Here is a 49,818-nt window from a genome sequence, read left to right on the forward strand (position 1 = left end):
GCATGATAGTCTGATCTCCATACACCGCTCAAGCTAGTTTTATCTTTATCTTTGCTGTTTGAGACTCTATGCGCTTCAATTTCTTGTCTCGTCCAATAGACTGTTTTCTTGAATCCGTTTAGGAGTTCAAAATAACCAACATACCCAATAACGTCATCAGATTTTTTTCCATTAGGATCAAATTCAAATTCTTCTGTCAGTCTATTCCAACTAATTAACTCCCCTTCATAAATTTCAATCACATTGAGTGCTCTATATTGACCACTTCGTTGTGCTAATTGAATGTAGCCTTTGTATCCTAGAATAAACTGAGCTTTCTTTTCCCATTTTTTTGTTACTTTATTTTTTTGATTAAAAGGCACCAAATACGCATATCCGAGATTTTTATCTAATCCAAGGTTTAGTGTGGCAGCAGTCAATGCTCCACTCATAATCGACATAGGTTCACTGTCAGCAAGATAACTGTCGTTAGATACCAATGTCATTACGTTAGCCATAAACCCGTTTGTGTTGTCATGAAGAACTTCTTCAAACTTCTTTCGCATCGTTGGCGTATTCATCAATGCTTTTAATCCTAATTTACTAGGATCAACTTGCTTTTGATTTTTCTCAGCAAGTTGATTCTTTAGAGAATCATTTGTTGCCATATTATCCAATCTCCTTCTCAACTAATTTTTTAAAACTTGTTTCTTTGTAAATATCCGGATCATTTGCTACCTCAGGATACTTTTCTTTGATTGCATCCTTGTCTAAGCCAGTTCTTGATTGTTCTTTCCAAGAGATGACATATTTAGGAGTAATACCAATTACCGCATTCTTTTTACCTAATTCACTTTTTATTTCGTTTTCGACTTTAGCAATTTGAGTCTTTATCGTTTTTTCAGTTTCTTTTAACTGTCTTCGGCTCTCGACAAGTTCATCAAATTTTGAAGGGAGAGTAATTTCATTTGCACCCTCTTCAGCATATCTGTTCTTGATAAACTCAGATGTAGCTTCACTACCATCGATTGGTGGTTCAATTCCTTTGACGACGTTGGTTTCCCAAAATTCAATAAGTCGCTCAGTGATGGTATCGATCAGCTCCTGATCCCGATCAACTTTCTTCCAAATAAACTTCTGACCACCAATTAGAACAGCAATATAGCAACTATCACGGTTTAATACATTCATGTAATGCTGTACCTGGCAAAGATAACTCAGTGGAACTTCTTCCCCGTCCCATTCTTTACCTAGAAAAACATTTGCTGTTTTACACTCCAAAATGGCATTCTCACCAACAACATCTCGATCGATATTTGCTCTTAAAAATGGATGGAGTGGATGCTCAAATACTCGATTTCGTCTTCGAACCTTTTTCTCCGTCCGCTCCTGAAACTCTTTAGCTACAACTTCTTCCAAGACGTTTCCCCAGTATGCTGGTTCGCTATCAGTTTCTTTAATTTCAACTTGTCCGGTCTTTTCCAACCATAATTGATAAGCTGATTTCCATTTATTTAATCCAAGGATGGTTGCAACATCTGAACCGCCTATCCCCTTTTGCCGATCCATCAACCACTCCTGATGCGTCATTGTTAAGGTAGAATTACTCATCTCCATCCCAACCTTCCATACTAATATCAAATTCATCATTATCTTGGTAAGTCACATTCGTAAAAACAGGACAATCTATATCCGCAATTGCAGTATCATAATCAAACATGTTATAATCTCCTTAGTTAATAATTATCTATAGCGTCTGAACTAAGCTTGTCGGCGGTTCAGGCGTTTCTTTTTTTCTTCTTCGTATTCCTTATCAATAGAAATCATCTGAGTTGGTACTAAAATCACAGCAGCAATGCTGCACACGATCGCTAAAGCAACGTTTGTGGGAACGGTAGTAATGATTTTGCTAGTCAGAACTGATCCAACCAAGAAAGCCATCCCAAAGCCTCGAATTATTTTTAGGTTTCTCATGCTAGGCCTCCTTAGCTTCCACAATCTTTTTCTCGGTAACTAAATCAAGAAAATCAATCCCTAAGGCTAAAGACAGTTTTGTCAAAGTTGTTAAATCGGGTCTTTGCTTTCCTTCAATATCATTTTTTAACTGGCTAATCGTTGACTCTGAGACTCCACTTTTCTTAGCAAGCTCTTTATTGCTAACTCGTACCGTGATATTCATATACCAAGATAAGTTGTCTGAAATCGTTCTTGCCAACCGTTGAGTTTTCTTTTCAGCAAATGTTGACATATTCATTAGTCATCACCTCCAAAATATCCGGCATTTTGCCAATCGTTCATAAACATCGAGAACAAATCCATGATTGATATGTTTTCAACCTCGCATAAAGCATTTAAAAATTGAGTTCCTGCAAAAATTACCTCGGCTTGTTCTTTTGCTAACTTGATTAATAGGTTGTGGTCTTTGGAAGTCAAGCAACGCACTTCCTTGCAAAGAACTCTTCTAGCTAGCTTCTTAGCTTCGTCTCTTTCTTCTTCTTCAAGTTCTTGCAAATCATCGCTTGCTGCAAGGTCACGTTTGTATACATCGCCATCCATCGGCCTAAAAATTCCAAAGAACTTATATACAATATTCATAGTTAAATCTGTATCGTTCGCATACTCAGCAATTCTTACTGCATTTTCAGGCGTTACATTGGTTGGGTCTTCTTTAGTCCAATCTGTCGGTGATTGTCTGGACACTCCTAAAGCATTAGCTAAATCTCGCTTTGATACTTCGCTCTTAAGTAGCCATACGATTATCGGCTTCCTTAACTTTCTTGAAACTGTTGATATCACGATTTCCCTCCTTCGTTCTGATTTGACCATCTTTTATTCAGATGGTTCAAAGCCTTAAAATGGTTAATAGGTAATAGATTTAAACAAATGCAGCTTCATCAAGTTCACGTTGAAGTTCTTTTTGAACCTCTTCAACTAATCGTTCCAGCTGTTCGTCTGTAGCAAACTTGATGATGTGTTTTAAGTTGGGCCTAGCGTCTAAGATTGCTTTGATCTTTTCTTCATTGGTCATTTTGCCACCTCCTGTTCTCTTTATGTTCGCTGTTACTGTTTGATATCATTAATTAGGTTGCTCGCGTGAAAGCGAGGTGATAATTTGCATAATGAATATGAAGTACCTTTCGAATTAACATTTAATGCAGAATCAGAAATAATGAATAATCTAATCATTCACGATTTGACCGTCCAAGATGAACTCGTGATTTCTGACAGCAAAGTAAAATATCTTTTTGAAAATGATGTCTATATCATATTGTCTTTCAGCAAAGTCATTGAGTCTGTTTCTGACGAATACAAAAATGAAATACTCTTAGAAAATCCAGAGGCGATTTTTTTAGATGAAGAGTATGTTTCTACTACAATCTCAGCAATAAGCCTTTCAGAGCTGTAGAGAAAATTGACCAAAAGATAAACGAAAAAAGTATTATAGAAACTTCTATGGTCTATCTGACCTTTGAACAATAATTGTTTTTAGTCTAATTTGTTTAGTAAAAACTGGTTTTCCATCTTCACCGATATATTTAAATATGGTTTCTTTGGTTCTAGGTCTCAAAATTGCTGGACTTTCTGAAACGACTTCAATCACTTCAGATTTGTTTCCTTGTTTCAGAATCAAAGGTGTGTAATTGCGAGCAATCTTTTCTCTTTTCATTCGAACTAAATACTGACTGAACTTCATCAGACTGCCTCCTTATTTTTATGTTCTCTTTTTGTTCGGTCATATGTTTTGTTACCCTGTAGTTGGTTACCCACTTGTTTTAAAGTGAGGTGAATATATGACTGAAAAAGAATATCCTTACTCTTACGAAGTCTTTGAAGACTTACATCTAAATAACGAAGAAAAGAATTTCAATAACCTTTCTGTTAAAGATTTATCCGTCCAAGAAGAAATCAAGCTTTCAGAAAGTGAAACTCAATACAACTTCAATAATGATTGTTCAATCATTTTAGAAAAAGAACCTGTTAAACTAGATGGCGATCACATCGTTGGGCAAAAAACTACCCTATATTGCAATAAGCCATTTGATTTACTTGTTGAAGTAAGAGAATTTGACGAACCCACTGATGTTGCTTTTTTGTATTCATCAACGTTCATCCTTAATATCATCGTCTGATATAGGCGGTACTCTACCTTTTTCCTTTTCATATTCTTCAACATTTGGGTAACCGTTGTCTTTAGGAATTACTTTCAAACCTGCCGGCGTTTTATCCTTTCCGTAAGGAAAAGCCCCGATCTCAAGTAAAAGCAACAATTGTTTGTACTCTTGGAGGCTATTCGCCTCGAACGATACGCTGATTTTCATCAGACCACCTCCTTATCTATAAGTTTCTCATTTGTAAACTCGTGGTCAAAAAAAATTTCGTCTGGTTTTTTCCCAAACACATCCGCAATCTTAACAGCTATCGGGTAACTTAAACCACGCTTACCATTTTCAATCATAGAGTAATAGCCTTTTGTTATGCCAACCTTTTCAGCAACTTCCGAAGCAGTCAAGTTATTTTGTTCGCGAATATTTTTTAACTTTTCAATCATTGTTATCACTCCTTTCTGTCAACTAACTGTAAACTTAGTATAGTACACATTTAGTAAACTGTCAATACAAAAATCAACATTTTGTAAACTTAGTTGTTTTTCTCTTGAGTTTACAAATTGTAAACGATAAACTTATTAAGGAAACGAGGTGTAAACATGACTTTTGGTGCTAGACTAAGGAAACTTCGAAATAACATGGACTGGACACAATCACAATTAGGCGAAAAAATAAATGTGACCAAGGCATCTGTATCTGGATATGAAAATGATACAAGAAGTCCTGATAAAGTGACGCTTGTTAAATTGGCTAATCTTTTTAACGTTTCAACTGATTTTTTATTGGGGAATGAAAAGCTTAACAATGAAGTATCAATATCTGGCGAAATTCCAAAGGAATATACAATTCCAATTTTGGGACGTATTGCTGCATCATCTCCAGCTGGATTGGTTAGCGACTACGAAGGCTCTATTGCTATTCAGCCTTCAGTAATAAAAAGATATGGTAGGGAAGATATCTTTGCTTTACGCGTTTTGGGAGATTCAATGAATAGAATTATTCCTGAAGGGTCCATTGCTATAATACACAAGTGTCTTGATTGGGAAGATGGGGATATCTGCGCAGTTACTATTAACGGGGATGATGCTACTCTTAAACAAGTAGCTCATACAGAAAACGGAATCAAGTTCACTCCCCTTTCTTATTCAAAGTTTCATGCTCCTTGGGAGTATGTAAAGGATGAGGATGAGGTAGATGTAATTATTCATGGTGTTTTCCTGTACGGTATTATACCTACGGATAAAATGTAAATTCAAAAAAATGGAGGAGTTTGTATGAAGAAAATTGTTATTGGATTTTATGTTGGATTAAGTAGTCTATTTTTACTATCTGGGTGTAGTTCCCCCAATAATCAGAAAGAAGCGAGCACCGATGATAAGACAGAAACAAGTACATTTGAATCAGATAAAAGCAGTAAAAGTTTAACAAAAGAAAAAACAAATGATAATGCTGTATCCACTGATATTTTAGCTGGGGGAGACTATATTGTAGGAACTGACATCGAACCTGGTGCGTATTATGCTGTTCTTACTGATATGCAGTATGGTTCTGATGATGAAAACCAAAACGGTTATGTTTCAATTGATGTAATTAGTGAAGAACAGACTACTGACAGTTCTGATGGTGAAGATGTAGATTATTCTTTCGAGATGTTAGAAGAAATCGGTGAAAAAAGACGTTTTGTTTTGAAAGATGGAGATACCGTTACTTTTTCTGATAATTGGGATCCAATATCATGGGAAGTAAAGCTATTAAATGAAAAGGATTTTAGAGCCTACATGAAGGACAACAAATAAAAACAGGAATATTAATTCGTACAAAAACTGCGATTATCTAACAATTTTAGACTTCGATTTTTTCTTTTACTCGGTATACCCTTTTCAAAGACACAGAAAAAAAGATTTGATCCTGTGGGGTATTTCTCTATACGGTATTATACCTACGGATAAAATGTAAATTCAAAAAAATTGGAGGAGTTTTTATGAAAAAGATTTTGGGATTGTTTACTTTGTTAAGTTGTACATTGATACTTGGTGCCTGTTCAGATTCCGAAGATTCGGATACATCTGTGTCAACATCATCAACTTTAAAAACCGAAGAATCTAGTAGTATGATTGAAGTTCCAACTACACAATCATCCGAAGAAAGTACAGCAAGTAAAATAGACAAGTTGAACGAAAATTGGTACGCATCTGATTCAAAATATGCAACAATGGAGCCTGTAAAGAAAACAGTTCAGATGCAGATGGACGAACTTAATACTGATGACGCTGTTAGAGCAATCGTTGTAAACAATATTCAGAATTACTTATATGATTCAGGAACTGTGGCTCCTGAAACAGAAATAACTCCAAATGAAATAAATCAAAAGCTTGATTATTCTAGAAGTGGTCTTTTTATTGATATCAGATACGATGGCACTGAACCTAATCAAGATATGATTCAAATGATTACGGATGATTTACTTAACATCTCAGGCCACAAATATACTATTGAATAATTTTTATTCATTGATAGTCAATTAGGATGGTTTTTAATTTGTATGACTAATTGGAGGAAGAAATGGTTAAAGTTGGTATAAGAAAGCCTAGTTTAAAAAAATCTGTTAAGGCACGTACAACTGGTAAAGTTAAGCGTAAATTGAAAAGTTCAGTAAATCCAATGTATGGTAAAAAAGGTGCTGGTTGGGTAAATAATCCGAAGAAAGCAGCTTACAACAAAACTTATAACAAAACTACTAAATCAGTCACAAAACTTGGTTCTTCTAGCAAGCGAAAAATTGGTTTATCACCAAACTATACAAATGGAAAACAATATTATGATGAACAAAAGTCAGGGTGTGGTTGTTGGACATTGCTAATTGCCGCATTGGTATTACCCATACTTGCTCCCTTTTTCCCGGCAACTGCAGGAATCGCTCTTTCGATAATTGTTATTGTCAGCTTAATCAGATTAGGTATGAAACGTAATTCCGAAACCGACATTGATCAACAAGAAAATGACTTGAGTGACATTGAATCTGAAGATGACAACTGGGATGATTTTTAAGAAATATGCCTTCGGGCTTTTCTTTCACCTCAAAAAAAGAACGTATGTTTGATTCTGCAAAACAGAATCAGATTTATCAGCAGAAAATGTGGAGAACTGGCAACAATTCATATGTATTTATTGATTTACTTTACAAAAATCAGAAAGGATAACCTATCATGGCTGAACCTATAAAACTAGGTAATGGAAAGTGGAGAATTCGTTTTAAGTACAAAGATCCACTAACAAATGAATGGAAAGACAAAATGATAACTAAATCAACTAAAAAGGAGTTGAACGAAGCATATATAGATTTTCAGTCTAAGATTATGAAAGGAGAAATTCTGCATGATATCAAATTATTAGACTTTTACGACACTTGGGTCGATACCTTTAAGAAAGGTAAAGTTTCCGCTGGTAGAATGCAGAAGATCAACATAACAAAGAAAAACTTAGAATCTTTTTTTGGGGAAAATCAAACATTACGTGGAGTAACCAAGTTGAATTATCAAAAGTGGATCAATTGGTTGGCAGAACCTGGGAACGTAAATGAAAGAGGGTTAGCAGTAGAAACTGTGGAGAATAGGCATGCTATCGCCAAATCTATGTTTATTGAAGCCTTGGATATGCAATACATCCATTCCAACCCTACAAGAAATATTAAGATAGTTGGTCAAAAAGCTGTTCATCTATCTGAAAAAACTATTTCTTTTGATGATATGAAAAAATTCAAAGAGGCTTTACTAAGTCGAGAAGATTCAGCGAGTAAATATTTTATTTTAACTCAAATGTATACTGGTTGTCGTTATCAAGAAATCGCTGCATTAGCTTGGGAACATTTAAACGAAGATGATGAAACAATTTCTATTGTAAGGGCGTATAAAACCGATGGCGGCCTCAAACGCTTTGGCCCACCAAAAAGTGATGCAGGCATTAGAGATTTAGACGTTCCAAAAATTCTTTTCTCATATCTGAAAGGTTATCATATCAAACAAAGGGAAGCTGTATTAGCAAGAAAGCTAAGGAACCCGCAAGACCTTCTGTTCGTAAATAATAAGAATACCTGGCCCATTTCAGTATCCGCAGTTGACAAGTATATAAAAGAAACATGTGAACTAGCAGGAGTAAAAAGAATATCCAGTCACTCATTCAGACACGCAAAATCAGACTTTTTAATTATGGCCGAAGCAGATCCTATCTACATCAAATCACAACTTGGACACAAAGAGATTACACAATCTTATGAGTATGCCTCTTCTACTAAAGAAAACCGAAATAAAAACAAGCGGAAATCTGAACAATTTTTGAGAGATCTAATATAAGTCATCCCCCAAAAATTACACAAGATACTTATTTTTACTGGTAAAATATCGGTTAACACAAACTACGTAAATGCAGTAGATTAAATGATCATTTATCAGTAAAAAGCACCTGAAAGCCGACAGGTGGCTTACGTAATATCCTCTAAATGCTATTATACCAGCATTTAGAGGTTTTTTTATACTCAAGCTACCCAAAAATTACACATTTTGCCTTCGTTTTCATTGGTAGGCTATTTTTTTCTTTACAAAACCGAACATATGTTTGTATAATGATTACGAGGTGATTGAATGAAAACAATTGAAGAAATTAAAAATTCAATAAGAGTGTATGACGTCAATGAAGGAATAGATGGATTAACTTTCAGATGGGTCTGCGGCAAATGGACTTATTTAGTTATTGCCACTTTCGGAGAAGAGTGGGACCATGTGTCTATCTCTTGCAAAAACAAAAGAGTCATTCCTGACTGGGAAACTATGTGCAGACTAAAAGATTTATGCTTTTACGAAAATGAAGTTGTTATGCAGTTACATCCGAAAAAAGAAAACTATGTCAATGTACGCGTAAACTGTCTTCATTTGTGGGCACCACAACAAACTGCTATACCAACGCCACCGTTACTGTTGGTCTAATAATTATATGAGGGAGTGATTTCATGGAATCAAAAATTGGAATAGTCAGCAGCATTAAAATTCTTAATATGTCGGAGCGTCCATTAGTTTACTTCAAGTTAGACGGAGTAAGTTGCTTAATCGCGGGTCACTCTCTTAATTTTCTTGCTGACGTTGATGATGGAATGAAAGTATCAGTATTTGGTGAATATAATAGAAGAAAACAGTTCGTGATTAAGAAGTATTCGGTTATTGGTAAGACAAAACTCATGATGGAATTTGAATACAGCTCAATGCCTGCGAAGAAAGCATTTGCTTAATATCAAGGTGATCCAATGCTAGAAGTACACCGAAAAGATTTCGCATTCAAGGACGACAAGTTTATCGCCATGTTCCACAAATACGTCAACGCTGATATACCGTTGTTCGCTCTGCAAAAAGAGCTACTCTATATAATGGAGACACAAAAGATAAATCACTTTCGTGTGCCAGCATCGCTAACCAAAAACAATAAGGAAGCCGTCTTTTATTTTGATATCACTACGCTTAAGCAAAATATAACGTTTGATGTCTATAGATTGCGAGAAGTAAAGTTCTTTGACGAAGAAGGAAACGAACTTTTCAGCAAATAAAAATCCACCTCGTTGTCATTTTACAACTTTTATACAAAATATGCACTTTCCCCACAACTTATCGCTAGAATAATTTCGATATGGACACAACCATTATGTACATCCCCACCCGAATACGGATGGGGACTTTTTGTTTCATTTAAATATCTAAATACCAACGAGTTTCAGTAAGGTCATTAAATCCACCTTTGACATCACCTTCAGGATCGTTGGTGCTCCGAATCATTACAATAATTGAATGACCTTCAACGTCATTTTGATTGAATTCAATGCTAAATCCAGCAACATCATTTCTATTGTATACTTTTGCTGCATCGGCTCTTGGCAAATCTTTTAATTTGATTCGCTTCAATTCTTTACCAGTCGTTCGATCTAGAATGAATGCATACTGATATTTCTTCGTACGTGTGCTCCATCCTTCTGCTTTGATCTTCCCATTCACCGCACCAAATCCATCTACGTGACCCTTATCGTTACCAACTTCCATCACTGAATAGTTCTGACCGGCTCGATAAACATCTGTCACTTCAGAAGGATTCGGATCAGGTAGCGTGGTATAACCATTATCAGTAACTCCTGTCAGATCGATATTTCCATCTAAACCGCCACCAACATAAGTCGAAGTGAATTGATAGATTGCTACACCATCCATACTTGGAAATACCGACCATACAGGGCTTGTAGTAACATTGTAGTTTGGATATGCTGCCATCCATAATGAATCAGGAAACTCAGCTAGAATTTGCTGATAATATACATTGGCTAAGGTAAATGGTTTGTAACTGTAATACATGGGGGTATAACCAGCATCTCGAATTCGCCGCATTCCGTAAATGATTGTGTCTGTATTCGCTTGCTTGTTCGAACTAGCTCCATGTTCAAAGTCTAAAGCAACAATAGACCCGCGAGGTGTCTTTACTTTAGGTAAAAAGTAATCCATCGTTGTTTTAGCAATGGCCATGCTTCCGTAAGTGTCATACCAAATGTAAGTATGAGCACGTTTTCCTTGAGCTAGTGCGGAATTAACTTGACTCTCATAAGTCCATTGATTATATAATCCTCCTGAGTTATAACCGCCAATTTGAGCGATAGCAAATTTATCATGTGCATAGCCAAACTGGCCATTTGCTCCCTGATAAATAGCCCAGTCAACTCCTTGATCGCCTTTAGCAGCATTTACTTGAACTTGAAAAATCGGCAACAAAAAAAGAGCCGCTAACAGGCTCACTGCAATACTTTTCTTTTTCATTCGTTTCCTCCTATTATTCACCCTGATCTGAATTGTTATACTTGGCAGCTGACACGCCTAAGATTGTTCCTAGCAAGGTTGCAAACGCCGTAATGACAACTACTGCAAGGTCTGTATAATCCCAGTAGAAGGCTTTTCCTACTACACCCACGAAAGTAGCTGTCGCTGGCAGTACAATCATTGCGACCCATTTCAAAATATCATATGTCTTGTTACTCATTTCCTCCACCCCCTTTCATATCTCGAAGATCATGCTCAGCTTCTGTCATACGACCTTCCAATTTATATGTTCGTTCGATAACATTATTGTGTTTTTCAACTTTCTTCTCTAACTGTTCAATTCTGTATATCGTCAATTTATTGGAAATCACTATTCCAGAAAAAGTACCTATTAATGTGCCACCAATACTTAAAAACGAAAGTAATAACTCAAAATTCATACTTCACCTACTCTCTCAAAATAAATAGCACACCCGAAAGTGTGCCAAGCTTCTTTATTTAAAACACGATCCTGTCTCGCCAGAAACAATTCCTTCAATCATCAGTATCTGATGAGACTTGTCGCCTGTAACATCTTGCGAATCATTATATGCCTTTGTTTTCGCGGTATTAGAAAAAGCACAAAAGACGCCCGGATTAACAGAATCCAAACTCATTGTGTTGCTACCTGTTATCGACCAAATGAAGTGATCAATCTTCACAGTTTTCTGATTCGGGAAGCTTAACCCGATTTCTTTTCCGACAAGTGCACCCGGAGCAATAGAATAACTCGTATTGCCTGAAACCTTATCCATAATGACTGTAGTCGGTACTCCTCCTAATCCTCCTTCTAACGATACCCGGCCTACTACGTGCTCCGTACCAAATAGAAGATGCAAATCTAAATAATCAAACAAGTCTAAATTTTCGCTGATCGAGATAGAAGGTAAATCAAATGCATTCTCTTTCCCACTCCATAATTTAACTGTTCGAACCGATTGTTGCGTTTTTTCATCCAAGCAGCGAACGATCTTCCATAAGCCACAAATAGCGCAGATAATTGCTTTATCAACATTCCACTGCCAATCGAGCAAACTATCTAGCCAGCACTTATACGCATCAACATCGCAGATATCGAGAGTCATTAATGCATTGTGAAGCGAACCTGTTGCCAAATCATTCAGTGATTTCAAATCATCACAATCCGAATTAGAATGTGAGGCAGAAGGATGAATGCCCTCGTCGTTCATAAGATTCTCGCAAATTTTATCAGTTATAGTGGTAAAACAATAATTTGTATCGCCGTTTCTGATATCATTCAACGGTGTTACAACATCCATCGCTCGCATGTTACAGCAACTTGAACCACCGCCACTTTGTTTACAGCTAACACATGCCATCTAAAAACCTCCTATCCTACGTATAATCAATTTTTCTTACTCCTTCAATTCTACTAATCGTACATTCTCCAACCTGTCCATTGCATGCTGTTCCTTGGACAAACTTGTCGATAACATTAGTGGTAAGATTTGTCCAAACAAGGTTCGATTTATCAGGGACTACGTTCAAAACGTTCATACTTGCATTTGTAGCCTTCAAACCAGCACTACCTTCTAATTTGTTGGTACCACTGAAATCCATGCCTGAGTAAGTTGCCACATTAGCGGCATCATGCTGCAGGTATCCCGGCTGAATATCTACAGAATATTGGGTACCGCCGACATTAAAACTCACTCGAATAGCATCGAAGTTTAAAGCTGATTCAGACAAAGTTAAATTATTCCCAGCGTGACCTATGCCTCTCCAAATTTCTTTCGTCACTAAAGTCGAAAAACCACTAGGCAGCTTATTTTTTATTGCGTTAATTTGATCCTGTAAGCTTTTATCGGTATCTTTCAGCTGATTAGTCACAGTGATAATGTCACCAATATTATTCCAGATTGATGTGCTATCGTTCCATAGTTTATTGATTTCACCTTCAATGTTTACAATTTTTTTCTTGATATCCTTAATGTCATTTTCAATGATGTTAATTCGAGAGATGATGGCATTGATTGCTGCCCAAACCAAAGTAAATTCTTTCCAGATTTTATCAATTTCATTCCACAAATCATGGATGTTTTTCCAAAGGCCGCAGATAGCACAGATGGTTGCCTTGTCGACGTTCCATTGCCAGCTTACTAAACTATCTAGCCAACATTTATATTCATCAACATCACAGATATTTAGAACCATCAGCGCGTTATGAAGCCTTGCTGTCGCTAGGTCGTTTAAAGCCGATAAGTCTTCACAATCCGTGTTAGAGTGAGTTGCTGATGGGTGTATACCCTCATCATTTTGCAGGCTATCGCAAATTGCATTAGTAATTTCAATAAAACAGAATTCTTCATCACCATTTTTTATTTTTTCTAATGGTGTCTCTTCATCCATAGCATTTAATTTGCAGCAACCCGATCCGTTACCGCTATAAGTAGTTTTTTTTCCGCAAGATGTGCATGCCATTTAGATTCCTCCTAACAACTTGCCCAAAGCGTCTCCAGTTAACCCGATAACAATTGATACGTGATTCAAATATTTCTCCAATTTGTGTACCTCCATTTTTCCCAAAATAAATAGCACACTCGAAAGTGTGCTAAATCAATTCGAATTTTAGTCCTTTGAAATTTATTGTTCCTGCTTGAGCCTTCACAACAATATGGTAAAGGCCCGCTTTCGTTGCTGCTAAGACTGACTGCTTACCAGTCCCGGAGATAGTGTAATCAGTACCATTCACAACAACCTTAGCGGCGCCTGCATCTAATGAAGCAAACATGTTCCATTGTGCTGACTGCTCTGGCTCTAAATAAACCCAAACATCCATCAAAATATCATTTTCTGTTGCAGTGTAATTCCACTGACTTTTAAAGCCATCAGCATCACGCGTAATATCCTCCACATATCTCAATGAACGACTCGCAAAAGATTTCTGATCGTAGATACTTACAATTCCGCTTTCTGACAGGCTTTTTACAGTAGGTACTAATTCTTTAAAGGTCCAATCCGTCTGATAAGCATGCATAATAGCTGAACCGTGAAGGCCATCTTCGACTAGTTCGCTGATTTTTTCTGGTGCGTTATCCAACAATCGTTGAGTGAATTCGGTATAGTCAATAACTTCAAGATTGTATTTCTTCGAAATGCCTAAGCGTAGTGGCAGATCAAACTTGGTTGTATAGAACTGGCTTCTGCCGCCCCAGTCGTCGCCGCTCTCAGTGTTAGGCACTTGATTGGCCTGAGCTGTCGCAATAATGGGCATCATCCCTTTTTCAATACATGAAGCTACAATTGTATCGAATGCTGTTCTTCTTGTTTCAGTAGAAGAGCCATTGATTCCATTTAGACCACAGCCAATCATAACCAAATCAGCATCAGAGTGTTTTGTAAGCAAGTTTTCGATCTGTCCTGCAAAGTAAGTAATTGTTTGTCCACCAATACTCTCGTTCGCAGAAACTACCTTACCAGAACCGAAATATTCATTTAGCTTTGATTGTATGAGTTGCGGAAATGGTGTAGTACTTCCGTGGATTGGACCAGTATAACCAGCCCAAGTTGAATCTCCCAACCAAAGTATCTTAGATGTCGCACCAGCTGCTACAGCTGAAAACCATTCTTCGATTGATTTAAATTTCGATTCAGTATCTGGCGTAGGCTGCGGCACCCCATTTCCCCAGCCTCCATTTTCCACTCCATTTACTCGAATAATCCGACGTGAAATATCATCAATTCCATAAACCTTTTTGCCATAATATGAAAATACTTTTATATCATCGATACTTCGAGGTGCGTAATCCACATAGTAACTTTGCGCTGTATAGCCACCAGCTGCAGTCTTGGTTTTTGATGGAACCAGAAATAATGTCATTACTGCATTTGCCGGGCTTATGTTGTAAGTGGAGAAGTCAATTTTAATCTCAGATCCATTGCGATAATACAGCCCGCTTCTTGAATCAATTGGTGTTTGTCCTGCTGAGATAGTAATTGTTTTCTCGCTAGACGTTTCAACTATGTCGATGCGGCTAGACGCCCAATTAATGAAAGATAGTGCTCCCGCATCTTGCACGTCATCCAATGGAAAAACTGTTATACGGCTTTTAGGACTCGATTTGTAAAAGCGGCCATTGAAAATTGTTCCAAGAATGATTTGGCTCTCTGGAAAGATACTCGTTAATACCCTAAATTTTTTTGTTCGTTTATCAGCTACCAGATATAACGTCACACCGTCGCTAGAATAAGTTAGCTCGATATCGGCATCTTCAGCGAACCTGAAGTTACCTCGGTTGGAAGCAATCACGGTTCCCTTGCTGATAAGAATACGTTTTTCAAGGATATAAACCGAAATATCACCGTATAAGATAGTTCCCTCAGAATTGTCTCGGTTATCGAGAGGAATTCCATTTAAGGAAATATTCCTATAATCATGCGCGTAGACTATCCCACCATAATATATACAAAGCAGCGTAGCCTTTTCACTTTCGAGTATAGAAGTATTATTTCCCATTTGAACAGTTAGAATGCCATTAATGAATCCTATATATGTTGGGGTGCCGCCTACTTCCATGGGTACTTCTTGTGCTTTACCAGGCATGTCAAACCCACTGCCAAAGGCTACTGCTGTATTGCTGGTACACGTCACTTTGAAATTTACAGTATCAATATTAACCGTTCCTAAAATTGTTTGAGTGGCAATTTTTGTTGGAAAAGCGGTCTTTTGTCTTGTAACAACTCCATCAACAATAGATTCTGTGAGTACTGATTTTGGCCCTACAACAGCAGTTTTACCACCTGAAATGTTTTCTCTCGCTTCTTGATCGAGCATTCCCCATCCAACTTGTCCAACGCCGTTTTTATCGACCTTTTCTGATTCAAGCGAATACGTCTTTTCACTAACAATATTTATCGCTTGACCAGTATCCTGTTCGAATTGTCGAAACTCCGATTTGTCAGCAAATAAATCGTCAGCATCTATTTTCGTATATACGCTCAAATCTTCCGCCGTAATACTTACGCTGAGTTCTCCATTTTCTGATACTGTCAATCCATTTCCTAAAGTAATGAACGGTTTGTTATCGATGTATCCTTGCTGATTTTCTTTTGCGTTCCAGTCAGGTGCAGTATATCCAGAAAAATCCAAGAACACCCATTTATCGCAATCCCATACATATGCTCCTGTTCCATTTTTAAGATAGAACATTGTATCACAGGTTTTGGCATGCTTTTCCGGCTTCCATTCGTCTATTATCTCGAAAGTACAAGCGTTGTATAGTTTTGGTGACACTTCTACTTCCGAGGGATCACAACTCTTAACTCTCATTTCCTAAACACCACTACTCTCAATTTTATTTTTTTCAAACAAGCAGGCCATACAGTTCTCGACTTCCAAACCTAAAAATTTGGCAATCGCTGCTGAAGCGCTGTTTGCTGTTTTCTCATACGTTTTTTCAGCAAATACTTTTAGTTCAGTATCCTGAATAGCCGCAGTTGCATCTCTCATTTCGGCCATGCTCAGTAATTGATGCTTAAACATGCATGAATATTTATCCTGTTGTTCATTTTTAGCTATTTTAGCGGCAAGTGCTAAAGATAGATTCGTCTTCGCATACCGAGCTTCACGAATTTGGTCTCTCAACTGATCAAGGTCCCTAATTTCATCTAGGATGATATCTTTTGCTTGATCATCCGGCTCACTTTCCATATCACGGTTGAACGCACTTTTTAAACGATCAGCGTGGGCTTCGGTTTCAGCATCGTTCATTATTGACCAAATAAGGTCTTCCAAGGCTCCTGTTTGTGCTAAGTAGTTAATTGCTGCCATCTTTTATATCCCCCATTCTTTTTCGTGCTATGCCTTTCGCTTTTTCCCGTTTCCGTTTTTGATCTAACAGAAAATCATACTCAAAATTTGCGCTTTTGGCTTTTAATAGAGAGATCACACCTGCGGCATCAGTCGGATGCCTTTCTAAGTGTGACTCAAGTTTCGAAGTGTTCTTTTTCATCTAATCAAGCCCTCCTCGGTCGACGTGATTGTATTTGATGTAATAGCTGATCTCACACTCGCAAAGCATGTTGCTATTCTGAGTTATTTGAATTTCTTTCAATCCAGGAGACAAAACAACTGACTGCTGCCAAGGGTGTAAGTAATCTAGCAACCTCAAAACATCGAACGTATCATTTTGGCTTGGGTAGTATCCATATCCATTGACAAAAGAGCCATACTCCGCAATGATCGCATCTGTTAAATCAATACCTTGGATTGATATCCTTACCTTCGTTAAATCATAAGTGTGTTCTTTAATTAGCACGCCAAGGTTAAGCGCGTGATGGTGCGGATTCGGCGTAATGTTACTCCCTGATAAAGCCAGTGAAGTATCAGAAGTAGTGACATTTTGTGCTATATTGGTAACAAATGGTCGGATATGCAAGTTAAACGAATATTTCATAATATATTGCATATCGTTAGATATACGAAACGCGGTATAGATTCGATCTACACCGCGTAGCATTGTTTGAAAGTCCGCTTTAGCATCTGTTACAGTGTTTCTTCGTTGCAGCTGCCGCTGTTTTTCAACTAAACTTTGTCCTTCTTGCCTCTTGGCTAGAAAATTCAATACATCATCAATAGTTGCTGTCATCTCTGTACAACTCCTTACTCAAGGTGAGAACATTTGTCTCGACCAAATTATTGTCAAAGCTGGTTTCAATTTGAGTGATGTAGAAATCGTCTGAAGCCTCATAAATCTTCTTACAATACCTACTGCAATGATCGAAAAGTTCGATGCTATTATGGTAATCAAAATAGACGCGATCCAGTACGTTCAAATCGCAAGGTAATTCCCCGATTCGAACTCTGATCACGTCTCTACGTCTTGCGCTTTTTAATTGTCCAACAGCTGCTTTATAGGCGATCATTGATTGTTTAGACCGCTCTTCATCACTAATTGTATCCCCATTTTCTTCGAAGGGAGCAACATCGTTCATGCTTACAGTCTTTTCAATCAATTTTCCCTGCTCTAGGTTAATGCTAAACTCATCAAGTATAGCGAACTCTAAAGAATTACTCGAAGCAATCTTAGTAATGTTCGTATAATAATTCTTTTGCTCCTTATTCGCGGTTGAATTAAGAATGACGATTGGAAATCCTTTAACTATATCGTGCCCTTGTTGTTGCTGATCTAAGTAAGCTTCGCGCAACGTCAAACTTGCTTGAGAACTATCGGATTTTTCACCATAAACTGTAACCACGTTAAATACTTGGTCAAACTCTTTTGAGACAGTTACTTGATCGATGATCTTTAGATGACGTTCTGTCTGCCCATATTTAGAAATGATGTAATTTTTCTTTTCCCCGAAAGCACCGATTTCTAAATAACGATCATGCTTGGTTCCAACACGCCACCACAAATTATCGGTTAACTCTACAGCCTTATTTAACGCCTCTAAGTGGCTTTGTCGGCTAAATGCATAGTTTATCTTTTCTTTGTGAGCTGCTGAATCAGCATCCACAAACCACTCTGTCGAATGGAGGAACGGACTTTGACAAAACACATCGGGAAATGTTCGGTTTTTTACAGTATAGTTATTGGGGATTTGACGATACTCCCATTCAGCTATTTTATGATCGAGTTCAACGTTTGCAGTTTCTGCATCCTTATCCAAGGTTATAGATTTTACAATTCCATCAAACATCTTTTTAAATATGATTACCCTACAATCCATATGACCGTCAAATTTTTCGGCATCATTAATCGGTACAGTAAAGGAGCATGCCGGAACACCATTAGGTTCGATCGTCCAACTGATTCCCCCTATGATATCTCTGACATACTCACTTTTTCCTTTTTTATCTGTACATACAATTATGAAATCATCATCATTGCAGTAATTGTGTCCGATATCCGACCTGGATGAACTATGAGGGAAAAAGATAACTTGAACATGCAGGACCTTTTTCTCTCCATCAGCTCTAACTCTGATTAGTTGGATATAAAAAGGGTTCTTGGACTCAAAATCGATACAAAAATCGAATCCTGACCATTCTACACCTTCGACATTAGGATTTTGAGAAGCGATATCTTTACGACTCTTTAACTCGATTTCAACAGTTTTCAATAGTTTATCGTCTGTTGCATCAAATATTTCTAGCATTTCCTTTGCATTCCCATCGAAATGCGTAGCAGCTCGTTGGGTTGTTTCTGCCTCTAATACTCTTGATTCAGCATTTCGGTTGCTGCTAGTACCAAAATCTAGGGCATTAACATCAATTGTTTGAGTGAAAGGTGTCCACCGATCAATTGGCCTTGCAGGTCGTTCCCAACTCATCAACCAAGCTGTCGTTAAGTCACTAGGACTTGCAGCACCGGACCAGAACTGATCCCACGATCCATAGCCTACACTAATCCATTGCGCTGTATTGCTTTTCGCATACTCTATTTGGAATTTAGCATCTTCATAGCTTCTAGTCATGTGATTAGGAACATCGCCCCAGTTGTAAGAATACGACCATTGGAAGTAACCTTTGCCCATTCCATTGCCTTCAGCGGCAGATGGATCAAGAGCACTTTCTGCTAATGCATTTGCAGCGAGAGCTAGTGTTGTGTTCTTAGGAATGCCAAGTTGCGTACAAATAGATACGAAAAATTGTGCTCGTGATTGCATGCTATTCCAGTCAACGCTGCCAATCGCCCCTGCATTGCCGCCTGAACTTCCGTCACCTGATCCACCAGTAGCAGCTGCGGTAGGATCACTCGCAAAATGCCACCCTTTGAGACAAAGCTTGTTACCAATATAGCTATATTCTTCTAGCTCACCAGAGTTATCCATATTTTCTTTTGTATTTTCCTCAGTTGCTGCATCTTCTGTTGGCGTTGGTTGCGCAGCTCCGGCCAAACGGAAAACAGTTTGTGGAGGATTTGAATAAGAATGAATAGCCGCATAGTTATCAATGGATACGCCGTTGGCTGAAAAATTACAATGAATGACATTGTCTTGGTCTATGAATATTCCAGTATGGCCCGCATTTCCTCCTGATTGTCCTTCTATTCCCCAAACAAAAATATCTCCGTAAGCATACGGAGGATTGACTTTGGAAAAACCAATACTAGGTAAATCCCTGAACATGCTATCTGTGTTTCCGAGTGGCAGGTTTGCTCCACCAGCGTTCAAAGACGCATAGACAGCTCCTGAACAATCTGCCGTACCATCAGCCCCTGAACGGCTTCCTCCTTGCGAATAAGTGACGCCTTTACCCATTAAAGCCCTCATGTTTGAAATTGCAGTCTGCATATTAACCGTCATAGCGCAATCCCCCCAACAAAGACTTTGATTGTTTGTATCTCTTTCGTATCTAAGCCTGAAAGAATAACGTTATTTGTACCTTTTTTTACGCTCCAGGACACAATTCCGTTACTCGATCCAGTTACACCTATTTTTGGATCATTTGAACTACAATCGGGAGGTGTACATTCAGCATTACTAACACAATCTCCATGAAACTTTGAGATATCTAAATAGTCACAGTTGTTCTTCACAAGTCCTGCATTGATAATCGTCTCGCCTATATAAGCTCCTTCGATAATCGACTGCTGGCCATTCCAATTTATTCCTAAATCAGTGAATTTACCGCATATTTCAAGAACAACATCTTCAGTTTCGTAGAGTGTTTTTCCATTGAATTGAAGAAAAGCGGTGTTTGAACCATGTTCAGATTTTGTTTCAGCTGTCGCCGTTTGATCACAGCAAGAATAGCTGATCTTTTTGTTGTTACCACAGTTGCCTATAACTTCGCTCAGTTCTCCTTTTGGAATATCGCATAGCCTATCGCCATGACAAGGTGGGCACCGCTTAACCGGAGCTAATTTGATATTGCATAGGCAGCAATCACACAGCTCACGTTCTAGAGCTGCATAGCAGTCCGTCACATCGCATTGGTAATAATCATCAAAGTATGTTGCTGTATCATCTGCTATATGCCAAATACCTTCAGGTAAATAGAAAGTTACTGTGAAACTTAAATAGCCACGTTTCTCATCGAATCCTTCGGAAATTGACAATACTTTAGCTAAAGACCATAGAAGAAAATCTCCTTGTACTGCCCACAATCTTCCAACAGAAAAAAAGTTATCAAGCACAAATTGCTCAATAACTTCTCTGTCTTCACAAGGGAATTTATTTTTGTCTACCATCACAGTAACATCGAATTGCTTTGAGTTAACTTTTCTTGGACCGCAACGTTCGGGACTGTAATCCCCGTGAGAGTTTGCAAAGGCATTCTTCGAATTTTTAAATTCTGTCACGTTATCCGGCTGTTGATCAATGTAAGCCGTATGGTTGAATACAAGTTCGTTAAACTGAACTAATTTCTTCATGCTATTCTGAACCTCCTGTTTGCAGCCAATACTGCATCCTGATTACCTGAAGTGTAAAGATTAAGATTTTGAGTATTGTTATTGTGATAAACGTTGTTCACCACGCTAGACGTCGTGTGTGAGACGCTCTGAGCCAATCCGGCAAATGTTCTGGAAATCTGACCACTACGCAATTTTTCTAGGAATGGCATTCCAACAGCATCAACAATCTTTTTGGGTATTACATACTCGCCATTATCAAGCAATGGTTTCTCTGGTGAGTCCTGAATTCTTGCTTTATTCCCTGGTTTAACAGAGATTAGGCCACCGCTAGAAAAGTTCGCGTCACTTATTCTTGGCAGCCTACTCGACGATGAATTCGACGACTGACTCGTACTCGTTTGCCTCGTTTCAGTTGTCACCAGTTCCACTTCAATTTTCGTTGAATATTTTCCTGCCAGAGCTGAGTTAATCGCATTGCGAATTTTCTCAGTAAAGCCTGACAAATCAATCTCGTTCATCTTACTAGTAATTCCGTCGCTAAAAGCTTGTCCCACTTGTCTACCGACAGCATTAAAACCACTGTTCATTGTTCTCAACTTATCTAAAAGCTTGCGGATTTTCTCTAATGCAGGAGCTTCGAAGTCTACAGATTTGAATCCTTCAACGATTTTTTGTCCATAGCTTTTCCCAATTGGGAAAAATTCATTGCTCATTGTATCAAGAGTGATCACCAAGGTCTGAAACGCTTGAACCATAGTGAATATACTGTCTTCACCAGTGAAATCTTTAAATCCTTGCAGCTGTTCAAAGATAGTTTTAACCGAAGTGATGGTTGATGTGATATCCACCGTTTGTCCTTCAACAGCCCTAGCCTTTGCAATAATGTCTGGGAATTTTCCTAGCGTGTTGCTTAAGGTACCAAGCTTACTATTTACATTACCAAGGTTGAAAGATTCCTCGCCGCCTTTGGCAAAAGGTACCAGCGCTTCTTTTATTTTTGACAATGTCGAAGATATCGCACTAATGTTGGCGGCCACCGCTTCCCCATTGACATTACCGACCGCACCTTGTGCTGCTTCGATAATCTGTCTCATCTTATCTAATGCGGTTAACATTTGCTCCATCTTTGTTATCGCACCATCGATACCACCATTATCAACAGTATTGTTAAAAGTAGAATTTCCGATAGACGCAAGTTCTCCTGGCTGTTGGCTTATCGACTCGCCGCTCATAGTTCCTGAGACTTCCTGAATTTTAGTGAAAATTTCACTTACATTGGTAAGGTTCGATATTATCGCTTCTTTGTCAATGAACCCTATAGCAGCCTGAGCTTTTTGGACGATCTCTCCCATCTTATCTAAAGCCGTTAAGGCTTGTTCTAGATTGGCTAATGCATCATCTAACCCTTGATTCCCATCTGTGCTGCCAAAGTCGGCAGTTGCTAACGTAGGAATAGAGACATTATCCTGTTGATCATTGCTGAACTTACCGATGGTTTCTTTGACTTTATCGAATACCTGGCTGATGACATCTAAGTTTGCAAATAGACTTGTTCCGTCTATGTTTCCTGCAGCGTCTTGAGCTTTGGTAACAATTGACCCCATTTTTGAAATAATCTCTTTCAAATCTTCTAACTTGCTATCGACAGCTTCAAGACTCAAACTATTTTCTTTTTCGCCGGATTTACTTAGATAATATAGTTTGTTGGATACTTCATCAAAGAAGGTTTTGATCACATCGACATTTGCTGTAAGAGCCGTTCCATCAATATTTCCCGTGGCATTTTGGGCTTTTTCAACAAGCGAGCCCATTTTCTCCATCAGTTCTTCTAAATCCTCTAATTTCTTTAATGTATCTTCTAATTTGAGACTGCCCTTTTTACTACCTGACTTGCTCAAATAATAGAGCTTATTCGATACATCATCGAAAAAGTGTTGAATTACTGAAAGATTTGCTGTCAATGCTGTATAGTCAATGTTGCCTGTAGATTTTCCTGCATTTTCAACGATACTAGCCATCTTAGACATAACATCATCTAACGATTCCATTTTTTTATTAAGTTCTTTTATATCAGTTTTCTTGTCATCTCTCATTAATTCTTTAAAGGCTTTGTTAATCTCGTTGACTAGCTCTCCTAAGATCGAAATGTTAACTTTAATATCGGTAACGTTAATATAGCTCGCAAGTCCATTAATGTTTTCTGTAATCTCTTTTAAGCTTTCAATTGCCTCAGAAACTTTTTTAAATGAACCGCCGCTTTTTGTCATCTCAGTGATAGAGCCGATACCAGATTTGTTGATCTCTTCAACAGATTCTTTTATTTTCTTGAACGTCTTACCGATCTTTTTAGGATCAATGTCTGACTCGCCAATTGTCTCAAAGGATTTCATCATACCTACGAGAGCTTTTAACTTTGAAGCATTTCCCTTTTCTTCTAACGCTCCAGCCCAGGACGATATAACTTCAAAAAGTTTCTTGATCACTGCTACATCGAAATTCTGTAATGAAATCTCTTTCTCCGAATCCCCCAATACCTCTAGGCATTTCTTAATAGTTTCTATATTTGCTTTGATTTTTTCAGTATCAATTTCAACGTCACCTTGAAGTGTTTCAAGTGACTTCATCGTTTCAACAAAAGCTTTAAGCTGTCCCGCTTTCAGGTAATCACGAATTGTATCACCTATTTCAGCAAGAGTTTTTAAGTAATTAACGAATGGAATATAGTCGACAGTTGTACGATCTTCGCTCAAAACAGCTACAACATCATCGATAGATCGCAACTTGGCTTTTACATCTTCTCCTTTGACTTCTTCCATATCAGCAATCTGATTGATTGTATTGGCCATTCTTGCAAATGATTTTAATTGACCTTCCTTCAGCCAATCATTAATCATCGCACCAGCATTTCCAATAATAGTAAAGATATTATTCGCGATTAAACCGCCCGATGTCACTGATAAGGCCGTTAGGACTTCTCCAATCTGTTCTATTTTCTGAATATATTCGCCATTTATCTGCACATCATCAAGAGACTTTACCGCTTTCGCTGTTGTCATTAGCGTCAGACTCAACCCCGCAATAGCTGCTGCACCTGAGCCTATTATTAATGCTGCACCTGGTATTTTAAGAATTCCGCCGACAATAGCAGAAAAAGCACCCATCGCGGTGACGGCTGCTCCTAAATTAAGTAATTTTTTTGGAAGATTGTTGTCTATTTTTATCTTATCTACCTCTTGCAACGATTTAGCCGCAAGCCAAATATTCCCAGCCAATCCAGCAATAGTTAACATTTTCAAACCTAGACTTTTTAAATCATTTATTCCAACAGATTTTAAGGGTACACCTTCTTTGCCACCAAAACCAAAACTAGGAAATTTAAAAGCACCAAACTTTTCAAAGAAACCCACAACTCCTCCGGCACCTTTTGTTATGCCACCTAAGACTTTTAGAGCAACTCCAAGTTCAAAAATTCTAGGAATCAATTTACCTAACTTCTCGGCATTACCCTCACCGCTAACGACATTAAGTAATGGTTTGAACACACTCAAGATTGCTTTAAAGTCTCCCGCTAATGTTTTGAGACCTGACCCTAAGCCCTGAATAAATCCACCATAGTCAAGTTTTGACAAGAACTGATAAATAGAATTAAAGAATTCAAATATTTGATTTTGATTATCTTTAATAAATTTAGATATGCTTTTTAGTCCGTTCTCAAAACTTTTGCCTACATTGTATAAAATATCTGAAATGCCACCTAATCCATTGTCTTTAGCTATTTCGTCTATTGTTGTTATTACATCAGCAACACCACGAGTAACAGCGCTCTTCATTCGTGAAACGCCTGTCTGAATACCGCCAACTGCATTTTTGGCTTGTTCACTGAAGCTTTTGAATCCTTCTGCTCCTTCGGTATTCAGCGTAATCACTCTGTCCATGAACTCATCCATGGAAATATTCCCACTTTGTAAAGCGTCGTATAACTCAGAACCTGTCTTCCCAAAAGACAAAGCTATCTGGTCTAGCTGAGCAGGCATCGCGTTAGTAATGGTTTTCCATTCGTCCATTTCAAACTTTCCTTTTGAATAACCTTGCGAAAGTTGCTCTAATGCTCCAGCTTGCGTTTCAGCACTTGTTCCGCCTGCTAACATTGCATTATTGACTGCTAAAAACATTTGAGTAGACTTCTCAATGTCTTTGTTTTTTGATGTGAAACGTTGTACGGCACTAACACCTGCATCTAATGCGGTAGGCAAGCCATCTAAACCTTCAATCAATGTTTGCTTTGAGTTAGCCGCAGCATCTGATCCGATATTCATATTAGACATTACTTTTTCAAAATTGTTTAATGTGTCGTAACGAGCTATGGCACTGTCTACCGAGCCAGTGACCATATTGATTCCTTTATCGACCAGATTATTAATAAGCCCGAAACCAAACATCTGATTCAATTTAGAAGTAAGTGGGTTAAACTTACTCAAAATAGTGTCGCCTGCTTTACTCATTGTGTTGCCAATACTTTTTAACGAATCACTAACTTTTATGTCAATCTTTTTGGCATTGATTCGGTCGATTTCCTGATCAATTTTATGAATTTCAACATTCGCCGTGCGGATCGGTTGGATTTCCGCATCAACTTCTAATTTTTGTCGGTTAAGACTGGCGATATTCCTATCTAGCTCTTTTAGTTGCTCCTTTGTGTTGTCGACATGTTTCAAATCGGCCTGTAACGATATCTTTTTTGATTGCAACGTTTTTAAGGAACTATCCAATTTTTTTAGCATTCCATCGGCATCAACAACACTTTTAGGGTTAGCTTTTATAGCTAATTTCTTTTTGTTGATGTTATCAATACCTGTGTTAACCCCAGAAATCTCTTTTTTTATTTTACTTATTTCTCCGTTGTCTTTCATACCAAGCTTAATCTCGGTTTTCTGCTGACGAAGCTCTTTCATCTCAGCCGCTATACGTTGAGACTTATCTCTGAGTTTATCAAGCTGAGAACTATCGACCTGGAGCAGATTTTTTCTATCGGTCAATTCTTTCATGGATCTTTGTGCTTGTGTCAGTTGTCCGTAGAAATCACGCAAGTTAGACTTCACGTTAATTGAAAATTGTCCGACTCCACTAGCTGCCATAAATAAACCTCCTTCCCTCAAGATTAATGATTACTAAGCTTCTTTTTTTGCTTCTTCTATTGCCATTGCTTCTTCTGAAATTGCATTAATTTGAGTGATTGCAAGTTTTGCTTTATCGCCGATCCAAGATTGATTTTCTTCTAAGAACATCACTAACAAGTCGAAATTTGGTAACGAAGGAATAAGTGTGCCTTTTACATCATAAACAATGCCTAAGACCTCTGTACTGATTTCATCAAGAACAAGTAGCACCATCAGCCAATCTGATACTGTTGCGTTATCATCATTTATAATATCCATAAGTTCTTCTTTAATTTCGTTAAGAACAGCAATCTGTGTAACTATTTTTGATTTTTCAACTGAATTTAATCTCTTTTTAGGTAAAGTTTCTACATCAACCTGTTCATCATCTTGCATAATAGTTAAGTTATGTTTTTTACCACCTGCTTCTACACTTTCTTCTTTTTCTAGTAAAGCAAGCTCAGCTCTTAATTCTTCTGCTCTATTCTTTGTCATGATTAATTTCCTACTTTCTCATTCTGTCTAGTGTGTCTTGGATAAAATTGTGTGGTTTGTTGCCAGGGTGCCTTACTAGTTTTGCGTAATAGTCTTTGCCTTTTACTCGCCAATGGAGCGCCTTTCCATTTTTTGCCCGTATAATATGCGGTGGGGAACCGTAATAATATGGAGCTACATAGTTAACATTTCCAGCATTTCGTTCATCCGCCATAAGTTTTCCTTCATTGATACCGACTAAATAGCTGGCATCGCCTATTTTTTCCTTTTCAGCAGCATCAGATAGGGCACCTGTCTTTTTGTTTATGACATCTTTCATTATTTCCAGAGCTTCATCTGCCCGTTTTTCCGTTTCTTCTTCTACTGCTTCCCACATCGCTCCGAAAACATCTCCGCCAAATGGATTAGTCACTTTTACCACCATCCTTTTTGTAATAAAAAAAGACCTTCTAAAAGGTCTTTAATAAACTATTTAACTAGCAAAATTTACCGAATAAATATACTCTCCAAGGATTTCTACATCTAAACCCTCACTTGGATCATATACCCATGAACGTAGGAAAACATCTCTACTCTCAGGGACAAACAAGACTTTCTCGTCCTCCCTCCACGCTCTAAAGAGCATCCGTTTATTATCAATACGTACCGCAACTATCTTTCCATCTTGCCATTCGTTCGTTTGATGAACGATTGCTAACGATCCAGGAAGCACCACACGGTTCATTTCTACACCTTCAACTTTAAAAGCAAATAAGTTTTCTAGCCCGTATTCATCAGCAATTAACGGTTGGATCAGCAACTCATTGACTGATTCAATACAATTCATATCTTTCACCTCATTAAGTTTTCTGCTATAATAAGGTTAATTAGCAGTCAAACTAATTAACCGATACGTAAAGCGTTCCAGCGCTTTGCGTATTTTTTATTTAATTTCTTATTGTTCATCAATATCCATCAAAGCGATTATTCCACGTTTTTCTAATAGCTCATGGATAAACAATCTGCCTTTCTGTGTCCATTTTGTTTGCATTTGCACATCAGGCATACCGTTACTTCTAACGATATTTATAGTATCAGATTTTGTATAACCATTATTCATATAGTTCCGGTAAAGAATCCATTGATTGTTTACTTTTCGTTGAACTCGTTCTTCCCGAAGTATTTTGTTTAACTTCTGTGCAGAGATACCATAGTCAGCAGCAATTTGCGTGACTGTAACTGTCTTTTTCGAAGAAAGAATCTTATCCAAATAATTTACCTTTGGCTCATACTCAGCTATTCGTTGCGCCTGTATCTCATTTTCGGCTTTAAGTTTTTCGTTTTCTTCCGCTTGGTCTGCTGCCAGTCTTAAAGCCTCTGCATAATTCTGTGGAATTTGAAACTGGATAACAGTTTGTCGCTCTTTTTGCTCCATTTGATTGAATAGTTGAACATAATATGCTGTGAATTGAGTTCCTTTTTTACCTGTCATTTTGTTAGCAATCATTTCACACCCTTGCTTGGTACATTCATAGCACTTATAGCTTTTGCCTGTCCCAGCTTTATAGGTAGATTCAATAAAGAAATCATCAGAACGCAAATCTGCGTTTTGATCGATATATGATATATAGGTGTCTATATCTCTAACTAAATCTGAATGTCTTTTTTCAACTTTATCCGCTACTTCCCTACTATTAATCTTTCAAGTAATTGAATCATTTTTCTTCCTCACTTTCTTCATAAATCATTTTCCAGTCAATACAAAAGATCTTGCCAATTCTTTTGGCAGTAGCTATTCTTGGACTTCTCATCCCTAATTCCCATGCACTAACTGTTTTTCGAGATACATTGATTTTCTTCGCCATCTCATTCTGAGTCATACCTGTTAATCTTCTTAAGTCTTTAAGCGTACTAGTCATACGATCACCTCCTGCTACATTATGTATACATGATAAACTACATTTTGTAGCATTTCAATAGTAAAGTTTCATTTTGTTGTAAATAATGATTCTATTCCTCCTTTTGTAGTATAATCCAATTACGAATAATCGTATCAGAAAGGGTGATCTCGTGCTTGGAGATAGAATCAAGTTACTTCGTCAAAAAAACAATCTGACACAAAAAGAGTTAGCAACTAAATTGAAACTATCTCACCAAACAATTGGTAGCTGGGAGAGAGACCGAACCGAACCTAGTGCTGAACATCTAAAAAAACTGGCTCAAATATTTGATGTTTCTGTGGATTATTTAGTTGGTTATAAAATTGATATTATTAGTAAAGATCGTAACTATACTCGATATAGAAAAGACATTTTAAAAAAAATCGATGATAGTACCATTTCCGACGAAGAAATGAAAGAAATTTTAACTTTCATTGACTTTATAAAGCATAGAGACGGTGATAGAAGTAATTAGAAGCTGAACTCAGTCGAGTAAAGCTTCTTTATTTTCTTCTTCCTCTCCTATCTCTTCAAAATAAAATGCTTGCTTCTTAGGTTGCTTGCGTTTAGGTGCATTCGGTTGGCTATACTTCCAATTTAAGAAGGAATCTAACGAACGGTCATTAGCAAGCTTTGCGAACGTAACAATTAGTTCGGCAGTAGACCAATTTTCAATTACCTCAAATGGTCTTAATTTAAACTCCTTAGCAATCTCGTACGCAATGTTTATATACGGGTCTTGGAATTGAGTACCATCCAGACCATCCACGATCGATTGGTAATCCACGTTAGTTATTTGTTCCTTATCCTTCGTTACGTTATAAAGCGCCTCGTTAACTAACTGCGGATTGTCCTTTAAAAAAGCTATTGCTAAATCGTGTGAATAAGCTACGTTTTCGCAGAAATACTTGCTTAGAACTTCTGAGAATTGGAATTCTAAAAAACTGTTAACTTCTTCATCTTCGAAACTCAATTCTTCAGAATCACTCATAGCGTCTACTAAAATAATGAAGTTCATCAGGGCAAGTAAAGTATCACTATGATTCTTTGCTGTTAACTTGCAGCTTCCCAGCTCTGCATAATCAAAGTTTGCTGTAGCCGCTTTGTCAGATATCCCTACGAGAGAATAGCTACCGTCCTCATTTTCCGAGATAAAAGGCGGTGCATCTTTATGAAATTGTGTTAAAAATCCAATCAAATCGTTCATACTTTTATCCCCAAAAATAAGGGCAACCCACGATAGGTTGCCCAGTTTTTTTTATTTCCGTTGGTCAATTTTAATGATTGTTCCGTACTTTCCGTATGAGTCTTTCGCCATCGAGTAAGTAACAGTAAAAGTTCCCGCTGCATTTGTCCAAGTAAATGGTAAAGCTGTCAGCATTACGTTATCTGCCTTAATGACATATTCATCGCCGCAGATTGGAGTTACCATTTCCATTTGATAATGTTGCTTGTTAAGGTCTTCTGTCGTGATGTCCCAAGCAGTTCCTTCAATCCAGATAGGATATGCCACAACTACTTCAGTATCTGCATAGGCTTTTGACATGTAGACTTTATTACCTTTGCGGAAGAACTGTTCTTCTGGCAGGTCAATCGTTGTTGTATCATTATCGATGTCAACGTGATAAAGCGTGTCAAATTCACAATTTTGCGGTTGAACAAGTAATCTCGGACATTTGATATCAGCTAATTCAGGAATCGTAAATGATGCGTAGTCAATTCCGTTCAAAGAAACCTCTTTAGCCGTGAATCTATCCCTAGTTTGAACAAGGTGCTCAGAATTCTTTTGACGCTTGGTGATATTATGAAAATCAGCAAGCTCCCCGATGATGTTAGTAGCAGTTAACGAACGTTCAATTGTTGTTGCTGTTTCGTCGTATTGAGGAATGTCACATAAATCTTCTGTCAGCGTCAATGCTGGATCACCAGAAAAGTCGGACACACAGGTGAAGCCGATCGTTTGATCCTTCACCATTCCAAAGATATCCTCAAATAGTTCTGCCGTAGATAAACGGAAAGGTTCAGCCTGCTTCGAGTTAATAACCAGTTTGATCGCTCCATTATCAGCTACCCATCCACCAGATACGATTTCAGCAGGATTGAATAGTTCTACAACAATTGCATTCCATCCAGATTCTTCAAGTGCAACGGTAAATTTGTTTGCTTCTGTACCAGTCATGTTCATAACAGACAAATCAAAGGCATCTCCTTTGTTACCGTTTATGAATACTCTTAAATAACCATATTGGAAATCTTCGCTGTTTGCTTTGATTTCTGTTGTAATCTCTGCTCCAGCTTCGGAAGGCGTAACAAACAACGTTCCAGTCATGTCGCATTTATCAAGTCCGCAAACTTTTTCATCAGGCTTATCAGCATAATTGTACGAATACAAAATGCTAGCTTTTGCAGCTTCGGAAGCTTTGAATCCATAAATGTTGCATCGGTTTGGATCACGCAGCTTATAAAAATAAGCTACAGAGTTAGTATCCAGTTTACCGATTGGGCATGATTTAAAATTAGGTTTACATTTTTCTAATAACGATCCCAACTATTTCCCCTCCATTTCTTTCTTTTTTGCTTGATTAACTGCAAAATTCTTTTGATGCGTCATCGATCCACGCTGCGCACGAGCTTCAAGTTTTTGCGCGTAGGTCAAATCAGTTTTACTTTTCTTTGTTTTTACTTCTACAGCTTTGTTTTCAGCCATTTCTTCACTCCTTATTTCTTTTTAAATAATCCGGTTTCCATAAAAAGTGGGAAGTCATCAAGAGAAACTTCTTGAGGCTTACCGACTTCCCATAAGCGCCCGAATATTTTCTTACGAGTCGTATGAACGTTGACAGGTTTCCCACCACATTGTTTGCAGACTTTACCTTCTTCGCTTTCACCTAAATATTCGATCGTGATCAAACAACCACCGTCCAATCTTTTAATGATTTCAATAAGCAGAGCGAGTACTCATCGATGACTGATTGAAAATACTTAATCGCTAGAAATTTAATTGTTGCTGATAAGTCCTTCGTCCCTTCAACTTCTACAATCGCCACGCTGTCAGCTGCTCCGCAACTAGCACATTCGATCTCTTCAAGATCCATATAAACTTTAGCAATTGCACAAAACCAGCGACAAAGTTCAGGCGGAATTACATCCGTGCCAACAGTATAGTCAATGATGACGTCGTAATTCTTACATCGATTACAGCAGTCAATTACATCAGACAAATCAATCATCAAATCATGAGTATAATCATCGAAAACATAGTCGACTTGCATCTCCTGCAGTTCTAATCCTAACCATGACCGGACTTTGACTTTGATTGTGTCTTTTTGGACCCAGTTCTCTGGGAGGTTGACCCTCAAAATGTTCGGGCAGCAACCTCCACATTGATCAGAAACTGGAACTCTAAGGTTAATATCATGATCATCTATCCAATTGCCACATGTCAGATTTCCCCAATCCTTCAGGGCTGTAATGACTGCTTGTTCCCATTGCTCTTCAGAAGCACATTCAAAGCATTTGCAGCATTCTTTAACCTGTTGGACATATAAATCTAAAGCAGTTGCAAATTCTAACTCTTCGGTATTTCCTTTCATAACGAATCACACTAGGCGATAAAAGGAGCGTAGGAATTAATATTAATCATTCCTTCAATTCCTTGATACATTTCAGGATCGCAACCAGCAGAAATACCTGTGATTTTAAGTAGAGCATTGGCGTCAGTAGCCACTACTCCACCAAAGTTCGTCAAACGATCGCAAGCAGTCCAGCAGTCAGGATATGCCGTTGCGCTCTCATTAAAATGCACAAATGGTGAAGTTTTCTTTTCCCATTCTTGGAGAATAAAGTTCCCAGGCATATCCAAAGGTACTCCTGAGAAGATACCAACAGTCGGAGGTACTAGGTAGATGTCACCATCTAAAGTATCAGGATCAACGTAAACTAGATCAGATTCAATGATTGGCAGGTTGTTGAAATAATATTTTTTAACAGGCATCTGAAAACCATTAACAGTTTCAGTTGATTCTGTAACCGTCCAACCCGTTGGATATTTACCATCACGCTTCTCGATAACTTCTTGTTGAATGGCAGCATACGCAGTACGTGACGCTAAGAAAAAGCCCCCTGCGAATACGCGAGAGCCGATAATATTCATTCGGCACAGGACTTGGTTAAATGCTTCGATAATTCCTACTGAACCTGAAATAGGTAATACATCTGGACGTGCGTACACTTGTGCTAGACCGGAGAATCGTTTGACGATATTTCCATTTTGCTCAACGGATAATAAACCATTAATAAACGTCAACATATTTAACGTAATAAATTGGCCAATTAAACTTAATTGTTCGAATTGAGCCAAAGTAGGTAAAGAACTTTTTGGAATGCCCTCACTAATTAACATTTGTTTGTACGCCGCGTAAACAGCAGATGAAGTGCTCGCGCCACTTACGGCAGCAACCATTCGATTCAATTCTTTTTCACACTTCTCAATGCAAATTGCTTTCAAAATCGTTTCATCTTGGCACACCTGTAAATCACCCGCAATAACGCAGCAGTCATCAGGGTTTGAAGTCATGGCAGAGAAAGACATTTTAGGGATATTTTTTAGTGTTAAATTCCCGTCTGCATCTTCACCATAGATCGGTACATTTTCACCAGCAATGGACGCGTCTCGCATAGCTCTTAATTGCCGCGATAGCGGCGTATTTATCAGGGCTGCAAACCCTGCATCAGATTCAACAATGGACGTAAAAAGAGCTTGGGCAAGATTATTCCCAAGCTTTCCACCTACAATTAAATTTTCGATAGACAGTGCTTCTAAATCCGACTTGACTACCGTTGCTCCATTTTCTTGTGTAATATTCTTATACATTCTAATCGGTTTCACAGTCATTCTCCTTAATATTTAGATTCTACCTGCATGTAAGCAGGCACTTGATTATTTTGTTTCACCGCTACTGTTTTAGTGGTGTCAATTACCGCTGACTCTTCTTTTTCCACTTTAGTTTCTCTTAGTTCAGGGTCAACGGTTGTTTCGATTTCATCGTCCTCTTCAGTCTCCGATTCAATCGTTTCTTCCGGCTCAACAACTTCCTTTGGTTCTGAAACAAGTTCCGAAGTTTCTTCAGCCTCAGCCTTTAATTTATCGACGTCAGCTTTCATAGTAGCTAATTCAGCTTCTAGACGAGCTTCCTCTAACTGTTCTTCAAGTTGCGCTTTTTCAACCGCTAATTTTTCCTTTTCCGCTTTTAAATCATCAATTTTTGCCATTACGTTCTCGCTTTCTAGGCTATCCAAGCCTTCATTATTTTCCTCTGTTTCAATTACTCCATCAAAGCTTACTGGTTCATCAGAGTTCACTATTCCGTTAGAAATCATCTCTTCAACATTGAACCATTTTTCCTCATTGATTAATTGCTCAAGGTTTCCAATGGATGCTCGTTCTTCATAAATTTCTTGTAGGCTACCCTGCATTTTGTCTAACAAGTCAGCTTGTTTACGAAAATCATCAGCATCTCCCCAAGCAACACCACTAGGTTTGTGGACCATAAATAAAGTGCCGCTCATAGCAATACGCTTGTCTCCAGCTAAGAATAATATTGATCCCATACTAGCTGCCATTCCGGTCAAAACTGTAGTGATATTTCGACCTGAAGCTCTGAGCAAATTATAAATTTCTAATCCGTCTATTACATATCCACCTGGACTGTTCAAAAAAATTGTAAGATCTTTGTCATCGTTTTCGTTCAAAAAGTTTGAAACATCATCGGCGGTAATATCGTAACCAACTACTCCAGACAACCTAAGCTTAATCATTTAGGACCTCCAGCAAAGCAATCGATTCATATTTAGCCTGTCCGCAACATTTGTTTTTAGTTGCTTCAGTCTTCACTTTGACTTGTTCATTTTTTAATGCATCATAATCTACCTGAGAAAGTACATATTGAACGCCTTTTAGCAATTTAGAGTAGCTTTGGTCAGCAAGCTTAACGATACGCCAATTTGTCGCTAATCGATCGGTTACCCGAACTTCTACGCCTTTTTCACTGCCAGGATATTCAGGAGACTGTTCTCTAATCATTGCACGCTCGCCTACTGTAAGCTGACTGTAGTCTCTGCCCTTAAGATATGAAACATCATCAACTTTTTTAGTCTCTGTTCGCTCAATCTTAATAGCAGATTTTACTTTTTCTGCAATACTAGTTGGCTGCTCACTTAGAGTGTTCACTTCCGAATCACCTTCTTGATCAACTTTTACAGTTTCTGCAAGTAGAAGATAATCTGCTTTTACTTTTGCGTCTTTGTAATCAACGTTGTTTTCATCGAGGAAAACTTTGAGTTGATCCACTGTCATTTTAATAAAATCCATCGTTCAACCTCCTCTACGGCTCTGGATCAGGCTCAGGATTTTCTGGGCAGTGTCCATAGTTGTCACAGTTTGGTTTTGGTGCAAGAGGTGTAGCTGTCGGATCAATAGTCAACTCAACGAATTGGGATGAACGATTAGTAACGCCAAATTCTTTAGTTCCATCGCTTGAAACAAAAAAATTCATGCCATCATTCTTTAATAATGCACGTAAATTTTTAGCGTCTTCGTTAGTAGTGAATGTAGTTTTTTCCCCGTTGGAATGAAGTACTGCTTGTGTGTATTTAGCCAAAGTATTTTACCCCTTTCTTTGTAATTGCTTCTAAGATCTGTTCAATTTCTTTGATTGGTACTGTTTGATTGAATTGAGATATAATCTCTTTTTCCGAAATCTGAACAATTTCAATAAAGTTCCACTTAGAACTTAGAAGGCTTTTTTCTTTTTTTACTCTTAATGCTTTATAAAATCGCTTAGGCAGAAACCCTGTATGGATTTCATTTGAAACCCCAGAATCAACAATAATATCCATTGAATCATCTTCGTTAACGCGAGCAACATTTTGATATCGAACTTCCGGATAAAATGTAGAAATCTTGCTTAATTCTGCAATTTGTTTCTTCTCGTACTTAACTTTTTGGAGATTCTTTTTTTGGATTTTGTCGAATTCCTCAATAGGTATCGCAATTCCGTTCCCATTTTTCGATTTTAGTGCTAACATTGGTTTCGCTCCTTCCACCCAGTTTCACGACGTGTGGCAGGTCAATTTATCAATCTTTATTAGCAACCGTATCTTCCATATATCCCGCATTAACTTCGCTGTAATCCCTAAATCTTAAATAATACTCATCTCCACATAATTTTTTAGCAATCTTACTTAATGCGTTGGCAGTATCTGACTTAATCGGCGTAAGTGTATTTGCTCTAGCCTCTTTAAGTAAAGCCTCTTTGCTGACATTTCCTGCTTCATCACCAAGGCCAGCAAGTAACATCGGAAAATTGAACACTGAGGTGATAATGTCGTCTTGATTCTCCCAAATGAATTGATAATCCTTAACAGTAGTAACCGGGGAAACCTGTTTTACTTCTTTGTAGGTTTCATCAAGTATGACAACATTCGAATCATCTACTTTATTCTTCTTTATTAGATTAGCCACATGCTCTCTCATTTTTTCGATCGCTTCGTTTACTGTATCCTTTACTCTTTTTGCTACCACTGATACAGGGCTCCCTTTTGAAGCGCTTGTAAGCAAAAAAATGTCTCCATAATCCCGTTTCGTTGTGCTGTCGTAAATCTTCCGATTAATTTCTAATAAAATTTGAAGCTGTTTTAAATCTGAGTTCAGCGCATAACTATCTGACTTGAATTTGATAATATTATCTGGAGATATAATGTACCCGCCTTCTCGCTTAATAAAGCCTGTACTGTCGAATTCAAGTTTCGGCGGAACATCGACTTCTCCGACTGTATAATATTCAATCTTGTCAATGATTGGATCTTTGTCGTTTTCTTGGTACGCAGTAATTTTAGACTGGTCAAGCGCATAAGCATCCTTTCCATCAAAAAATAAATAGCCCTCTCCGAAAATCTCCTTTTCTTTGAGCGCCTTCTTTATTTCGTATAAGTTAGTGTTCCCATTTGCGTTAGTTGAATAAAGAAACGTGCTAAACTTCTCCGTTTCAGTCTCCGATACTTCCGATTCAGCAGCGACTTCTAAATCAGTACCGAAAATTGCATTAACTTTTTCATTAAGCACATATCTAAACTTTGGTATTTCTTTGAATAGTCGATCAAATTCATCACGACTAGCTTCATGTTCGATCATTTCTAAGATGTAGTTTTCACACTCGCCATGACAGCCGCGTTTTTCACATTGTGGACATACAGGATTACTTACCAAATTACCACCTCCTCCGTAATATATATAAATTTGTTATTCAATTAATCAAAAAAGCTTGTGAATTCACAATGTCGCAACAAAGAAAACTCTTGCTACCACTACACTTTTCACCTATACCAATTTAATTTCACAAAGTAAACCTCTGTATCCCTTGGTACCATTACTACTTCAGTTAAGGGTTATTATGTTAACTAACGCCAAAGGAACTTAACAATAGTTATTTTATAGTTTCATTGTTTCGTAAACCGCCTGGATAGCTAACACAAAACTATCCGCCTCGTCAGGAGACTTGCCGATGCGTTGCCTGATAATGTCCTTCGGAATAACTTTAATTTTCTTCGCGTCCATTTCAAACTCAGTTGCATTAAGCTGCCGTTCTAGTTCTGACTTGTCACAATAAGCGATTACTCGTTTTGATTTAAGTTGATCGCTAGCATTGATGTACATTTCTGCACGCCTATTGATCGCTAGAACCGCTTTTCCTTTCGCATGGTCTGAAACCTTAGAACCAAAGTTGATCGCCTTAGTGATGATCTCAGGCACATTAATGACAAGGTAATCAATAATGTGTTGTCCTTGCATCGGATCGACATATACCGCGTTGGCATTAATTGAACGAGCGAAGTTTGCTATATCAGACCCAACCTTTTGAGACGTATAACCATCTATCCAAATATCATCGAAAGACTCAAACCCTAATAGTTTGATTTCAAGGGTAACCTTGTTAAAGGCTACAGCACATGCTCTGGTACCGTCCTGCCCTCTAGTAGCCGCATCAATACCAATAAAGATGTAATCATCTTCGCCAAGGTCAAGCTCTTGATCAGCTGCAATGAGGCTAGGAAAATCCGTTTCCACATCTTTTGGGACAATCCCAAGGTAGTTCCAGCTATACCAAGCTGGATCAGCCTCTTTTGTCGCTTCTATCTTTTCAAGCATTTGTGTTGGTAGCAAATTCTTACCTGTATCATCATCAAGATAAGTTGTATGAATTCGTTCAGCCTTTAATCTGTCTAAGTACTCAAATACCCAGTGATGACGGCTTCTTGGTGGGTTAAAACTATAAACTGTCTTAATTCTTTCACCTTTAATTGAATGGCGCATGAACGTATCGAGCGTCGGATCGACACTCTCTTGACTCTGAAACTGATCGAATTCTTCAAACCATAGCCATGCTATATTATCGATTGCGTTAGCCTTTTTACCCTCTTGCTTATTTAACCCATAAAACTTAATGACAGAATCATTCTGCAAAAACCTAATTTCCAAAGGCTGATACCTAATTTTAAATAGGTTTTCTATTCCCAAATCTTCCGTAACTGTTTCAAACTGTTTGTGCACACCGTCGCGTATCTCTTCCTTTTTCTGCATGAAAACAACAGCATTTGCTTGTTGCCCTCTCTCTGCATGAATCAGAATATCCATAATGATCGCTAAGCATATGTCATATGATTTGAAACTTGCACGACCGCCCGAAAGAACAAAGGTATCTATATCATTTTTGCCTGCTATTCGATCAAATAACGGTTTGTGCTTGCTGATCACATCTCTTGAACTACTGAATCCTAAACTCATAGCTCAATCTTGAACGTCACTGGTTCTCCATCCTTTCCCGAGTACTCGACTTTATCCGCCGATTTAAACCCAGCTCGATCCAGCAAATCTTTAGCAGCCGCAAGCCTGTCGCTGTCTTTTGACATCGGGTCACTCATGACCTCATACAACACTTTTCTAGCCTCTAAAGCGTCAAAAGTAAATTCATCCCACAAAGCTTGAGTTAATGCTTCTTCTTCACTTTTCAAATATTCTAAAACTTTAGGATTCTTAAGGAGTTGCGAGGCTTGGCTAGATGCCGTTTTCTCACTGTACCCTGCATTAATCGCTGCTTGAGTTGCGTTCTTTTTTCGTAAGGCTAAATAATGCTTAACAAAATCTTTTTGTTGATTCCTTATTTCATTATTCGCCATACCCTCACCCCCTTAAGCAAGAAACGGGATTCGAACCCGTGATTAAGGTTTTGCAGACCTCCGCCTTACCTCTTGGCTATTCTCGCAAAATAAAAAGACCACTCAACAAGTGATCATTCTTCAGCCGTTTTAAATTCAACGCTTAAATTTACCTCGAAGCATCCACACAAATTGCTAGTCGTTAAATTTACATCAGATACGTCATCTATATCAATCTGCCCTAATAGAGCGAGCGCGCTATTTAGAACTCCCTTTTGAATTATTGATCTATCTACTTTTACTTCAGGTTCGTTCTCGGTTAATGGTTTACTCATTTCTTTTCCTCCTCAAAATACAATGCCATAAATTCATTGCTCACTTTGAAACTAATAATCTTTGGCTTCTCATTAACTATTTCAGTTCGCTCGACAATGGAGTACTTCCCAGTTTTTTCTTTTACCGAAACAAGCATTCCTTTTAAACAGTACAAAACACCGTTCAAAACTAAATCAACTTTCGAAGTCATTTGATCCCCCCAAAATAAAAAGACCACTCGGATGAATGATCTATCTATTATCTATCTTTCCACATTTCATACATCCGAAAATCTTATGTTGATTATCAATCCCAAGATAGACATAATCGTGCTGACACTTCCATCTTTTCCAAAATGGTAATACTTCTACTTTTAAAAATCTTTTTCTATTTTTTAGCAACTCATTCATACAGACACCTCACTAAAATAAAAAGACCGCGTGAGCGATCTTGTATGTAAAAACAGGCAGCACGTGTCGAAATTAACGAAGAATGGAGCGTTTCATCTCCTCTACAATAATTTGTGCGCCGCCTGAACATGATCGTAAATAATTGAGGAGAGACGGAGCTGTCCCTCCCTTCCTCATAGTTATTTACTCTACTATCATAACACGCTTTTCCGAACAAAAAGGGCAGAAAAAGGGCAAAAAAAGGGCAATTTATTTCCTCACTTTTGATTCCTCCATGAGTTTGCCATTTCTGTATGCTTCAGCAAACTCCATTAATGCTTCTGATTTCAAATTTTTAACTGTTCGTTCAGAACAGGGGATTTCTCTGCTGATAGCAAAGATCGTTAATATGTCGGAATCGCAATAAGATAGTCTTAGCACTTTTTCTCCCATCGCGGAGATATTTTTCAAAGCATATTCAATCGCTAGTAACTCGTTCTCAGCATCTACTCTAATACACGTTGCATCCTCAGCCTTATTGTTAAATGAACCGGGAGTTCTGGGCATATCGCTAATAATTGGCGATCGTAAATTAATTTCATGTTGACCAGCTATTCTCTTCAGGCGACGATAACATGCTAACACACGTTTGGCTTTCTGCTTCGCTTTTTTGTTGTCAATACTATCCAAAAGTTCCAAGACGATCGCTCCTTATGCTATAATGATTAATGACCAGTTAATCCTTTTAGCATTGAGCGAACGCTTAGTGCTTTTTTTGTTGCAAGAATCTAGCTATTCTTGTAATCTGGTTGCAATGACATAAAACGTTGATATAAAGCTTTTTCTATTTTTTACAACTTTAATACAATTTCTTTCGTTTTTTCACAACCGCGGTTCTATTTAACCCGACGTTAGTGGACTCCGAGATTCAATTCCTCAAGTATTTCATCTGGCGAATCACAAGCATTTATTAAATTCTCATGGCCATATTTGTTGTCGAACGTACAAAATACTTCCCCAAAAACATCATCGGATTTGAAATGACGATCTAAAGCTCCTGCTACATTGTAGTAAGGGCTATATCCGTCCCATAATTCATTATTTAGAATGATATATTTACCATCGATCACACTTCCGCAAGCACGAAGAATCTTATCGATTTCATTTGTGTCTTCAGTTCCAACATAGTTTTTAATTCCTTCAAGAAGAGGTTCATAATCATAACTGTGTAAATCAATATTTACTCCCATTCTTAAAATCTCCTTCCTACGGCAATCCTATCCACACGACAATTACTTTTTCCCATTGATACTGTTCAACACGTTCTTTGGCACGGTCTTCGATTGTCCGCCACATTGGATGGCTTTCATGGAATAATTCCGCTGAATCCTCAATCTTTTCTACTTCATTTTCGATAAGTTCTTCTTCATCGGCAGATTTGAAATAAATTTTTACACCATTATTCCAGATATAATCTACTTCGGATTTACCAAACGAACCTGCCCAATGGCAGAAATCATCTCCTGCCACAACTTCGCCATCAACCATCGATAAAATTTTCAATTCAGGATTTTCTTTGATTAAATTTATCAGGATTGTGACATTTTCTTTTTGTATTTCAATTTCGGTTCTCATTGCTGCATCTCCTAACCTATTACTTTGAACTTAGACATCCTATAATTCTTAACAGCTTGATCCATCTCAGCTTTACTCCATGGCCGAAACAATCTTGCATGGTATTTAATCACCATGTCCACGAACTCATAGCGGATTGATTCAATACACTCAATTTGTCCGCAGACACCCTTATATACAAAAGGATCACCGACTCTGTACAGTGGATTTTCATTTGTAAATTCGCACTTAATGTATTTACGTTCAAAAACACTAACTGGTTCATATTTTGAATAGTCTGACTGGCTGCCGATCTTTTGAGCAATACCTTCAACTTCGATTCGTGAGGACTTGCTATACAATCTTTTCATCTCAAGAATGTGGGTCAACACATAGCCTTCATCTTTATAGTCAAAGAGTTCTCCCACTTCAACTGACTGGCTAAACCCTTCTCTGTATAATTTAAATATCGCCTGCATGAGTCGTCACTTCCTATGTTTCTTTTAACGTCGCGTTACTTAATTATTGTTAATCATAATCATGAAATCTTTTTTCGATTCTCGCAGTTTGCCTGCAAAAGATTCTAAAGCGTCACACTCTTCTTGTGTCATATCTTCGAATCCTTCTCCCTCACCATAGATGACCCCATCAATAATAAATGCGATATCCTCTGCTGCAATCTTAATTTTATTCATAAACTTCTCCTTTCAAGCGTCGGTTAGTGGAAATAGTCTTTCCATGTTTTCCCCTCAGATTCCAAGTCTTTGCTGCAATACTTTATAAACTCAATCACTTCTTTGAAGACTTTTACCATCGCAAAAGAAAGCTCCCCTAAATACTTTTTCAATCCGCCACCTCTTCTGCTGTAGCTTTACACCAGTGCATAAACCCTCTAATAAATGGCTGTAGGTTGTTTGTGCTGGCCCAACCAGCAAAACCAATATAGCCGTCACGGTTAAAACTAATCCCTTCACGTCGGTCAAAGTAAGGCCCCGACACTTCGAAAAATGCACTTTTTAGTCCATCACAGTCGGCATCAATCTTCACCGATTTGATTACTATTTTCATAGGCAATGTATCAGTTGTCTTATCAATATTTGCCAGCTCACCAGAAATAAATGCTAGTAGATTCCAGATATCAGCTTCATAAATCTTTTCATAGCTAAGTCCTAATTCTTTAAAGTAGTCTCTGGCTTCATCACTGGTGTATTCTTTCCCAGTCAATATCATTCCGCCACCTCCACTGGTTCGACTATGCCTTTTATTAAGTAAGCAACAGCTTCAGCCTGTTTTAAGTCGGTGAAATGATATGATTCTTCTCTTAAACAGCACCAGCTAAAGTCGAAGGGATGTTCTTCGCCATCAAACTCCTGAAAAAACAACATTAGTCCCTCGTTCAAACTGGGATGATGAGCCTTAACAACCCATTTTGGTTCTTCAACTCGGTAATCGTTCCATATAGCATCAATCATTTTTCTAAGATTGTTACCTTTATGGCACCACTCAATCGTTTTTATACTGAATGGAGTTCCGCTAGAGTAACCTTGGAAAGCTAAGCATATGTCTCTAACCAAGTCTTCTTTTAACCTGCCACCAGTAAATACGTCTAATTCACTCGCTATAAATCGAGGTATTTTGATTGGTTGTGATTCATCTAGTTCACTAATCATTCCTTCAACTTCCTTGAAAAGTTTATAAGCTACAGTCTGAAGATAGTCAGCTCGATCATCATCGCTAACATCTGTAAAATCTAGTTTTTTTATCATCGTTTTGCTGGATTCAATCCAGTTCATTAAGTCCTGTTTATTCATTTGGCACCTCCACGAATGGTATTGTCAGGTCATACAATCTTTTTGCTTCGGAAAAAATCTGTTCAGGAGGATAATAATCCTCTTGCAACTTAACAGCTAAATCATTCGCTTGTTCCAAAGCATCGAGCATCTTGGCATCCTTCTTGCTACGATTATTTAACAGTTCTCTATCACAAAACCTTTGTAGTTGTGCCATGCAAATGACTTTATCCGGCATGTCCATCGCTTGAAACCCCAGCGTATACTGAACTGTTATACCACCAGCATCTCTTTTCCAGAACTCGGCCATTGATTGATAGTTATCCATAATCACGAATCTCTTATTATCTAATCGTGCAATCTGATAGTTGCTACTGTTCATTTAATCATTCCTTCCTTTCAATGCTGAGTTAGTGGACTATCTGACCAATTAAATTATTAGCCACATCATTCATTAATTCGCTTATATAATCTGACATTTCATCAGGCCCAAAGCGAAATCCGTTAGCCCCAGTAACTCCATTAGACTGATTGCTGAAATGTAAATCAGCGGACACTTCGGACAATCCTTTATCAACCTCATCATGTATTTTGCTGGAAATCTTGTTTACAAGTTCATTTCGCTCTTTATCATGCATAATCTATTCTTCCTTTCACAAATGTAGCTACATCAAGCTTGCAGTTAGCTCCCAAAACTCGCCAAGATCACTTCTAAGTGAGCCTGTGAAAACTACAAACTTGCCAGTACCCAATATTTCCTGTGCGGCACGACCTTTGAAACTAGAATATAGTGCATCAACTGTATGAAAATCCGAATACGATCGTTTACTTAATGTTTCATCTACAAGAATAGGATCACTATTAGGCTCCCCACACCATTCAGGCTTATCTGTAATCTCCCAATCACCTACAAAATAATAGCCATCTACTGGCTCTTGTTGGAGCAACAAATCATGGATTTTATCTTCATACTGATCATCCATAGAATAATTACCTCTCTTTCTCCATACTACTGGTGGTTACTAGAAATGTTCTTCTTGCTGTTCCCATAACTCTTGCCGTCTGACCGACCATGCTGGAACTGACTTACTACCGTTATCCTTCCACTCAAGCCACCAGCCTGCACACGGTTCATGGTCTTCTGTTTGCCCTACACGGTAACGCACAAAAGCATCTTCTACCACGTAAGGTACATCTGAGTCCAACCCAAACAACTCTTCGCGCCACGCCTTGATTGCTTCTTCTTTGGTGTATTTCTGCTTATTTAGACCAGCCCAGTTACGCCAATCTCCATAAAAAATTTCTGACTCAAACTTGCTAATTCCCTTAACTGGCATTCTTATTCCTCCCTACTATTCTTGTCTTCGGACGCTTTCACATAAGCATAATCCATTCCTAAGTACATCCCTTCAGCAGCAGCGATACAATCCTCGGCTTCTTCTTTAGTATTATAAGAATCTACATCAAATTCCTCGTCACCATCTACAACCATCAGCTGATAGTACATGTTCTCCCCCTTGCTTTCCTTGCTTTAAAATAGTTCCATTTGATATGGATCAACATTATTTTCTTTGTAAATTGCAAGTTCTAGCTCTTTTTTATCCATTGCAGCTTCATACTTGGGATTAAGCGGTATCAGTTCAACAAGATCATGTAGGTTTATTTCTTTCTCTGGATCATACTTATCGTAAAACTCAGAAAAAGTTGTTTTTATTCTACGACCTTTATCATCCTTCAAATAAACCAAATATCCTCTGGTATATTTGAGATAGTAAAGCTGTTCATCAGAGTTTTTTGAATCCAAATAAACGACCTCCTATTCCTTACTATCCTTGGTTAGCGTACAATGGTTAACTGTCCCAAAAACGGATTTTCTTCATCCTCGGTCATCCAAACTTCAAAGGTCATAGTCATTCCATTTTCTAGCTTAGACACTTCTTTAACGTAACCATTGCTTTTATCTTCGATTTCCTGAAGCACTTCAACTACATCGATCTTCACTTCGGCATCACTAAGGTTTTGATCCGCTTTTAGAAAATTAGCGAATGCCCCACCCCAGGCTTTATCCAAAAACTTATCTTCAGCCGCGCTTAAGTTTTTAGCATCGAATCGTTCACCATACTCAAAATACGTTTCATTTACTGTTTTTTCATCTTCTCCAAAAACCATAGGATTTTTTTCAGCGTTGTCCGCCAACATTTCTGCCATATCTCGAACTGGAATACCCATTTCATGAGCCAAATTTTCAACAATCATACTAGTGAATACCACTCGTAGTTCTTTATCCTCCTTCAAGTTTTGAGTGATTTCTGTTCCCCAAACACCTTTACTATCTTGAAAAAGTTGAATGCCGCCTTTAATTGTTTTATGTGTCATTTCATTTTCCCCCTTAGTCAAACTTTCCAGTTCTCTAATTACTTTTTTTATTTGTGTTTTTGTAAAACTTACCCGTTCGGTCTGAGTAACAACTTGATCCTCTGAATCATATAACCCCAAATCTAAAATGATATGATCACCAGATTTTTTAATTTCGATATATTCATTATCATCGCCGAAAATTGTTGCTGACAATGTAATCACTCCTTACTTTCGGTCTTGATCAGACTATCCTTCAGTGGTAGCTTGGTCATACTCGTTCCAAAACGACTCTATATCATGATCCATTGCTTTTCTCATAAATTCCTTAACGACATCTTTAGAGAATAGTTCAGAATCACAATACTGACTTATCGTTACTGCTAAGGCAGTCTTTTCGGTCTCCCCAGCAATCAGTTTAGTGACATAGCTATTCATCAACCAGCTGACTTGTTCTTTTTCATCCACCACTTATCCACTCCTTTTTCTCTGCTTCATCGGTCGTTAACCGAATCTGTTTAAATCGGATAATTCTCTTTTAAAACACTTCATAAATAATATGATATGGAGTACCTTCTACACGTATTTCCAGCCATTCTAGTATTTCCATCACATTTTCCTCTGACATTTCCAATTGATCTAGATATTCATCTACATACATATCCAGATCAAGTTCCTGTAGTTGGTCTATTAGAATATCATCAAGCCACTCTTTAGTTACGCCAATAGCAATTCCTTTTACCATTTTTCCTTCTTGATACAAAGGTAGAATCGCCGCTGCATCATTATCATCGTTTGGAAAATTTCCTGTTGTCTTTCTAAAATCTTTATAAATCATTATTTTTCCTCCATTCCATACTTTCTTCCACTAATTCACATATTTATCATGCAGCATCTTCATGTCACTATCGCCCAAATCCAAATATTGCAAAGTCGTGTTCATATCATCGTGGCCTAGGAACCTGCGGACATCGTTTAGCTGCATGCCTCGTTTAATTGCCAAGGTTGCCGCTGTTCTACGGAATTTGTGCGGATGTGCGTATATACCAACACGGCCGCCGATTTCTTTCACCATTTTCTGAATTCCACTCTTTGTCATTCGATCACCATCGTATTTCCCGTAAAGAATCGGACCGGTCATATGCGGCTTTTCCTGCAAATACTCTTTCATCGCTACAACAGTTTTTTGCGTTGAAGAAGACCCGGCGTTCTTTCGAACCTTTCCCGATCACGCTACAGCTGTTACTAGCTAAATCGTAATTCTCGAACTCAAGTGCTATTACCTCAGACACTCGACACCCGGTACTCAACAGCATTTCAATCACTAGGCGCTGCTTACTATTTTTAGCTGATCGGCGCAGTAATTCTACTTCTATAGGTGTGAAAGCCTTCTTCAGTCGCTTTTCTACCTTAATTTTTTCAACACGTTTGCCAGGATCGGTTGGAATATAATTCTCGTCGTGCAACCAACGAAAGAATCTGCAGATACAACCACGTTCACGATCTAATGATGCGCTACTAAGTCCATCAACGACATTACGGTTAGCTACATAAAGACGAATATCTGTTGTAGTAATTTCTGAAAATGACTTCCTAACAGTACGCACGAATTTATCAATCGTATACATGTACAGTTCTATAGTTCTGTCAGATAATCCGGCCAATTTCTTCGAAATGAAGAATTGCTTATAGGCGGCAATGTCCGACGTCTCATCGTAAATAACTATTTCATTTTTACTTTCCTCAACTGAAAACTTCGACATTTGAATAGTCATTACTACTTGTAATTTTTGCAATTGGTTAACATTAAGCATCGGTTCCATGTCTGCAATAATTCTTTCAACAAGTATTTCTTTCGCTTCTTTAGTTTTCATAGAAAGTCATCCTTTCAGCAAATAGACGCTAGGTTCTTCAGTGTTTCTTGCATTAATTAAGTGACTTTTAAGTTTTTGGGATTACTTTTGCTTTAGAAAAATCAAAATAAATTCCGCCTTCGTCTAACTTACCAGGATATAATCCATAACTGTTTTTTTGTAAATCCCATCCATTTATTTTTTCGATAAGATGAATAAATCTTTGATTAGACCATGTAGGATTCTTGCACTTTCTATTTTCTTTTTTATAAAATTTTGTTGCTCCAATCGTATTCTTTACACAAGGCACGATCGCCAGAAGCTGTTCTTCTTGGTTTAAATATATTTTTACATGCTCCGTATAATCCATCTGTTCAGACAACGGTTTATTAAATCTGATGTTGTGTTTTGAAACAAGCATGCGTGGTTTTTTTTCGATGTTTCCAATTTCGATTAGTTTGAATTTGTCAGTTAGCTTCATCTTTTATACTCCTTAAATTTTTAATTTTATAAATCAATGTTAGATTTTTAGCTTAATACTTATGTTAAGTATTTCTTCATAAAGACAATTTCTTATGCTGATTTAGCAACTCGTGAACTAATTTGTGTCCTTTTGCCGTAATGGTTGTTGTTCTTGATTTTCCATCGACATAGTTGATTAATTTTTGCTCTCTTAATCTATTCATGTACTTATGAACTGTTGAAGAAGAACTTAGCCCTACGATTTCACAAATATCTCGAACATTTGGAGGGTAGCCGAATCCCTGAATATAGTTGAAAATACAAAGTAAAATTTTGTCAGACGACTGTTTCGCTTGTGCTACCCTTGTTTTAGCTGACTCTTGCTTCATATGCATTCTCCTTAAGCTTTTTCCCATAAGTTCTTAGCTTTTCTAGGTAAAATGCTGCGGGTTTTCCTAGCCATTTATCGGGATTTGAGAAAAGGCTTTTATCAACGAATCCTAAAATATACACTCTGGACATACTAATAAATAGCTTCTCCTGTTCTGGTTCAGTTTCGCAACCATGCAATCTATCAATCATTTTTCTAACGTGCTCATACTCCGCTGATGGTTGCTGGATAAACTTTTGCAGAGCATTTAGCATTTCAAGATATTGCATTCTCATACCCCCTTGTCTTAATTTCATTGGACAATATTTCTATTTCACGCTCCGTTAGATTCCTTTTTTTAGCTAAAGACTCGATACTAGATTCGCCACCCATTTTCTCAGCCCACCAGTAGTCAAACAGCAGTTTTGCTGAACGAGCTTTATTCGATGAGTTACTACGGTTACTTGAGTAATGACCATTAAGATAATTTTGAACCTTTTTGAAAGTATCAAGACCTTTGGACTCCCAACTTTTGAGTACCCTATCAATGTATTTGTAAGAGCGAACGTTGTTTTCAAGCATCTCGTCTATGGCTGCAATGACTATCTCATGCTGTCCATTAAAATCCTTAACCCAATAATTTATTGATTCTATGGTGGTTGGTGCTTCTCCTGGATTCACTTGGTTTAACCAATATGAAACGGCGGTTTGTTCTGAATGTTTAGTATTACTAGATTCAGCAACAGTTTTACTTTTATTTACTTTAGTTTTATTTACTTTACTTTGTTCATTATCAACGTCCGAAACATCACTTGTTGTGTAGTTATTACCACCATTAACTACAGTTAAAGTACCGTTAACATCGTCACTAACTAAAAATTCCTTTTTGATCTTTACCCCTTTTCTTTTGGAGGTCGCTTCAAAGAATCTTTTTTGAATACCGTTAGATGTTAAGATTTTATAGTCATTGAACTTATCTTCATCAAAAAATCTAGATTGGATTGCCTTCGCCACAACTTCTTCAACTAAGCCCTCTTTCGCCCCAACTTCGTCAGCAACTAAGAACACTGTGTCTTCATCCCACCCAACGTAATACCCATTTTCACGGTAAATATTACCCAGCAGGCAAAGTAGTATTTCGATAGATTGTGGTCCACAAGCTCTTCTAATCTTCCTTACTTTGATGTCTTTTAAAAAATTTACATCTAATGAGTAGTAGTCAATACCCTGTTTTGTTGGCCTTGCCACAGCGTCACCTCCTTGCAAGCAGGGATCAACGAATCCCTGCTAAAATGGATAGTCTTCATCTTTCAATGGTGGTCGTTTATCATCAAAAAGACCTGTTTGTTCTTCCTTAACATCTTTTCCGGCCTTACCAGTCTTTTTACCTTGTTCCTCTTCTGTGGCTTCGCTTATTTTCTCTTCTACAGGCTCAGCTTGTTTTATTTCAGGTGCTTCGTCTTCAACAGTTGTTTCAGAAATGATGCTGCCGTCGTCTTGAATAGTTTGGACCGTTTCATCACTGATTGTCGCTTTCTGCATTTCAATAGAAAGGATTCCCCACTTAGATAGCAAATTTCTCAATACAGTTTTTCGAGCCATT

At 37.8% G+C, this 49,818-nt stretch carries 74 protein-coding genes, 1 tRNA gene and 2 pseudogenes; 11 read left to right on the top strand and 66 right to left on the bottom strand.

Translation table 11 applies throughout. The features are described from left to right. From IGI46_RS24595 to IGI46_RS24620, 6 genes are all read right to left on the bottom strand, one after another. Window positions 1-647: recombinase RecT (locus IGI46_RS24595; RefSeq protein ID WP_429974464.1), on the bottom strand; the 647-nt coding region annotated here is incomplete at its 3' end. A gap of 1 nt (window position 648) precedes the next feature. Then, entirely contained in the window at window positions 649-1,590 is a 942-nt protein-coding gene (locus tag IGI46_RS24600) for a YqaJ viral recombinase family protein (RefSeq protein WP_429974528.1), read from the bottom strand. Between the two features lie 150 nt (window positions 1,591-1,740). After that, window positions 1,741-1,953 carry a hypothetical protein gene (locus IGI46_RS24605; protein WP_429974465.1) on the bottom strand — a complete coding sequence of 71 codons (213 nt, stop codon included), beginning with the start codon at window positions 1,951-1,953 and terminating at the stop codon, window positions 1,741-1,743. A 1-nt stretch (window position 1,954) separates the two neighbouring features. Next, complete coding sequence (locus tag IGI46_RS24610; protein ID WP_429974466.1) at window positions 1,955-2,233, bottom strand: helix-turn-helix domain-containing protein; 279 nt, start codon at window positions 2,231-2,233, stop codon at window positions 1,955-1,957. Beyond that, a complete protein-coding gene (locus IGI46_RS24615; protein WP_429974467.1) occupies window positions 2,233-2,775 on the bottom strand; it encodes a hypothetical protein in 543 nt (180 codons plus the stop codon). Before IGI46_RS24615 ends, IGI46_RS24610 begins: the two co-directional genes overlap by 1 nt. A 79-nt stretch (window positions 2,776-2,854) precedes the next feature. Then, window positions 2,855-3,007 (bottom strand): hypothetical protein, encoded by a 153-nt coding sequence (locus IGI46_RS24620; protein WP_429974468.1) that lies wholly within the window; start codon window positions 3,005-3,007, stop codon window positions 2,855-2,857. A gap of 141 nt (window positions 3,008-3,148) precedes the next feature. Here IGI46_RS24620 and IGI46_RS24625 point away from each other — a divergent pair, with 141 nt between their 5' ends. Continuing rightward, complete coding sequence (locus IGI46_RS24625; protein WP_429974469.1) at window positions 3,149-3,385, top strand: hypothetical protein; 237 nt, start codon at window positions 3,149-3,151, stop codon at window positions 3,383-3,385. Window positions 3,386-3,430: 45 nt separating this feature from the next. Here the strand turns inward: IGI46_RS24625 and IGI46_RS24630 are convergent, their stop codons facing one another. Next, on the bottom strand, window positions 3,431-3,673 hold the full coding sequence (locus IGI46_RS24630; protein WP_429974471.1) for a hypothetical protein: 243 nt from the start codon (window positions 3,671-3,673) through the stop codon (window positions 3,431-3,433). 97 nt (window positions 3,674-3,770) lie between these two features. Between IGI46_RS24630 and IGI46_RS24635 the strand changes: the two genes are divergently transcribed. Beyond that, complete coding sequence (locus tag IGI46_RS24635) at window positions 3,771-4,109, top strand: hypothetical protein (RefSeq protein ID WP_429974472.1); 339 nt, start codon at window positions 3,771-3,773, stop codon at window positions 4,107-4,109. Here the strand turns inward: IGI46_RS24635 and IGI46_RS24640 are convergent. Continuing rightward, entirely contained in the window at window positions 4,080-4,298 is a 219-nt protein-coding gene (locus IGI46_RS24640; protein ID WP_429974473.1) for a hypothetical protein, read from the bottom strand. The genes IGI46_RS24635 and IGI46_RS24640 overlap by 30 nt on opposite strands. Then, complete coding sequence (locus IGI46_RS24645) at window positions 4,298-4,528, bottom strand: helix-turn-helix transcriptional regulator (RefSeq protein WP_429974474.1); 231 nt, start codon at window positions 4,526-4,528, stop codon at window positions 4,298-4,300. The genes IGI46_RS24640 and IGI46_RS24645 overlap by 1 nt, the downstream gene beginning before the upstream one ends. Before the next feature lie 156 nt (window positions 4,529-4,684). On the opposite strand from IGI46_RS24645, the gene IGI46_RS24650 reads away from it, so the two are divergent. The 8 genes and pseudogenes from IGI46_RS24650 (at window position 4,685) to IGI46_RS24685 (ending at window position 9,675) form a co-directional block, all read left to right on the top strand. Continuing rightward, window positions 4,685-5,335, top strand: coding sequence for a LexA family protein (locus IGI46_RS24650; protein WP_429974475.1), 651 nt, complete (start codon window positions 4,685-4,687; stop codon window positions 5,333-5,335). Window positions 5,336-5,359: 24 nt separating this feature from the next. Continuing rightward, window positions 5,360-5,881, top strand: coding sequence for a hypothetical protein (locus tag IGI46_RS24655; RefSeq protein WP_429974476.1), 522 nt, complete (start codon window positions 5,360-5,362; stop codon window positions 5,879-5,881). A 185-nt stretch (window positions 5,882-6,066) separates the two neighbouring features. Beyond that, window positions 6,067-6,585: a hypothetical protein gene (locus IGI46_RS24660; RefSeq protein ID WP_429974477.1), complete on the top strand. Its 519-nt coding sequence runs from the start codon at window positions 6,067-6,069 to the stop codon at window positions 6,583-6,585. A gap of 62 nt (window positions 6,586-6,647) precedes the next feature. Next, a pseudogene (locus IGI46_RS24665) lies at window positions 6,648-6,830 on the top strand (hypothetical protein); the annotation flags it as partial. 461 nt (window positions 6,831-7,291) lie between these two features. Further along, window positions 7,292-8,434: a tyrosine-type recombinase/integrase gene (locus tag IGI46_RS24670; protein WP_429974478.1), complete on the top strand. Its 1,143-nt coding sequence runs from the start codon at window positions 7,292-7,294 to the stop codon at window positions 8,432-8,434. A gap of 288 nt (window positions 8,435-8,722) precedes the next feature. Then, window positions 8,723-9,064 (top strand): DUF7694 domain-containing protein, encoded by a 342-nt coding sequence (locus tag IGI46_RS24675; RefSeq protein WP_010760044.1) that lies wholly within the window; start codon window positions 8,723-8,725, stop codon window positions 9,062-9,064. A 23-nt stretch (window positions 9,065-9,087) separates the two neighbouring features. After that, complete coding sequence (locus IGI46_RS24680) at window positions 9,088-9,363, top strand: hypothetical protein (RefSeq protein ID WP_429974479.1); 276 nt, start codon at window positions 9,088-9,090, stop codon at window positions 9,361-9,363. A 15-nt stretch (window positions 9,364-9,378) separates the two neighbouring features. Continuing rightward, window positions 9,379-9,675: a DUF5960 family protein gene (locus tag IGI46_RS24685; RefSeq protein ID WP_429974480.1), complete on the top strand. Its 297-nt coding sequence runs from the start codon at window positions 9,379-9,381 to the stop codon at window positions 9,673-9,675. Window positions 9,676-9,814: 139 nt separating this feature from the next. On the opposite strand, the gene IGI46_RS24690 is transcribed toward IGI46_RS24685, so the two are convergent. The 17 genes from IGI46_RS24690 to IGI46_RS24770 all read right to left on the bottom strand — a co-directional run bounded on the left by IGI46_RS24690 (window position 9,815) and on the right by IGI46_RS24770 (window position 28,834). Further along, the gene (locus tag IGI46_RS24690; protein WP_429974481.1) at window positions 9,815-10,924 is read right to left on the bottom strand and encodes a GH25 family lysozyme; all 1,110 of its coding nucleotides are present in this window, start codon (window positions 10,922-10,924) and stop codon (window positions 9,815-9,817) included. 13 nt (window positions 10,925-10,937) lie between these two features. Further along, a complete protein-coding gene (locus IGI46_RS24695) occupies window positions 10,938-11,144 on the bottom strand; it encodes a phage holin (RefSeq protein ID WP_429974482.1) in 207 nt (68 codons plus the stop codon). After that, a complete protein-coding gene (locus IGI46_RS24700; protein ID WP_429974483.1) occupies window positions 11,137-11,364 on the bottom strand; it encodes a hypothetical protein in 228 nt (75 codons plus the stop codon). Before IGI46_RS24700 ends, IGI46_RS24695 begins: the two co-directional genes overlap by 8 nt. Before the next feature lie 54 nt (window positions 11,365-11,418). Then, on the bottom strand, window positions 11,419-12,303 hold the full coding sequence (locus IGI46_RS24705) for a hypothetical protein (RefSeq protein ID WP_429974484.1): 885 nt from the start codon (window positions 12,301-12,303) through the stop codon (window positions 11,419-11,421). Between the two features lie 16 nt (window positions 12,304-12,319). Beyond that, a complete protein-coding gene (locus IGI46_RS24710) occupies window positions 12,320-13,405 on the bottom strand; it encodes a hypothetical protein (protein WP_429974485.1) in 1,086 nt (361 codons plus the stop codon). A gap of 130 nt (window positions 13,406-13,535) precedes the next feature. Beyond that, window positions 13,536-16,253, bottom strand: a complete 2,718-nt coding sequence (locus tag IGI46_RS24715; RefSeq protein ID WP_429974486.1) for an SGNH/GDSL hydrolase family protein — start codon at window positions 16,251-16,253, stop codon at window positions 13,536-13,538. A 3-nt stretch (window positions 16,254-16,256) separates the two neighbouring features. Continuing rightward, window positions 16,257-16,754, bottom strand: coding sequence for a hypothetical protein (locus IGI46_RS24720; RefSeq protein WP_429974487.1), 498 nt, complete (start codon window positions 16,752-16,754; stop codon window positions 16,257-16,259). Further along, window positions 16,741-16,935 carry a hypothetical protein gene (locus IGI46_RS24725; RefSeq protein ID WP_429974488.1) on the bottom strand — a complete coding sequence of 65 codons (195 nt, stop codon included), beginning with the start codon at window positions 16,933-16,935 and terminating at the stop codon, window positions 16,741-16,743. Before IGI46_RS24725 ends, IGI46_RS24720 begins: the two co-directional genes overlap by 14 nt. Beyond that, window positions 16,936-17,571 carry a hypothetical protein gene (locus tag IGI46_RS24730; RefSeq protein ID WP_429974489.1) on the bottom strand — a complete coding sequence of 212 codons (636 nt, stop codon included), beginning with the start codon at window positions 17,569-17,571 and terminating at the stop codon, window positions 16,936-16,938. It lies immediately after the preceding gene. After that, entirely contained in the window at window positions 17,555-20,233 is a 2,679-nt protein-coding gene (locus IGI46_RS24735; RefSeq protein ID WP_429974490.1) for a phage tail tip lysozyme, read from the bottom strand. Before IGI46_RS24735 ends, IGI46_RS24730 begins: the two co-directional genes overlap by 17 nt. Then, entirely contained in the window at window positions 20,230-21,303 is a 1,074-nt protein-coding gene (locus IGI46_RS24740; RefSeq protein ID WP_429974491.1) for a hypothetical protein, read from the bottom strand. The genes IGI46_RS24735 and IGI46_RS24740 overlap by 4 nt, the downstream gene beginning before the upstream one ends. Further along, window positions 21,300-26,420 (bottom strand): tape measure protein, encoded by a 5,121-nt coding sequence (locus tag IGI46_RS24745; RefSeq protein WP_429974492.1) that lies wholly within the window; start codon window positions 26,418-26,420, stop codon window positions 21,300-21,302. The genes IGI46_RS24740 and IGI46_RS24745 overlap by 4 nt, the downstream gene beginning before the upstream one ends. Before the next feature lie 33 nt (window positions 26,421-26,453). Continuing rightward, complete coding sequence (locus tag IGI46_RS24750) at window positions 26,454-26,936, bottom strand: hypothetical protein (RefSeq protein ID WP_429974493.1); 483 nt, start codon at window positions 26,934-26,936, stop codon at window positions 26,454-26,456. 10 nt (window positions 26,937-26,946) lie between these two features. After that, a complete protein-coding gene (locus IGI46_RS24755) occupies window positions 26,947-27,348 on the bottom strand; it encodes a hypothetical protein (RefSeq protein WP_429974494.1) in 402 nt (133 codons plus the stop codon). 60 nt (window positions 27,349-27,408) lie between these two features. Beyond that, the gene (locus IGI46_RS24760) at window positions 27,409-27,762 is read right to left on the bottom strand and encodes a LexA family protein (protein WP_429974495.1); all 354 of its coding nucleotides are present in this window, start codon (window positions 27,760-27,762) and stop codon (window positions 27,409-27,411) included. Between the two features lie 108 nt (window positions 27,763-27,870). After that, complete coding sequence (locus tag IGI46_RS24765; RefSeq protein ID WP_429974529.1) at window positions 27,871-28,614, bottom strand: phage regulatory protein/antirepressor Ant; 744 nt, start codon at window positions 28,612-28,614, stop codon at window positions 27,871-27,873. A gap of 16 nt (window positions 28,615-28,630) precedes the next feature. Further along, on the bottom strand, window positions 28,631-28,834 hold the full coding sequence (locus tag IGI46_RS24770; RefSeq protein WP_429974496.1) for a helix-turn-helix transcriptional regulator: 204 nt from the start codon (window positions 28,832-28,834) through the stop codon (window positions 28,631-28,633). Window positions 28,835-28,985: 151 nt separating this feature from the next. Between IGI46_RS24770 and IGI46_RS24775 the strand changes: the two genes are divergently transcribed. After that, window positions 28,986-29,330 carry a helix-turn-helix domain-containing protein gene (locus IGI46_RS24775; protein ID WP_429974497.1) on the top strand — a complete coding sequence of 115 codons (345 nt, stop codon included), beginning with the start codon at window positions 28,986-28,988 and terminating at the stop codon, window positions 29,328-29,330. Between the two features lie 9 nt (window positions 29,331-29,339). On the opposite strand, the gene IGI46_RS24780 is transcribed toward IGI46_RS24775, so the two are convergent. The 40 genes and pseudogenes from IGI46_RS24780 to IGI46_RS24975 all read right to left on the bottom strand — a co-directional run. Further along, entirely contained in the window at window positions 29,340-30,062 is a 723-nt protein-coding gene (locus IGI46_RS24780; RefSeq protein WP_429974498.1) for a hypothetical protein, read from the bottom strand. Between the two features lie 51 nt (window positions 30,063-30,113). After that, window positions 30,114-31,403 (bottom strand): hypothetical protein, encoded by a 1,290-nt coding sequence (locus IGI46_RS24785; RefSeq protein ID WP_429974499.1) that lies wholly within the window; start codon window positions 31,401-31,403, stop codon window positions 30,114-30,116. Continuing rightward, complete coding sequence (locus IGI46_RS24790) at window positions 31,404-31,562, bottom strand: hypothetical protein (protein ID WP_429974500.1); 159 nt, start codon at window positions 31,560-31,562, stop codon at window positions 31,404-31,406. Window positions 31,563-31,573: 11 nt separating this feature from the next. Then, window positions 31,574-31,765, bottom strand: a complete 192-nt coding sequence (locus tag IGI46_RS24795; protein ID WP_429974501.1) for a hypothetical protein — start codon at window positions 31,763-31,765, stop codon at window positions 31,574-31,576. Then, window positions 31,762-32,448 (bottom strand): hypothetical protein, encoded by a 687-nt coding sequence (locus IGI46_RS24800; protein WP_429974502.1) that lies wholly within the window; start codon window positions 32,446-32,448, stop codon window positions 31,762-31,764. Before IGI46_RS24800 ends, IGI46_RS24795 begins: the two co-directional genes overlap by 4 nt. Window positions 32,449-32,459: 11 nt before the next feature. Beyond that, the gene (locus IGI46_RS24805) at window positions 32,460-33,743 is read right to left on the bottom strand and encodes a hypothetical protein (RefSeq protein WP_429974503.1); all 1,284 of its coding nucleotides are present in this window, start codon (window positions 33,741-33,743) and stop codon (window positions 32,460-32,462) included. A gap of 11 nt (window positions 33,744-33,754) precedes the next feature. Beyond that, entirely contained in the window at window positions 33,755-34,672 is a 918-nt protein-coding gene (locus IGI46_RS24810; protein WP_429974504.1) for a head maturation protease, ClpP-related, read from the bottom strand. After that, window positions 34,665-35,225: a hypothetical protein gene (locus tag IGI46_RS24815; protein WP_429974505.1), complete on the bottom strand. Its 561-nt coding sequence runs from the start codon at window positions 35,223-35,225 to the stop codon at window positions 34,665-34,667. The genes IGI46_RS24810 and IGI46_RS24815 overlap by 8 nt, the downstream gene beginning before the upstream one ends. Window positions 35,226-35,238: 13 nt before the next feature. Further along, on the bottom strand, window positions 35,239-35,514 hold the full coding sequence (locus IGI46_RS24820) for a hypothetical protein (RefSeq protein WP_010760076.1): 276 nt from the start codon (window positions 35,512-35,514) through the stop codon (window positions 35,239-35,241). Further along, window positions 35,507-35,941, bottom strand: coding sequence for a hypothetical protein (locus IGI46_RS24825; protein WP_010760077.1), 435 nt, complete (start codon window positions 35,939-35,941; stop codon window positions 35,507-35,509). Before IGI46_RS24825 ends, IGI46_RS24820 begins: the two co-directional genes overlap by 8 nt. 49 nt (window positions 35,942-35,990) lie before the next feature. Next, on the bottom strand, window positions 35,991-37,121 hold the full coding sequence (locus IGI46_RS24830; RefSeq protein WP_429974506.1) for a hypothetical protein: 1,131 nt from the start codon (window positions 37,119-37,121) through the stop codon (window positions 35,991-35,993). Between the two features lie 222 nt (window positions 37,122-37,343). Then, entirely contained in the window at window positions 37,344-38,696 is a 1,353-nt protein-coding gene (locus tag IGI46_RS24835; RefSeq protein WP_429974507.1) for a PBSX family phage terminase large subunit, read from the bottom strand. Next, window positions 38,693-39,088 carry a terminase small subunit gene (locus tag IGI46_RS24840; protein WP_010760080.1) on the bottom strand — a complete coding sequence of 132 codons (396 nt, stop codon included), beginning with the start codon at window positions 39,086-39,088 and terminating at the stop codon, window positions 38,693-38,695. Before IGI46_RS24840 ends, IGI46_RS24835 begins: the two co-directional genes overlap by 4 nt. 15 nt (window positions 39,089-39,103) lie before the next feature. Beyond that, window positions 39,104-39,174: transfer RNA gene (locus IGI46_RS24845), tRNA-Cys, on the bottom strand. A gap of 27 nt (window positions 39,175-39,201) precedes the next feature. Further along, the gene (locus IGI46_RS24850) at window positions 39,202-39,402 is read right to left on the bottom strand and encodes a hypothetical protein (RefSeq protein WP_429974508.1); all 201 of its coding nucleotides are present in this window, start codon (window positions 39,400-39,402) and stop codon (window positions 39,202-39,204) included. Continuing rightward, the gene (locus tag IGI46_RS24855) at window positions 39,399-39,593 is read right to left on the bottom strand and encodes a hypothetical protein (protein WP_429974509.1); all 195 of its coding nucleotides are present in this window, start codon (window positions 39,591-39,593) and stop codon (window positions 39,399-39,401) included. The genes IGI46_RS24850 and IGI46_RS24855 overlap by 4 nt, the downstream gene beginning before the upstream one ends. A 448-nt stretch (window positions 39,594-40,041) precedes the next feature. Further along, entirely contained in the window at window positions 40,042-40,470 is a 429-nt protein-coding gene (locus IGI46_RS24860) for an ArpU family phage packaging/lysis transcriptional regulator (protein WP_429974510.1), read from the bottom strand. 212 nt (window positions 40,471-40,682) lie between these two features. Further along, complete coding sequence (locus IGI46_RS24865) at window positions 40,683-41,021, bottom strand: hypothetical protein (RefSeq protein WP_429974511.1); 339 nt, start codon at window positions 41,019-41,021, stop codon at window positions 40,683-40,685. Window positions 41,022-41,037: 16 nt separating this feature from the next. Continuing rightward, on the bottom strand, window positions 41,038-41,406 hold the full coding sequence (locus IGI46_RS24870; RefSeq protein WP_429974512.1) for a hypothetical protein: 369 nt from the start codon (window positions 41,404-41,406) through the stop codon (window positions 41,038-41,040). An 11-nt stretch (window positions 41,407-41,417) separates the two neighbouring features. Beyond that, window positions 41,418-41,864 (bottom strand): hypothetical protein, encoded by a 447-nt coding sequence (locus tag IGI46_RS24875; RefSeq protein WP_429974513.1) that lies wholly within the window; start codon window positions 41,862-41,864, stop codon window positions 41,418-41,420. A 39-nt stretch (window positions 41,865-41,903) separates the two neighbouring features. Further along, window positions 41,904-42,080: a hypothetical protein gene (locus IGI46_RS24880; RefSeq protein WP_429966167.1), complete on the bottom strand. Its 177-nt coding sequence runs from the start codon at window positions 42,078-42,080 to the stop codon at window positions 41,904-41,906. A gap of 23 nt (window positions 42,081-42,103) precedes the next feature. Further along, window positions 42,104-42,232 carry a hypothetical protein gene (locus IGI46_RS24885; protein ID WP_429974514.1) on the bottom strand — a complete coding sequence of 43 codons (129 nt, stop codon included), beginning with the start codon at window positions 42,230-42,232 and terminating at the stop codon, window positions 42,104-42,106. Continuing rightward, window positions 42,229-42,615, bottom strand: a complete 387-nt coding sequence (locus IGI46_RS24890; protein ID WP_429974515.1) for a hypothetical protein — start codon at window positions 42,613-42,615, stop codon at window positions 42,229-42,231. The genes IGI46_RS24885 and IGI46_RS24890 overlap by 4 nt, the downstream gene beginning before the upstream one ends. Then, window positions 42,612-43,196 (bottom strand): hypothetical protein, encoded by a 585-nt coding sequence (locus IGI46_RS24895; protein ID WP_429974516.1) that lies wholly within the window; start codon window positions 43,194-43,196, stop codon window positions 42,612-42,614. The genes IGI46_RS24890 and IGI46_RS24895 overlap by 4 nt, the downstream gene beginning before the upstream one ends. Next, window positions 43,189-43,503 carry a hypothetical protein gene (locus IGI46_RS24900; RefSeq protein WP_429974517.1) on the bottom strand — a complete coding sequence of 105 codons (315 nt, stop codon included), beginning with the start codon at window positions 43,501-43,503 and terminating at the stop codon, window positions 43,189-43,191. Before IGI46_RS24900 ends, IGI46_RS24895 begins: the two co-directional genes overlap by 8 nt. 82 nt (window positions 43,504-43,585) lie before the next feature. Further along, entirely contained in the window at window positions 43,586-43,813 is a 228-nt protein-coding gene (locus IGI46_RS24905) for a hypothetical protein (protein ID WP_429963722.1), read from the bottom strand. Between the two features lie 27 nt (window positions 43,814-43,840). Further along, a complete protein-coding gene (locus tag IGI46_RS24910) occupies window positions 43,841-44,158 on the bottom strand; it encodes a hypothetical protein (protein ID WP_429963723.1) in 318 nt (105 codons plus the stop codon). 39 nt (window positions 44,159-44,197) lie between these two features. Next, on the bottom strand, window positions 44,198-44,512 hold the full coding sequence (locus IGI46_RS24915) for a hypothetical protein (RefSeq protein WP_429974518.1): 315 nt from the start codon (window positions 44,510-44,512) through the stop codon (window positions 44,198-44,200). Window positions 44,513-44,514: 2 nt separating this feature from the next. Further along, window positions 44,515-44,682, bottom strand: a complete 168-nt coding sequence (locus IGI46_RS24920) for a hypothetical protein (protein WP_429974519.1) — start codon at window positions 44,680-44,682, stop codon at window positions 44,515-44,517. Window positions 44,683-44,706: 24 nt separating this feature from the next. Beyond that, entirely contained in the window at window positions 44,707-44,979 is a 273-nt protein-coding gene (locus IGI46_RS24925; protein ID WP_429974520.1) for a hypothetical protein, read from the bottom strand. 32 nt (window positions 44,980-45,011) lie between these two features. Then, window positions 45,012-45,746: a hypothetical protein gene (locus IGI46_RS24930; protein ID WP_429974521.1), complete on the bottom strand. Its 735-nt coding sequence runs from the start codon at window positions 45,744-45,746 to the stop codon at window positions 45,012-45,014. Window positions 45,747-45,779: 33 nt separating this feature from the next. Then, window positions 45,780-45,998, bottom strand: a complete 219-nt coding sequence (locus tag IGI46_RS24935) for a hypothetical protein (RefSeq protein ID WP_429963728.1) — start codon at window positions 45,996-45,998, stop codon at window positions 45,780-45,782. 70 nt (window positions 45,999-46,068) lie between these two features. Then, a complete protein-coding gene (locus tag IGI46_RS24940) occupies window positions 46,069-46,368 on the bottom strand; it encodes a hypothetical protein (protein WP_207702694.1) in 300 nt (99 codons plus the stop codon). A gap of 30 nt (window positions 46,369-46,398) precedes the next feature. Then, window positions 46,399-46,701 carry a tyrosine-type recombinase/integrase gene (locus IGI46_RS24945; RefSeq protein ID WP_429974522.1) on the bottom strand — a complete coding sequence of 101 codons (303 nt, stop codon included), beginning with the start codon at window positions 46,699-46,701 and terminating at the stop codon, window positions 46,399-46,401. Continuing rightward, on the bottom strand, window positions 46,634-47,353 hold the full coding sequence (locus IGI46_RS24950) for a tyrosine-type recombinase/integrase (RefSeq protein WP_429974523.1): 720 nt from the start codon (window positions 47,351-47,353) through the stop codon (window positions 46,634-46,636). The genes IGI46_RS24945 and IGI46_RS24950 overlap by 68 nt, the downstream gene beginning before the upstream one ends. Before the next feature lie 118 nt (window positions 47,354-47,471). Next, window positions 47,472-47,864 (bottom strand): hypothetical protein, encoded by a 393-nt coding sequence (locus IGI46_RS24955; RefSeq protein WP_429974524.1) that lies wholly within the window; start codon window positions 47,862-47,864, stop codon window positions 47,472-47,474. Window positions 47,865-47,940: 76 nt separating this feature from the next. Then, a complete protein-coding gene (locus IGI46_RS24960; RefSeq protein ID WP_429974525.1) occupies window positions 47,941-48,234 on the bottom strand; it encodes a hypothetical protein in 294 nt (97 codons plus the stop codon). Then, window positions 48,215-48,505, bottom strand: a complete 291-nt coding sequence (locus IGI46_RS24965) for a hypothetical protein (protein WP_429974526.1) — start codon at window positions 48,503-48,505, stop codon at window positions 48,215-48,217. The genes IGI46_RS24960 and IGI46_RS24965 overlap by 20 nt, the downstream gene beginning before the upstream one ends. Continuing rightward, window positions 48,492-49,463 (bottom strand): Lin1244/Lin1753 domain-containing protein, encoded by a 972-nt coding sequence (locus tag IGI46_RS24970; RefSeq protein WP_429974527.1) that lies wholly within the window; start codon window positions 49,461-49,463, stop codon window positions 48,492-48,494. Before IGI46_RS24970 ends, IGI46_RS24965 begins: the two co-directional genes overlap by 14 nt. Before the next feature lie 39 nt (window positions 49,464-49,502). Further along, window positions 49,503-49,818 (bottom strand): annotated as a pseudogene (locus tag IGI46_RS24975) (hypothetical protein); the annotation flags it as partial.

The organism is Enterococcus sp. AZ163, from assembly GCF_050498925.1.
Taxonomy (GTDB): Bacteria; Bacillota; Bacilli; order Lactobacillales; family Enterococcaceae; genus Enterococcus_A; species Enterococcus_A ferrettii.

What these genes read in the sequence shown, in the direction of transcription:
- IGI46_RS24600 (WP_429974528.1), bottom strand. Translation starts at nt 1,590, where the DNA reads ATGAGTAATTCTACCTTAACAATGACGCATCAGGAGTGGTTGATGGAT.
- IGI46_RS24605 (WP_429974465.1), bottom strand. Translation starts at nt 1,953, where the DNA reads ATGAGAAACCTAAAAATAATTCGAGGCTTTGGGATGGCTTTCTTGGTT.
- IGI46_RS24610 (WP_429974466.1), bottom strand. Translation starts at nt 2,233, where the DNA reads ATGAATATGTCAACATTTGCTGAAAAGAAAACTCAACGGTTGGCAAGA.
- IGI46_RS24620 (WP_429974468.1), bottom strand. Translation starts at nt 3,007, where the DNA reads ATGACCAATGAAGAAAAGATCAAAGCAATCTTAGACGCTAGGCCCAAC.
- IGI46_RS24625 (WP_429974469.1), top strand. Translation starts at nt 3,149, where the DNA reads ATGAATAATCTAATCATTCACGATTTGACCGTCCAAGATGAACTCGTG.
- IGI46_RS24630 (WP_429974471.1), bottom strand. Translation starts at nt 3,673, where the DNA reads ATGAAGTTCAGTCAGTATTTAGTTCGAATGAAAAGAGAAAAGATTGCT.
- IGI46_RS24635 (WP_429974472.1), top strand. Translation starts at nt 3,771, where the DNA reads ATGACTGAAAAAGAATATCCTTACTCTTACGAAGTCTTTGAAGACTTA.
- IGI46_RS24640 (WP_429974473.1), bottom strand. Translation starts at nt 4,298, where the DNA reads ATGAAAATCAGCGTATCGTTCGAGGCGAATAGCCTCCAAGAGTACAAA.
- IGI46_RS24645 (WP_429974474.1), bottom strand. Translation starts at nt 4,528, where the DNA reads ATGATTGAAAAGTTAAAAAATATTCGCGAACAAAATAACTTGACTGCT.
- IGI46_RS24650 (WP_429974475.1), top strand. Translation starts at nt 4,685, where the DNA reads ATGACTTTTGGTGCTAGACTAAGGAAACTTCGAAATAACATGGACTGG.
- IGI46_RS24655 (WP_429974476.1), top strand. Translation starts at nt 5,360, where the DNA reads ATGAAGAAAATTGTTATTGGATTTTATGTTGGATTAAGTAGTCTATTT.
- IGI46_RS24660 (WP_429974477.1), top strand. Translation starts at nt 6,067, where the DNA reads ATGAAAAAGATTTTGGGATTGTTTACTTTGTTAAGTTGTACATTGATA.
- IGI46_RS24670 (WP_429974478.1), top strand. Translation starts at nt 7,292, where the DNA reads ATGGCTGAACCTATAAAACTAGGTAATGGAAAGTGGAGAATTCGTTTT.
- IGI46_RS24675 (WP_010760044.1), top strand. Translation starts at nt 8,723, where the DNA reads ATGAAAACAATTGAAGAAATTAAAAATTCAATAAGAGTGTATGACGTC.
- IGI46_RS24680 (WP_429974479.1), top strand. Translation starts at nt 9,088, where the DNA reads ATGGAATCAAAAATTGGAATAGTCAGCAGCATTAAAATTCTTAATATG.
- IGI46_RS24685 (WP_429974480.1), top strand. Translation starts at nt 9,379, where the DNA reads ATGCTAGAAGTACACCGAAAAGATTTCGCATTCAAGGACGACAAGTTT.
- IGI46_RS24690 (WP_429974481.1), bottom strand. Translation starts at nt 10,924, where the DNA reads ATGAAAAAGAAAAGTATTGCAGTGAGCCTGTTAGCGGCTCTTTTTTTG.
- IGI46_RS24695 (WP_429974482.1), bottom strand. Translation starts at nt 11,144, where the DNA reads ATGAGTAACAAGACATATGATATTTTGAAATGGGTCGCAATGATTGTA.
- IGI46_RS24700 (WP_429974483.1), bottom strand. Translation starts at nt 11,364, where the DNA reads ATGAATTTTGAGTTATTACTTTCGTTTTTAAGTATTGGTGGCACATTA.
- IGI46_RS24705 (WP_429974484.1), bottom strand. Translation starts at nt 12,303, where the DNA reads ATGGCATGTGTTAGCTGTAAACAAAGTGGCGGTGGTTCAAGTTGCTGT.
- IGI46_RS24710 (WP_429974485.1), bottom strand. Translation starts at nt 13,405, where the DNA reads ATGGCATGCACATCTTGCGGAAAAAAAACTACTTATAGCGGTAACGGA.
- IGI46_RS24715 (WP_429974486.1), bottom strand. Translation starts at nt 16,253, where the DNA reads ATGAGAGTTAAGAGTTGTGATCCCTCGGAAGTAGAAGTGTCACCAAAA.
- IGI46_RS24720 (WP_429974487.1), bottom strand. Translation starts at nt 16,754, where the DNA reads ATGGCAGCAATTAACTACTTAGCACAAACAGGAGCCTTGGAAGACCTT.
- IGI46_RS24725 (WP_429974488.1), bottom strand. Translation starts at nt 16,935, where the DNA reads ATGAAAAAGAACACTTCGAAACTTGAGTCACACTTAGAAAGGCATCCG.
- IGI46_RS24730 (WP_429974489.1), bottom strand. Translation starts at nt 17,571, where the DNA reads ATGACAGCAACTATTGATGATGTATTGAATTTTCTAGCCAAGAGGCAA.
- IGI46_RS24735 (WP_429974490.1), bottom strand. Translation starts at nt 20,233, where the DNA reads ATGACGGTTAATATGCAGACTGCAATTTCAAACATGAGGGCTTTAATG.
- IGI46_RS24740 (WP_429974491.1), bottom strand. Translation starts at nt 21,303, where the DNA reads ATGAAGAAATTAGTTCAGTTTAACGAACTTGTATTCAACCATACGGCT.
- IGI46_RS24745 (WP_429974492.1), bottom strand. Translation starts at nt 26,420, where the DNA reads ATGGCAGCTAGTGGAGTCGGACAATTTTCAATTAACGTGAAGTCTAAC.
- IGI46_RS24750 (WP_429974493.1), bottom strand. Translation starts at nt 26,936, where the DNA reads ATGACAAAGAATAGAGCAGAAGAATTAAGAGCTGAGCTTGCTTTACTA.
- IGI46_RS24760 (WP_429974495.1), bottom strand. Translation starts at nt 27,762, where the DNA reads ATGAATTGTATTGAATCAGTCAATGAGTTGCTGATCCAACCGTTAATT.
- IGI46_RS24770 (WP_429974496.1), bottom strand. Translation starts at nt 28,834, where the DNA reads ATGACTAGTACGCTTAAAGACTTAAGAAGATTAACAGGTATGACTCAG.
- IGI46_RS24780 (WP_429974498.1), bottom strand. Translation starts at nt 30,062, where the DNA reads ATGAACGATTTGATTGGATTTTTAACACAATTTCATAAAGATGCACCG.
- IGI46_RS24790 (WP_429974500.1), bottom strand. Translation starts at nt 31,562, where the DNA reads ATGGCTGAAAACAAAGCTGTAGAAGTAAAAACAAAGAAAAGTAAAACT.
- IGI46_RS24800 (WP_429974502.1), bottom strand. Translation starts at nt 32,448, where the DNA reads ATGAAAGGAAATACCGAAGAGTTAGAATTTGCAACTGCTTTAGATTTA.
- IGI46_RS24810 (WP_429974504.1), bottom strand. Translation starts at nt 34,672, where the DNA reads ATGATTAAGCTTAGGTTGTCTGGAGTAGTTGGTTACGATATTACCGCC.
- IGI46_RS24815 (WP_429974505.1), bottom strand. Translation starts at nt 35,225, where the DNA reads ATGGATTTTATTAAAATGACAGTGGATCAACTCAAAGTTTTCCTCGAT.
- IGI46_RS24825 (WP_010760077.1), bottom strand. Translation starts at nt 35,941, where the DNA reads ATGTTAGCACTAAAATCGAAAAATGGGAACGGAATTGCGATACCTATT.
- IGI46_RS24835 (WP_429974507.1), bottom strand. Translation starts at nt 38,696, where the DNA reads ATGAGTTTAGGATTCAGTAGTTCAAGAGATGTGATCAGCAAGCACAAA.
- IGI46_RS24840 (WP_010760080.1), bottom strand. Translation starts at nt 39,088, where the DNA reads ATGGCGAATAATGAAATAAGGAATCAACAAAAAGATTTTGTTAAGCAT.
- IGI46_RS24850 (WP_429974508.1), bottom strand. Translation starts at nt 39,402, where the DNA reads ATGAGTAAACCATTAACCGAGAACGAACCTGAAGTAAAAGTAGATAGA.
- IGI46_RS24855 (WP_429974509.1), bottom strand. Translation starts at nt 39,593, where the DNA reads ATGACTTCGAAAGTTGATTTAGTTTTGAACGGTGTTTTGTACTGTTTA.
- IGI46_RS24865 (WP_429974511.1), bottom strand. Translation starts at nt 41,021, where the DNA reads ATGGGAGTAAATATTGATTTACACAGTTATGATTATGAACCTCTTCTT.
- IGI46_RS24870 (WP_429974512.1), bottom strand. Translation starts at nt 41,406, where the DNA reads ATGAGAACCGAAATTGAAATACAAAAAGAAAATGTCACAATCCTGATA.
- IGI46_RS24875 (WP_429974513.1), bottom strand. Translation starts at nt 41,864, where the DNA reads ATGCAGGCGATATTTAAATTATACAGAGAAGGGTTTAGCCAGTCAGTT.
- IGI46_RS24880 (WP_429966167.1), bottom strand. Translation starts at nt 42,080, where the DNA reads ATGAATAAAATTAAGATTGCAGCAGAGGATATCGCATTTATTATTGAT.
- IGI46_RS24890 (WP_429974515.1), bottom strand. Translation starts at nt 42,615, where the DNA reads ATGATATTGACTGGGAAAGAATACACCAGTGATGAAGCCAGAGACTAC.
- IGI46_RS24895 (WP_429974516.1), bottom strand. Translation starts at nt 43,196, where the DNA reads ATGAATAAACAGGACTTAATGAACTGGATTGAATCCAGCAAAACGATG.
- IGI46_RS24900 (WP_429974517.1), bottom strand. Translation starts at nt 43,503, where the DNA reads ATGGATAACTATCAATCAATGGCCGAGTTCTGGAAAAGAGATGCTGGT.
- IGI46_RS24905 (WP_429963722.1), bottom strand. Translation starts at nt 43,813, where the DNA reads ATGCATGATAAAGAGCGAAATGAACTTGTAAACAAGATTTCCAGCAAA.
- IGI46_RS24910 (WP_429963723.1), bottom strand. Translation starts at nt 44,158, where the DNA reads ATGGATGATCAGTATGAAGATAAAATCCATGATTTGTTGCTCCAACAA.
- IGI46_RS24915 (WP_429974518.1), bottom strand. Translation starts at nt 44,512, where the DNA reads ATGCCAGTTAAGGGAATTAGCAAGTTTGAGTCAGAAATTTTTTATGGA.
- IGI46_RS24920 (WP_429974519.1), bottom strand. Translation starts at nt 44,682, where the DNA reads ATGTACTATCAGCTGATGGTTGTAGATGGTGACGAGGAATTTGATGTA.
- IGI46_RS24940 (WP_207702694.1), bottom strand. Translation starts at nt 46,368, where the DNA reads ATGATTTATAAAGATTTTAGAAAGACAACAGGAAATTTTCCAAACGAT.
- IGI46_RS24945 (WP_429974522.1), bottom strand. Translation starts at nt 46,701, where the DNA reads ATGAAAGAGTATTTGCAGGAAAAGCCGCATATGACCGGTCCGATTCTT.
- IGI46_RS24950 (WP_429974523.1), bottom strand. Translation starts at nt 47,353, where the DNA reads ATGGAACCGATGCTTAATGTTAACCAATTGCAAAAATTACAAGTAGTA.
- IGI46_RS24955 (WP_429974524.1), bottom strand. Translation starts at nt 47,864, where the DNA reads ATGAAGCTAACTGACAAATTCAAACTAATCGAAATTGGAAACATCGAA.
- IGI46_RS24960 (WP_429974525.1), bottom strand. Translation starts at nt 48,234, where the DNA reads ATGAAGCAAGAGTCAGCTAAAACAAGGGTAGCACAAGCGAAACAGTCG.
- IGI46_RS24965 (WP_429974526.1), bottom strand. Translation starts at nt 48,505, where the DNA reads ATGCAATATCTTGAAATGCTAAATGCTCTGCAAAAGTTTATCCAGCAA.